Here is a 50,691-nt window from a genome sequence, read left to right as displayed (position 1 = left end):
CGCGCTCCTCGGTGACCCGTTTGAGCTCTGCCTTGAGGCGTCGAATTTCGGCTTGTTGGTCTGCAGATTCGACCGGTGTGGCGCGCTTGGGGTCATAGCGTTTCAGCCATTGATACAGGCTGTGTGCAGAGACGCCGAGACGGCTGGCGACTTCGGCCACTGGGTAACCACGCTCGGTTACCTGTTTGACCGCTTCAATCTTGAACTCTTCGGGGAAACGCGGCTTGCTCATGACACCTCCTTGTGGGGCCTAGTGTGAGGCTCTCGAAGTGTCTAGGAAAGAAGGGGCGATTCAACCTACCGCGGCTGGCGTACCCACAGCAGAACGGCACATAGTTCTTGAGAGGCTAGTGCATGCAAATCCTACAGAACTGCGAGCTTGGGGAGATGCGATGAAGAATCAATGGGAGATACAAGGCGGTATGGGCCGACCAGGGGAAGACTGGAAAACGTTTGCAAAGATTTTGGCAAACACCAATTCGGGAGGCTTACCTTCACAGAGCTTGCCAGTAAAGTAAACAACTACCGTGACCGTTACTCGGCCAAAGCGGCCGGTGGCCTTCGCCATGAATAATGGCCGGTTCTAATTACAGACCGGCCATTGGCTACTTGAAAGGCTTAAGGTGTTGCTTTACCACGTAAGCTACGTCGGCATTCGCCCCAAGGCGATCTTGCTTGAGGCTCCAAACAAGGTGGTTTGTGAAGTGGCATGACTAGACTTGACCCGCTGTTCACAAGATGAACAACCACCGCCGATATCTTCCTCATAGTTCCCAGGGAAAATCGAGATACCTGTCATGCAACCCAAGGAGCCCATCCCGAGGCAACAGTGGATCATGCCCACGAGCCACAAAATAGAAGAGCCCGTTAACGAGTCTAACCCAACGAATAAACGCGGCTTCATTACTGAAATGTGGTGACCAAAAATACATCCCATTAAGGCCTTCATTGACCAGGCTCATGAATGCCTTCGGTTCAATGAGATTTTCCAAGCGGTAGATCATGGAGCCGTTCGGCATGCTCCTAGTAGAGTTGGGAGCATGTTCTGGGCAGAAAACATGAATTCCTAACACATGTGTGCGATGGCGTGCATCTCGCTCTGGATCACCTGAAGGGTGTGCCGCTGGGCCCCGAGCCGCTTCAACGATGATCGATCCCTGCAGGTTGTCTAGAATGTTGATTCCGCACTCAGCACAATAGAAGACTGGCCGCTTCCGGTAAATGTTGCTCTCTGTCTGCAATCGTCGGTGAGCTAAGTGCGCCCTTGGGAAATACTGTTGCACCAATCGCCGGCCCGATGAAAGTTCTAGCAATTGCTTTCTGATGCCGCTTCCATCGAGAATCTCCGCACCAAAGGCTCTTGATTGATCGGGGTTTGACTTCCACCCATTAAAGTCGGTAACTAGGGTATTGGTCGGATGAGTTGAGTACACCCCAAGGAAAGCATCGCAGTGATGTTTATGGACCCGCCCAGGAACGTCTTTCTCGTCAGCTGTGCCTACTGCCTTTCCATTGATGAAGTGCTTGCAACTAACGAGATACCGAACCTTTGTGTCAGCGAGAGTCCCTCGACGAGTCTCCTGAACGAGCATGTCGCGTCCGCCATCTGAACCCTCGCCGGGGCGCATGATAATTTCATATCCCATGCACTCTAGAAGATCACATGTAAACATCTCGAAATCGTTTGCTGTTTTGATCTCAGCGAAGTTGATTATGCTGTCCGATAACTTATTTTCCATGATCCGCTCTCTCGTGAGCCACAACCGCTCTTGAATGTAGCGGGCACTTACTGGCTGCTTTTAACCGATAGCAGTCATGCTATCACATTGGCATTATGGTCTGCTTTGGCCGACCAACCGCCAATGGGCCAGCCCGGTAGACGGCAGCTCGGCCATTTCAGCCAATAGGATCATTCAAACCGAACGACTGTAGTAAGCAATAAAGCGGACTGTGAAGGGGCTACGAAATTCGCAGCCCCGTTGCGGCAGCGGTAGATTAGTCAGAGCCATCGGCGAACTTCAGCCTTGTAGCGGCGATAGTCGTCGCCGAACTTTGCTTCGAGATAGCGCTCCTCGCGGGTGATCACCTGCGTCTGAATCGCGATTAGCACCAATGGGAGCAGGGCGAGAGCGATCGGCCCGTCCAAGCCGATCGCAAGGCCGGCATATATAAGCGCCATTCCGACATACATGGGATTACGGGTCCACCCATAGGGACCGGTCGTTGCGATGAGGGTTGTTGGCAGCGATGGCGGAACGTTGGTGCCCAGCCGTCGGAACAGGCCCGCCGCCGTAAGCATTATCACAGAGCCTGCAACGAACAGCAGCGCGCCCGCCCCGACCAGCAATCGCCAGTCGATGCCAAAAGAGCGAAGGGTGACGAACCGATCCACCGCCAGCCCCAACAGCAGCGCTCCCAGATAGACAAAGGGCGGAGGGAAGCGCACACCCGCAGTATCCAGTTTGATGTCCATGCTCATCTCCAATCTATGCTCTCAAACCAGCATCGACTGCTGGGCAAAGATACCCACCATCACGCCTTGCCATCTTTCCAGAGTCAAGCAGTGCAGAAGCCAGGGACGGCGAACTTCTGGAACAGGTGGGGCTTGGCGACGACGGATGAAGGATATGCTGGAAGTTTCGCAAGGAACTTGGGATCAGTAAAGGCGGCGCGGACTGCCTCTGTGGATTCCCACACGACATAGTTCAGGTAAGTTGGGCTATCGCCGATCGCTCGATGCAGCTGCATGGAAATGAAGCCCGGTGCCTTCGTTATAACCTCGGCAGCTGCCTTGAAAGCGTCCAGAAAGCCCGCTTCGTCGGCGGGATCGACGACTGTGAAGAGGTTGATGAGCACGAGAGGTGCAGCATCGATACCGAGTTGGCGGTCAAAAGGAAATTTCGCGTCCAACGGTTCGAATGGTTTTGCGGCGGTCATGGTGGTACTCCTGTCTATTGTGAAATTGAAACTGACGTGGTTGCTACTGCTTACTCTCAATCCAGCATCGACTGCTGGGCGAAGATACCCGCCATCGCACCCTGCCATGAAGACTGGGTAACCGAAGGCAGGAAGGGCGTGGCGAGGTCGCCAGCAGCATAGATGCCGGGTACGCTGGTTTGGCGACGCTCGTCGACCTTGATGACGGTACCAGTGGGCGTATCCACCGTGGCGAGGCCCAATGATTCATGCAGGCGTGTGGAGGGTTTGTTGCGAGGCTGTGCGAACAGGATGTCGACTGCGATATTGCGGTGGGTATCCAGATTGACGGTGGAGATATGGCCCTCGTGATGGGCAATCTCGGTGATCCGGCCATCGATGACCGGGATGTTGCGGTGTGCCAGATCGGCCTGGATGTCGGCCGCAATATCATGACCATCGGCGAAAACAGTCAGCTTATTGGTCCAATCGCGGAACAGTCTGACTGACTGGTGCGAATGCGGACCGGACCAAACGACACCCCAATGCTGGTCTGCGACTTCAAAACCGTCGCAATATGGGCAAGGTACGATGGACGTGCCCCAGCTTTCGGCAAAGCCAGGGACGTCAGGCAACTGATCAACGACGCCATAGCTCAGGATCAGGCGTCGTGCACTTAGGCTTTCGTGATCGTCAGTGACAACACAGAAATCGTCGATGGTGCCAGACACACTCTCCGCCCGAGCATTGACCAGCCTGATGGTGGGATAACGCGCCAACTGCTGCCGCGCCTCGGCCAAGATGTCCAGTGGAGGCTTGTGATCGTGGCCGAGCACACCATGTGAGTGGTGACCGAAGCGATTACGCGGCCGACAAGTGTCGAGGACCGTAACCTTGCGGCGGGCACGGCCGAGCTGCAGGGCGGCGGCCAGGCCGGCAAAGCTGCCGCCAATGATGATGACGTCATTCATGGTAGTGGGCTTCGTGTAGTGGATGGAAGGAGTAAGTTGAGACTGGATTACACGTTTAGATACTGTATAGTATCGTAATGTGTTATTTTAGATACTGTCAAGTACTGTAATTGTCATGACAAAAAACAACCAAAGCCGGCGTGGTCGGCCCGTCAATGAGGCGCTGCGTCAAACAATAGTCGACGCCGCCCTCGAACTCTTTGTGGAATTGGGTTTTCAAGCGACGACAATGGACAAGGTTGCCCAACGAGCGAAGATATCCAAGCTGAGCATCTATCGGCACTTTGAGAACAAGGAGGCTCTATTCAGCGCGGCGATGGTGGCCCACTGCCATCCATTTGCATCACAGGGACTGCTTGAAGGTGTCGACGGTTCGGCCGAAGATCAACTCATGGCGATGGGGTCCTCCCTGCTTCACACACTATTGAGCGCGGACGTCCGCAGTGTCGAAGCCATGGTCTTGGCCGATAAGACGAATCAAAAGTCCTTAAGCAAGCTTCATTACGAAGCCGGGCCCGCCCATGTCATTGCCCAGATCGAGGCTGTATTGCGTCAGTTGCACGCGCAAGAGATTCTGAACATACCCGATGCTCACCGGTCCGCCCGCTTGTTTGCCGCGCTTTTCAAAGGATCTGATCTGCTGCTGATCGCACGTTTCGATGAGGCGAGAGCAGAGGACGATAACGAAATCGAATCCTATTGCCGGTCGGCCGTGACCATGTTCATTGCTGCACACAGTTGTAACGACCGGCAAACTCTTCTGCCTCAGGAAGAGTGAGGCTAGTGGTCGCGCAGACAGCTTTGTGCGCAACTTATACCGTTTAAGCAAGGAGGGCTGAATAACCGCCTTGGCTGATCAGTACCCAGTCGGCTTACTCCCTGAATGGCCGGTTCGCATCTGAAACCCACCGCAGAGCCGTCGAGATGTCGAACGTCTCTTGCGGGTCGTAGGCTGGCACAGGGGGAGACTTAGGCCACTTACGGCCAGAGTCGGACCTCAGCGTGGGCATGGTTATTTCAGCAAGATAACCTGTAATGACTAAGTAGCTTCGAATTCGATGACCGACATACTCGCCAAGATTTCCGAACATATCGCTAAGCGTTTTCATGTTTCTCAACATCGCGCAGACCAACTTGCGCAGAATGCCGCAACAGCAATGGAGGCACATGGAGTAAGCCTCGATGACTGGGATACGGTTACGAAGGTGATAGAGGTTGTAGTGAAAAATTGGATAAGGAATGGAATTTAACCATCTTGGCGCAATCTTCACGTCGTGACAGCAACGTCCGCTTTGGGTCGGTAACGGCCAAAGCGGCCAGTCATCGGTATGGTACGCAACGGCGGGTTTGCAAATAGTATCGGACACGCTGAGTTCATGCCGTAGCAACGCAGCGATCAGGATTCGCATGCAACTTGCGCTTAATTCAGACTGAGCGCTGCCGGAGTAACAGCCATGCCACTCCGGCAATGATAGCGCCGGCATAGAAGGTTGTTGATGCACCCCAGTACTGCCACAGGCTGCCTGCAATCACGCTGGCCAGCAGCATGGCCAGTCCACTGAGCAGGTTGAAGACGCCAAAAGCCGTCCCCTTCATATCACTGGGCGTGGTATCGGCGACCATGGTGGCCAGTATGCCCTGGCTGAAGCCCATGTGTAGTCCCCACAGCGCGGCACCTACATAGACGGCGCTGATGCTTGTTGCCTGACCTAGTACCAGATCGGCGACCACTAGCAAGCCCAGACCGTAGCCCAGCAGATGCCGACGGCTGATGCGATCGGATAGCCAGCCAGCTGGATAGGCGGATGCCGTATAAAACACCGACATGACCACCATTACCAACGGCACCCAGCTGCTGCTAATCCCCATTTGCTGGGCACGCAGAATCAGGAAGGCCTCGCTGAAACGAGCCAGGGTGAATACGGCACCGATCAGCACAATCCACCAGTAATTCATGCTGAACCTGCTCAACTGCTCACGATGAATCGGGGAGCGGAAACGTCCTGTTGCTGTCTCCCGTACCGGTTCCTGCACCCCGAACATGATCAGTACGATAACCAGAGCTGCCGGCACGACAGCAAACCAGAGCACCTGCTGGATGTTGTTCAACCACAGCATCAGGGCAATGGCCAGGCCCGGCCCCATAAAGGCACCCACCGTATCCATTGACTGGCGCAGCCCAAAGCAGGCACCACGGATTTCTGCTGGAGCCACATCTGCCACCAGCGCATCACGTGGAGCCCCCCGGATACCTTTGCCGATCCGGTCCAGAAAGCGCGCCGTAAGTACGGTCTCGATGGAGTGTGCCAGCGGGAACAGTGGCTTGGTCAGGGCGGCCAACCCGTAACCCAGCAGCAGCAAACCTTTGCGTTTGCCGATGTAATCGCTGAGTGCTCCGGAAAACACTTTAATGATCAGTGCGGTGGCTTCGGCGATGCCTTCGATGATGCCGATGGACAGTACGCTGGCCCCCAGCGTTGTTGCCAGAAAAACCGGTAGCAGGCTATGAACCAGTTCCGATGACACATCCATGCACAGGCTGACAAATCCCAGCGCCCATACCGTCCTGGGAATGGCGGGCAAGGCCGTTTTGGGTGTGGTGACCGGGCTTTCCATCTGCGTCCTTAATACAGATTAATGGTAATGGCGAGGTATGAGGCCAGGTTGAGAGAAGCAAGTAGATGATTGCTGCCACGCTAATGGCAAACAGCCCAAGAACAGCCGTGCCCAGTACGCCAATGTGTTCAGGATGCCTTGTGACGCACATCGCAAGTTATCCCTCAAGACGGTGCGAGTTGATAGTCAAACTGGTAGTAATGCTGCCCGTCGCGAATGTCTATTTCCATCGTGCCGCTTAAACCTTGCAATTCACCAGTTCCGGAATCCGGTACAACCTGCACCGTCAGCGTGCGCTGTCCTTGCGCCATCACTCCAAAGTGCATTAAGGCAAAACTACCTTCTAGACCTGCCAGCCTGCCTTCCACTCTCTCCATCGCTACATAGCCTGCTGAGCCCGGCTGGGTACCATTGCTGGCCAGCATTTCACCCAGACTATTGGCATCTAGGTCACCATAGAAGGTTTTATGGATGGCCCGCCGGTTCAATTGCGCAGCCTCTGTGCCAGGTGCTGCAGGATGTACGGGTAAGGTGATGTCAAATTGACCCTTGGCTTGCATGATGCTTTCCTGAAAAAATGTAATGTGGATGCAATTATGCGAGTTCGACAAACCCTTATTGTCAAACCTATTCTTGCCGGAATAGTAGAACAGGTAATGATTCTTGATGATTGGAAAAACACGACCAACCCTGGCTACGATTGCAGAGCCTGCTCGCGGCGTGCTGAATCTGAATCTGTCTGACGCCAGGTTTTCCCACCTGCGCAGCCCGCCATCTGAGCAGCTATCTACCTGGGTTGAACATTATTGGTATGTTGGCTGGGACTTCACCGGGCAGCCACCTCAGCGGCAACAGACCCTGCCTCACCCCAATGTTCACCTAGTCATCGAGGACGGTCAGGCGCACCTGTGGGGCCCACGGCGTTTACGCTTCAGCAAGACGCTTTCCGGTCGTGCCTGGGCATTTGGAATCAAGTTTCGTCCCGCATCTTTTCAGCCTTTTTTGAACCGTGCGGTGCACTGCCTGGCTAATCGCACTATTCCAGCCTCAGAGGTATTTGGAACCAGGGTCAGTAGATTGATTGGGAATGAGACATGGCCGGAGATGGGCGATTTGAAAGACCAGGCTGAAGCATTATTGCTTGAGTGCTTGCCGCAGGTCTCTCCGCTGGTGCCGCAGCTGAATGAGCTGGTTGCAGAAATTGCACGCAACAGTGTTTTAACCTCGGTAGCCCAGCTCAGCACACTGAGCGGCAGGAGCGAACGCCAGCTGCAACGCTTGTTTGCCAACTATATCGGTGTCAGTCCCAAAGCAGTGCTTGCCCGCTATCGGCTCCATGAAGCATTGGCGCTGATGCAAAGTGGAATGGCTCCCACGTGGACAGAACTCGCACTCCGGCTGGGGTATTTTGATCAGGCACACTTCATCCGGGACTTCACCCGAATGGTCGGCCAGCCGCCCCAGAAATATGTACAAGCTCAATGCCAAGATTGAAGCATTAGGTCTATCCCAACCACAGCGGATAGTGTGATAAGTCTGCCTAGACAGAAGTCATAGTCGATAAATCTTAAGACCGTTTTGGGCAGGGAGCAGCCGATCCTGAGATGGACTCCTACGGTCCGCTTCGGCCGACGAACGGCCCCTTCGATCATTCCCTTGCGAATCAAACCCAACAATCTCAAACGAAAAGAGGCCCTTCCGGGCCTCTTTGTTTAGTACAACTGGCAAGAAACAGATCATGTCATCGTCGTGACAGACTTCATTACCTCGTGACAGACTTTATTCTTTCTGATCAGCATTGCCTTGCGGACTCGAGCTTGCAAGGCTGGCGGCTCGAAGGCTGTGAAATAGGGATAGAGCGTAAGCGCATCAATGATGAAATCAATCGTTATGCCATGCTCGGTCGGGATGTTATCGACCAGTAGCCAGCTGAAAAGGGAGCCCTCCACGCAAAGTGCCGCGAGCCGTACCAAAAATATCCGGACGAACCGGGCTGAGGAGAAGCAGGCTAATCGTCAGACGGAGGCATTCCGCTTTGCTGCAGATCCGCCTACGCAGTCCAGGGGCGCAGACATCCTGCCGTTTCCCAGGCCGCAAGTTGCTAACTACAGTGAACCGGACATTACCGAAATTCTAGGAACCCTCGGGGGGGACGATGAGTAAGCCGTCTGATGTATGGCCTTAGAACATCTAACACTCAAACATTGAGCAAACAACAGATCATGTCGCCAGAAAAGCAAGAACCCCCGTGCAAACGGGGGTTCTTGCGGCCTGGACGCAGCTGCTTACTTAGTACTCAATCCGTAAAGTAAAGAACTTTATTAACTGGTTAAGAACTTTATTTTCCGGTAAAGCACTTTATTATTTCATAACAGCCCGTCGGGACTACATCTGGTTCTTACTCAACGGTCACACTCTTGGCCAGGTTACGCGGCTTGTCAACGTCGGTACCACGCGCCAGAGCTACGTGATAGGCCAGCAGCTGTACCGGGATGGTGTGCACAATGGCGGACAGCACGCCGACATGGCGCGGGGTGCGGATGACATGCACGCCGTCGGATTCGCTGAAGTGGCTGTCCAGGTCGGCAAACACAAACAGCTCGCCGCCACGGGCGCGCACTTCCTGCATGTTCGACTTCACCTTTTCCAGCAGCACGTCGTTGGGGGCAATCACCACCACCGGCATGCTTTCGTCCACCAGCGCCAGCGGGCCGTGTTTCAGCTCGCCTGCCGGGTAGGCTTCGGCATGGATGTAGGAGATTTCCTTGAGCTTGAGTGCGCCTTCCAGCGCAATCGGGTAGTGCAGGCCACGACCGAGGAACAAGGCGTTTTGCTTGGCGGCAAACTTGTCGGACCAGGCCTTGATCTGCGGCTCCAGATTGAGCGCATGTTGTACCGAACCGGGCAGCTGGCGCAGGGCTTCCTGATAGCCATGTTCGGCCCGTGCATCCACACGACCACGCAGCTTGCCCAGCGTTACCGCCAGGGCAAACAGGCCCACCAGCTGGGTGGTGAAGGCCTTGGTGGAGGCCACGCCGATTTCGGCACCGGCACGGGTGTAGAACACCAGTTCGCTGGCGCGCGGAATGGCGGATTCACGCACATTGCAGATGGACAGTGCCATGCTGTGGCCCAGTTCCTTGGCGTATTTCAGCGCCTCCATGGTGTCCAGCGTTTCGCCGGACTGGGAGATAGTGACCACCAGGTGCTTGGGGTTGGCAAAGGCAGCGCGGTAGCGGTATTCGCTGGCGATTTCCACATCGCAGCTGATGCCGGCAATGCTTTCGATCCAGTATTTTGCGGTCAGACCGGCGTAGTAGCTGGTGCCGCAGGCCAGAATCTTCACGCCTTCCACTTGCGGCAGCAGTTCGGCGGCACGCGCGCCAAACAGCCCGGCAGCAAAGCCGTTTTCCAGCACTGCTTCGATGGTATCGGACAGGGCCTTGGGCTGCTCGTGGATTTCCTTTTGCATGAAGTGGCTGTACGGGCCCAGCTCCAGCGAGGCCAGCGATACGTCGGACACATGTACGGCGCGCTCGATCACCTGGTCGTTCTTGTCATGCAGGACAACGCTATCGCGGGTGAGCAGGCCGATATCGCCCTCTTCCAGGAAGATGACACGACGGGTGGCGGACAGAATGGCAGATACGTCGGAAGCGATGAAGTGCTCGCCCTCGCCCAGGCCCACCAGCAGCGGGCAACCCATGCGGGCGCATACCAGCTCGTCCGGACGGTCCAGTGCGATGACGCCGATGGCGTAAGCACCGGTCAGCTCGCGGGTGGCTTGCTTGACGGCGTCAAACAGGCTGACACCGCCTTGATAGTAGTGATGCACCAGGTGGGCAATCACTTCGGTATCGGTCTGCGAGGTGAATTCGTAGCCCAGTTCCTTCAGCCGCTGGCGTTGCTCTTCGTGGTTTTCGATGATGCCGTTATGCACCACGGCAATCTTGCCAAAGGAGATATGCGGGTGGGCATTGTGCTCGGTTACGCCGCCGTGGGTAGCCCAGCGGGTATGGCCGATGCCAAGCGTGCCTTGCAGGTTTTCGGCGGCGGCGGCAGCTTCCATTTCGGCCACGCGACCGACACGGCGTACGCGGCTGATGGCATCGCCGGTGTGCACCGCGATACCGGCGGAATCATAACCGCGATATTCCAGGCGCTTGAGGCCATCAACCAGAATGGGAACTACATTGCGCGCCGCAATGGCGCCTACGATGCCACACATTATTTTCTCCTTGCGCTGTCGCTGCCAGCGGGCGCACAGATCAGCGTGATGCCCTTGGCCTGAATGATGTCCCTGGATTCCGCCGGCAGCGCCTCATCGGTAATCAGGGTATGAATGTTGTGCCACGGCAATTCCAGATTGGGAATGCGGCGGCCTATCTTGTCCGACTCCACCATGACGATAACTTCGCGTGCCACCTCGGCCATCACCCGTGACAGGCCAACCAGCTCGTTGAAGGTGGTGGTGCCGCGCTCCAGGTCGATACCATCGGCACCGACAAACAGCTGATCGAAGTCGTAAGAGCGCAATACCTGCTCGGCTACCTGGCCCTGGAAGGATTCGGAGTGCGGGTCCCAGGTGCCGCCAGTCATCAGCAGCGTTGGCTCGTTTTCCAGCTCGCGCAGCGCGGCTGCAACATTGAGCGAGTTGGTCATCACCACCAGGCCGCGCTTGCTGCTGAGCAAAGGAATCATGCCGCTGGTGGTGGTGCCGCTGTCGATGATGATGCGGTTGTGGTCGCGTATGCGCTCTGCTGCTGCACGGGCGACATCCAGCTTGCGGTCAGACACCACGCCCACTTCTGGCGCGACTGCCATTTCGCTGGGCAGCGATACAGCACCACCGTAGCGGCGCAGCAGCAGGCCGCCGGTTTCCAGCAGGGCCAGATCCTTGCGTATGGTCACTTCGGAGGTGGCAAAGCGGCGTGTCAGGTCATCGACACTTACCTCGCCCCGCTCCTGTACAAGTGTGGCGATGGCGTGGCGGCGTTGCTGGGTATTTCGTTTGGTCATTGAAACATTTCGTTTCGAAAGTTTTGCCATGATAACTGCTGACTATTTCAGCAGCAATCACATATCCACCTGAATTTAGAAATTTTCTTCTGAAACGAAAGAAATACGACACCTGTTTTGGGATTTTCCAAAAGAAACGCCCGCAGGCCTTCCGTAAGGAAAGCGCAGCGGGCATGTGGCCAGCGACGATGGCGGGGGATCAGCTCTTTTTCTGTGGGCGCTTCCAGCCGGCAATCGTAACCTGGCGCGCACGGGCCACGGTGAGCGTATCGGCAGGGGCGGTGCGGCTGATCACCGAACCAGCACCCACTGTAGCGCCGGCTTCCAGGGTGACCGGTGCCACCATCAGCGTGCCGGAGCCGACAAATACATTGTCCTGAATCACGGTCTTGAATTTGTTGACGCCATCGTAATTGCAGGTGACCGAACCTGCACCCACATTGACCTTGCTGCCGATCTCGGCATCACCGATGTAGGTGAGGTGATTCACCTTGGAACCCAGGCCAATACTACTCTTTTTCACTTCGACAAAGTTGCCGATATGCACTTGGTCAGCCAGCACCGCACCAGGACGCAAACGGGCATACGGGCCGAGTCGGCAATCAGCGCCCACCACGGCATCTTCCAGATGAGAGAAGGCGGCGATGCGGGTACCAGCAGCCACTTTGACGTTTTTCAGCACGCAATTGGCGCCGATGACGACATTGTCGCCCAGCTCCACCGTGCCTTCGAACACGCAGTTGATGTCGATGCTGACATCACGACCATGTGTTAACTGACCACGGATATCGATACGGGCCGGGTCGGCCAGCGTGACGCCAGCAGTCAGCAGCGCGCGCGCCTGGTTTTGTTGCAGGATGCGCTCCAGCTCGGCCAGCTGCAGCTTGTTGTTGACGCCGGCAGCTTCCCACGAGGCAGACACGCTGGCGCTTTCCACCGTCACGCTATCGGCTACGGCCAGTGCCAGCACGTCGGTCAGATAATATTCGCCCTGGGCATTGCCATTGCGCAGTGCCTGCAGCCAGCCAGAGAGCTGGCGGTTGGGCAGCACCATCATGCCGGTATTGATTTCACGGATGGCCAGCTGTTCTGGCGAGCAATCCTTGTGTTCGACAATGGCCTTGAGTTTGCCATCGGCACCGCGCAGCATGCGGCCATAACCGGTAGCGTCGGCCAGAATATCGGTCAGCACTGCCATGCCATCGCCGGCAACACTGATCAGTTGTTGGAGTGTTTCACTACGGGTGAGCGGCACATCGCCGTACAGTACCAACGTCTTGCCGGTTGGTGGCAAGGCTGGCAGCGCCATCTTCAATGCATGTCCGGTGCCCAGTTGCTCGGCCTGTTCTGCCCAGACAATATCTTCGTCCTTGATGGTTTGGCGTACCTGATCGCCACCAAAGCCATACACCACCACCAACTGGGAGGGGTTCAGCGAGCGGGCGGTAGCAATGACGCGGGCGAGCATCGGTGCGCCACCGATGGGGTGCAATACCTTGGGCATGGCAGAGTACATACGGGTACCCTTGCCTGCCGCCAGAATGACAATACTGAGGCTGTCCATGCGAGCTCTTTAACTGACCAAAAATGAAAAAGGCTGCCACTTAAGTGGCAGCCTGCAACTATACACGATTCGTTCCCGCGCTTTTAGTGCACACGTTTCTTGAGGTAGTCCAGCGCCTTGAGCTGGGCAATGGCCACTGCCAGGGCAGCGTGAGCCTTTGCCGTGCTCAGGTCGTCGGTTGCATGCTGCAGGGATTCCTCTGCAGTACGCTTAGCCTCATTGGCGCGCGCTTCGTCGAGATCCTCGCCGCGGATCGCCGTATCTGCCAGGACGGTGATGTGGGTGGGCTGCACTTCCAGCATGCCGCCAGAGACAGCCACCAACACTTCTTCCTTGCTACCCGGTACGGTCATGCGCAGTACACCGGGTTTGATACGGGTCAGGAGCGGCACGTGTCGCGGATAGACACCGATCTCACCTTCCAGTGCCGGGGCAACCAGAAACTCGGCTTCACCCGAGTAGATGAGTTCTTCAGTGCTTACCACTTCCACATGCATCTTGGACATAAGCCCTCTCCTTAATTAAAGGGTCTTGGCTTTCTCAGCGGCTTCTTCAATAGAGCCAACCATGTAGAACGCTTGTTCCGGCAGGTGGTCGTATTCGCCAGCGAGAATCGCCTTGAAGCCCTTGATGGTGTCGCGCAGGGAGACGTATTTGCCCGGGGAACCGGTAAATACTTCAGCCACGTGGAAGGGCTGGGACAGGAAGCGCTGGATCTTACGTGCGCGTGCCACCACCAGCTTGTCATCTTCCGACAGCTCGTCCATACCCAGAATCGCGATGATGTCGCGCAGTTCCTTGTAACGCTGCAGTGTGGATTGCACACCACGGGCTACGGAGTAGTGCTCGTCACCAACCACCAGCGGGTCCAGCTGACGCGAGGTCGAGTCCAGCGGATCCACGGCCGGGTAGATACCCAGGGCAGCGATATCACGGGACAGAACCACGGTAGCGTCCAAGTGGGCGAAGGTGGTTGCCGGAGACGGGTCAGTCAAGTCATCCGCAGGGACGTATACGGCCTGGATGGAGGTAATGGAACCATCCTTGGTCGAAGTAATACGTTCTTGCAGACGGCCCATTTCTTCGGCCAGTGTCGGCTGGTAACCCACTGCGGAAGGCATACGGCCCAGCAGAGCGGATACTTCGGTACCGGCCAGGGTGTAACGGTAGATGTTGTCTACGAACAGCAGAACGTCACGGCCCTTGCCGGAAGCGTCCTTCTCGTCACGGAAATGCTCGGCCATGGTCAGACCGGTCAGTGCAACGCGCAGACGGTTACCCGGCGGCTCGTTCATCTGGCCATACACCATCGCAACCTTGTCCAGTACGTTGGAGTCCTTCATTTCGTGGTAGAAGTCGTTACCTTCACGGGTACGCTCACCTACACCAGCGAACACGGACAGACCGGAGTGGGCCTTCGCGATGTTGTTGATCAGTTCCATCATGTTCACGGTCTTGCCTACACCAGCACCGCCGAACAGACCAACCTTACCACCCTTGGCAAACGGGCAGAGCAGGTCAATCACCTTGATGCCGGTTTCCAAGAGGTCGGTAGCGGAAGACAGCTCGTCAAACTTCGGAGCAGACTGGTGAATGGCGCGACGTGCGTCGGTAGCCACCGGACCAGCTTCGTCAACCGGGTTACCCAGTACGTCCATGATGCGACCCAGGGTGGCGTTACCAACCGGCACCGAAATCGGTGCGCCGGTATTGGCTACAGCCATGCCACGCTTCAGGCCGTCCGAGCTACCCATCGCAATGGTACGGACCACGCCGTCACCCAGCTGTTGCTGGACTTCGAGCGTCAGGTCAGCGTCAACCAGCTTCAGGGCATCATAAACCTTCGGCATGGCGTCGCGCGGGAATTCCACGTCGATCACCGCACCAATGATTTGTACGATTTTGCCTTGGCTCATTATCGGTTCCTAAACATTTAACTTTTACAGTCTGTGTACGGCTTACACCGCTGCGGCACCAGCCACAATCTCAGACAGCTCAGTGGTAATTGCCGCTTGACGGGCCTTGTTGTACACAAGGCGCAGCTGCTTGATCGTATTACCCGCGTTGTCGGTTGCAGCTTTCATGGCCACCATACGCGCTGCCTGTTCGGAAGCCATATTTTCGGCCAGAGCCTGATAAACCACCGACTCCAGGTAACGCTTGACCAAGAACTCCATCAGGCTGGGGGCATCCGGTTCGTAGAGGTAATCCCACGAATGCGAGTGCTCCACCACCATGTGTTGCGGAGTCAACGGCAGGAGCTGTTCGAGCGTCGGTTCCTGCTTCATCGTGTTGATGAAACCGGAGTAGACGATGTAAACCGCGTCCAGTTCGCCTTCAGCGTACTGTTTGAACAGCACTGTAAGCGGGCCAATTAGTTTGTCCATCTTCGGCACATCACCGAGCTGGACTGCGCTAGCCACGACATTAAGGCGAGCACGCTGGCAGGCAGCAACGGCTTTTTGGCCGAGGCAGCACACGTCGATTTCGACGTTTTGTTCCTGCAGTTCCTTGACCTTGGCATAGAAGCGCTTGAACGAGTTCACGTTCAGGCCGCCACACAGGCCCTTGTCAGAGGAAACCAGGATAATACCAGCGCGCTTGACAACGTCACGGCGTGCAAGCAGTGGATGACCAAGATCCGCGTTTGCCTGAGCAAGGTGCGCCATAACCGTGCGCACCTTCTCAGCATAAGGACGGGCAGCGCGCATACGCTCTTGCGTTTTGCGCATCTTGGAGGTTGACACCATTTGCATCGCGCGAGTGATCTTCTGCGTGTTTTGCACGCTTCGGATCTTGGTGAGAATCTCTTTACCGACTGCCATTCCTGAACCTTTCTTTAGCTACGACGTGAGTCGAAAGGCTCAGTTGAAGCTGTAGCCAGCCTTGAACGATTCCATCGCCTTGGCCAGTACCTTCTCGTTGTCGCCGGACAGGTCGCCCGAAGCGTTAACGGTGGCCAGCAGGTCGCTGTGGTTCGCACGCACATAAGCGAGGAACTCAGCTTCGAATGCCAGGGCCTTTTTCACCGGTACGTCTTCGTAGCTACCCTTGTTCACAGCCCACAGGGTCAGTGCCATTTCGGCAGTGGCCAGCGGTACGAACTGCTTTTGCTTCATCAGTTCGGTAACCACTTCACCGTGTTGCAGCTGCTTGCGGGTAGCTTCGTCCAGGTCGGAAGCGAACTGCGAGAACGCAGCCAGTTCACGGTACTGGGCCAGGGCCAGACGGATACCGCCACCGAGCTTCTTGATGACCTTGGTCTGGGCCGCACCACCCACGCGGGATACCGAGATACCGGCGTTGATGGCCGGACGGATACCTGCGTTGAAGAGGTCGGATTCCAGGAAGATCTGGCCGTCGGTAATGGAAATCACGTTGGTCGGAACGAAGGCAGAAACGTCACCAGCCTGGGTTTCGATGATAGGCAGTGCGGTCAGCGAACCGGTCTTGCCCTTCACTTCGCCGTTGGTCAGTTTTTCCACTTCATCCGCGTTGATGCGGGAAGCACGTTCCAGCAGACGGGAGTGCAGGTAGAAAACGTCACCCGGGTAAGCTTCACGGCCCGGCGGACGACGCAGCAGCAGGGAGATCTGACGGTAGGCAACGGCTTGCTTGGACAAGTCATCGTATACGATCAGAGCATCTTCGCCACGGTCGCGGAAGTATTCGCCCATCGCGCAACCGGAGTACGGGGCGATGAACTGCAGGGCAGCGGCTTCGGAAGCGGTAGCGGCCACGATGATGGTGTGACCCAGCGCACCGTGCTCTTCCAGCTTGCGTACCACGTTGGCAATGGAAGACGCTTTTTGACCTACGGCAACGTAGATACAAACAACGCCAGTGCCTTTTTGATTGATGATGGCGTCCAGAGCAACGGCAGTCTTGCCGGTCTGACGGTCGCCAATGATCAGCTCACGCTGGCCACGGCCTACCGGTACCATGGAGTCAATCGCCTTCAGGCCGGTCTGCATCGGCTGGGATACCGACTGACGCGCAATCACGCCCGGCGCGATCTTTTCGATCGGGCTGGACAGCTTGGCGTTGATCGGACCCTTGCCGTCGATCGGCTGGCCCAGGGCGTTAACAACACGGCCCACCAGTTCCGGACCTACCGGCACTTCCAGAATGCGACCGGTACACTTGACTTCGTCGCCTTCGGAAATGTGTTCGTACTCACCCAGAACCACGGCGCCGACAAAGTCGCGCTCCAGGTTCATGGCGAGGCCGTAGGTGTTGCCCGGGAACTCGAGCATTTCGCCCTGCATCACGTCTGCCAGACCGTGGACACGAACGATACCGTCGGTCACGGAAATGACCGTACCCTTGGTACGGACTTCAGCGCCTTCAGCCAGGTTCTGAATCTTGGCCTTGATCAGATCGCTGATTTCAGAGGGGTTCAACTGCATGATCTCTCCTAATTCTTGAGGCTTGCCGCCATCGCTTGCAGCTTGCCGCGCACGGAACTGTCGATGACATCGTCACCAACCAGCACGCGCACACCACCGATCAGATCGGCATTGTCACGCACATCAAGACGTACGGTTTTGCCGTACTGCTTGGAAAGCGTGCTGGTGAGTTCGGCTTTCTGTTCTTCGGTCAGCGGAAACGCCGTTTCAACTTGCGCATCAACGATGTTTTCCGCTTCAGCCTTGAACAGTTCAAACTGACTGGCGATATGCGGCAGCAGCATCAGGCGGTGGTTCTCGATCAGGGCGACCAGAAAGTTTTTCACGCTTTCATTGGCACGCTCGCCGAGGACTTCCAGCATCAGCGCCTCAACCTCTTTTGCGGTATGTTTCGGATTGGTGACAACTTCGACCATATCCGGGTTGTTCACCATGGCAGCCAGCCACGCAAGCGCATCGGACCACTGGTCCAGCGTACGCGTTTCGGTGGCGAGGCTGTATACCGCTTCGGCGTAGGGCCTTGCGACGGTAATGAGTTCTGCCATGAGTTAATTAAAACTCCGCTTTGATGGAGGAAAGCAGGTCGGCGTGCTTGGCTGCATCGATCTCTTTGCGCAGGATCTTCTCTGCACCGATGACGGCCAGTTGGGCCACATGCTCACGCAGGGCTTCCTTGGCACGCATCACTTCCTGATCGATCTGACCCTTGGCGTCAGCCACAATGCGAGCACCTTCAGTGCTGGCATTGTCCTTGGCTTCGTCCACGATCTGGGTAGCACGCTTCTCAGCAGTAGCAATGATTTCCATTGCTTGCTGCTTGGCCTTGCGAACTTCGTCCGCAACGCGCTTTTCAGCGGCTTCCAGATCTTGCTTGCCACGTTCTGCAGCGGCCAGGCCGTCTGCAATACGCTTGGCACGCTCTTCCATCATATTGGTAAGCGGAGGCCAAACAAACTTCATGGTGAACCATACCAGGATGGCGAACGTGATCGCCTGGCCCAGTAGTGTTACGTTAAATTCCACGCTTGTTTTCCTCCAGAGAATGACTTCTACACCAACCGTTTACTGACTAAAAATTAGCCACCCAGAGCTGCTTTGGCAGCGGACAGGAACGGGTTGCTGAAGGTGTACAGCATGGCAACGCCCACACCGATCATGGAAATCGCATCCAGCAGACCGGCGATAATGAACAGCTTGGTTTGCAGAACCGGGATCATTTCCGGTTGACGGGCGGAGGCCTCGAGGAACTTGCCACCCAGAATGGCGAAACCGATAGCAGTACCCAGAGCGCCCAGGCCAATGATCAGAGCAGCTGCGATAGCGGTCATCGACTGAATCTGAGAAACGAGTGCTTCCATTATTTATCTCCTAAGACTTATGCAAGGATGGTTGGTAAAAAAAACTAAAACAAAGGTAAAGCTCTAAAAAAAAACAGATACCACGAAACTCTTAGTGCGCTTCCACTGCCAGGCTCAGGTACACGATGGTCAACATCATGAACACAAAGGCCTGCAGAGTGATGATCAGAATGTGGAAAATGGCCCACGGTGCACCCAGAATCCACTGCGCGCCCCAGGGCAACAGTGCGATCAGGATGAAGATCAGTTCGCCGGCATACAGGTTACCGAACAAACGAAGCGAGAGAGAGATCGGCTTGGCGGCCAGTTCGACCAGCTGAAAAATGAAGTTCAGCGGGGCCAGGATGATGGCGCCAATCGGGTTGTGGGTGTGGAACGGTGCGGTCAGCAGTTCCTTGCCCCAGCCGCCCAGGCCCTTGGCCTTGATGGAGAAGCCGATGATGCACAGGAACACGGACAGCGACATGGCGAAGGTGGCATTCACGTCAGCGGACGGTACCGAACGGAAATAAACGTGATGTGCTTCCAGACCGAAGAAGGTGTGGCCGATCCACTGGGCAATGTTGGGCAGCAGGTCAACCGGCAACATGTCCATGGCGTTCATCAGGAAGATCCAGCAGAAGATGGTCAGCGCCAGCGGGGCGATGACATTGCTCTTGGCATGGAAAATTTCTTTTACCTGGGTATCGACCAATTCGATGATGGATTCGACAAACAGCTGCAGCTTGCCCGGATTTTCCAGGCTGGCACGACGAGCCACCATGGCGAATACGCCGGCAAACACGAAAGCCAGGAACAGGGAAACGGAGAAGGTGTCTACGTGCAGGCTCCAGAAGCCGCGAGCCGGGGACGGATCGGAGTTCCAGAACGTAAGGTGGTGATTAATGTACTCAATTGCGTTGCTTGCCATCGCTCTTTTCTCAATTATTTGATTAGAAGCCCTAACCAGTAGCCGGACACCGTGGCAAAAAAGCCTGCCAGCAAACCCACTACCGATAAATCCTTGAAAAACACCAAAGATGCACCAAACATTAAGACAGTCAGAATGAATTTGACTGCCTCTGCCATGAAGTGCGCCTTCATCAGCACCGCAGGTGGGACATGCCGCTTGGCGTAGGCGATTCTTGCATACACTGCGGCGGGAATAAGCGCCGACAGCCCCCCAAGCAGAACCGACACCGGAACAGCAACGGTGCCGGCACTTAGCACGGCACCAAGTAGTACAGCCACTACAAGCAATTTTGCTTGCAGGCGCAGTACGCGCCCGACTTCCGGATTTTGCATGTCCGACACTTAAAAAATCGCTCGATTATAGGCTGAGCGCTTGATTTGCGTCAAACTGAACATCACCCGCACCATTGCAGTGCAACATAAAATCATTTGCTTGATTTTGCTTGAAGTTTTTCAAGCAATCGTTCGAGGTCGTCCAGGTTGGCATACTCCACCTGCAAACGCCCCTGCCCACGCGCACCGTGGCGAATGCTGACCTTGGCACCAATGCGCTCGGACACCTCTTGCTCCAAGCGGGCAATATCCGGATCCACCCGCTTTTCCGCTACCGGCAGTGTGGTTTTTTGGTCAGACAATTGTTGTACGCGGCGCTCCACTTCACGTACCGACCAGCCCTTTTCCACCGCCTGATGTGCCAACTCAAGCTGCTGTACCACCGGCAAGGCCAGCAAGGCACGGGCATGCCCCATTTCCAGCTGATTCTGATGCAGCATGGTCTGCACCGGTTCTGGCAGTGCCAGCAGACGCAACAGATTGGATACCGCGCTGCGCGAGCGGCCCACGGCATCGGCAGCTGATTCGTGCGTCAGGCCGAATTCGCTGATCAGCCGCTTGAGGCCCTGCGCTTCTTCGATGGGATCCAGCTCCTGGCGCTGGATGTTTTCGATCAACGCCATGGCCAGGGCCGCTTCATCGGCCACCGTTTTCACCACTGCCGGCACGTCGGCAAGACCTGCCTTGCGGGCTGCACGCCAGCGGCGCTCACCGGCAATCAGCTCGTACTCGCCGAGGCCAACTTCGCGTACCACTACCGGCTGGATCACACCTTGAGCACGGATGGAGGCGGCCAGTTCATCCAGCGCGGCCTCGTCCATGTGGCTGCGCGGCTGGTATTTGCCGGGACGGATCAGGTCGATGGAAAGCGTGGTGAGGCGGTCATCCGCCACTGCGCTGGTGGCGAGGAGCGCGTCTAGACCGCGCCCGAGTCCTTTGAGTTTGGCCATGTTGTCAGACAGATGGAGTTGCGGTTGCGGGTTCGAGGCGGGCAGTCAGTTCCTGTGCCAGCGTGAGATAAGCTTGTGCGCCCCGGGCATTGCGGTCGTATACCAAGCCGGGCAGGCCGTGGCTGGGTGCTTCGGCCAGGCGCACATTGCGCGGGATGACGGTTTCGAACACCTTGTTGCCAAAGTGGCTGGCCAGTTGTTCGGACACCTGCTGTGAAAGATTACTACGTGCATCGAACATGGTACGCAGCAGACCCATGATTTCGATACGCGGGTTCACAGCAGCGCGCACCTTGCGCAAGGTGGTGACCAGATCGGACAGCCCTTCCAGCGCATAGTATTCGCACACCATGGGAATCAGCACGCTATTGGCGGCCACCAGCCCGTTGAGAGTCAGCAGATTGAGCGAGGGCGGGCAGTCGATCAGCACGTAATCATACTGTTCTTCTACCGTGCTCAAGGCATTCTTGAGCCGGGCTTCGCGGGCCAGTTCGTTCACCAGTTCCAGCTCGGCACCACCCAAGTCGCGGTTGGCCGGTAAGACATGGTAGCCACCCTCTTTCGCTGGCTGCCGTGTTTCTTCCACCGAAGCATCACCCAGCAGCACATGATAGACGGAGCGCTCCAGCGCCTGCTTGGCAATGCCGCTACCCATGGTGGCATTGCCCTGCGGGTCGAGGTCGACAATCAACACCCTGCGGCCCAGCTCGGCCAGACCTGCGGCCAGGTTGACCACGGTGGTGGTCTTGCCGACCCCACCTTTCTGATTGGCAACCGCGATCACGCGTGCATTCATTTAGCCACCATTCTCACCAGATGGCGTTCGGCGTCCAGACCGGGCACCGACACCGGTAGTACTTCGGCTACCGCTACCGTTTCCGGCAGCAGCGAGATTTCTTCGTAAGGATACACACCCTTCATGGCGAGGTATTGACCACCGTCGGCCAGCAAGTGCGGCGTCAGGCGGACAAATTCGGCCAGTTCGGCAAAGGCGCGGCTGGTGATGCGATCGAACTTGTGTTCCGGCTGATAGGCTTCCACCCGGCTGGTGATCACCTCGACATTGGGCAGGCCCAGCTCGATGACCGCCTGGCGCAGGAAGGTGGTTTTCTTGTGGTTGGCATCCAGCACCACCACTTGCAGGTCGGGACGGGCAATGGCCGCCGGAATGCCCGGCATGCCGCCACCAGAGCCTACATCCAGCAGGCGGGTGCCACCGTTCAGGTGCGGCACCAGCGACAGGCTGTCCAGCAGATGGTAGCTGACCATGCGCTGCTCTTCGCGCACGGCGGTCAGGTTGTAAGTGTGATTCCACTTGGCCAGCAGGTTCAGATAGCCGTCCAGCAAGGCCAGCTGTTGTTCGGTAAGGCCCAGGGCCAGCTGTTCCAGCCCTTGTTTCAGTTCTGCAGTATGTGTCATGCGCTTGGCTTGCAATTATTCGGTTTTGGCGTCGGCAAAGCCGCGCTTCAGATGCACCATCAGCAGGGAAACTGCCGCCGGGGTAATGCCCTGGATGCGCGAAGCCTGACCCAGGGTTTCCGGGCGTTGCTGATTCAGTTTTTGCTGTACTTCCTTGGACAAGCCCTTGACCAGGCCGAAGTCGATATCGGCAGGCAGGCGGATGTCTTCCAGGTTGTCGCGGCGCGCCAGCTCTTCGTTCTGACGGTTGATATAGCCTTGATATTTGACCTGAATTTCCACTTGCTCGGCAACCACGTCATCCGCCACACCACCTGCGGCTTCGGGCAGGGCCATCAGGTCGCGGTAAGCGACATTGGGGCGCTTGAGCAGGTCGAACAGGTTGTACTCGCGCTCAATCCCTTTGCCCAGCAGGGCTTCCAGCGCAGCGGCATCCTGCAGCTTGGCCGGATGCAGCCAGGTGGTTTTCAGGCGTGCGGTTTCGGCTTCCACCGCGTCACGTTTGCGACAGAAGGCATCCCACTGCGCATCGCCAACCAGGCCGAGCTTGCGGCCCATTTCAGTCAGGCGCAAGTCGGCATTGTCTTCGCGCAGCTGCAGGCGGAACTCGGCACGGCTGGTAAACATGCGGTAAGGCTCGGACACACCCTTGGTGATGAGGTCGTCCACCAGCACGCCCAGATAGCCCTCGTCACGACGCGGACACCAGCCGTCTTCATCACGCGAATACAGGCCAGCGTTGAGGCCAGCCAGCAGGCCTTGTGCGGCCGCTTCTTCATATCCGGTGGTGCCGTTGATCTGCCCGGCAAAGAACAAGCCTTTGATGGACTTGGTTTCCAGCGTGGATTTGAGGCCACGCGGGTCGAAATAATCGTATTCGATGGCATAGCCAGGACGCAGGATATGGGCGTTTTCCATGCCACGGATGGAACGCACTGCAGCCAGCTGAATATCAAACGGCAGGCTGGTGGAAATTCCGTTGGGGTAGAACTCGTGCGTGGTCAAGCCTTCCGGCTCCAGGAATACCTGATGGCTGTCCTTGTCGGCAAAGCGGTTGATCTTGTCCTCGATGGACGGGCAGTAACGCGGGCCCACCCCTTCAATCACGCCGGTAAACATCGGGCTGCGCTCGAAACCGGAACGGATGATGTCGTGGGTTTGCTGATTGGTGTGGGTAATCCAGCACGGCAGCTGCTTGGGATGCATGCTGCGCTGGCCACGATAGGAGAACACTGGCTCCGGGCTATCACCCGGCTGTTCTTCCATCACCGAGAAATCAATGCTGCGGCCATCAATGCGCGGCGGCGTGCCGGTCTTGAGACGGCCCACCGGCAAGTCCAGCTCGCGCAGACGCGCGCCCAACGTGGAGGCGGCCTGATCGCCAGCACGGCCACCGGTGTAGTTTTCCAGGCCAACGTGAATCTTGCCGGACAGGAAAGTACCGGCAGTCAGCACCACGGTACGGGCACGAAACACGATGCCGATGGCGGTAATGGCACCAGCCACGTGATCACCCTCAACCAGCAAATCATCCACCGGCTGCTGGAACAGCGTCAGGTTGGGCTGGTTTTCCAGCATTTCGCGGATGGCCGCCTTGTACAGGATGCGGTCGGCCTGGGCACGGGTGGCACGTACCGCCGGCCCTTTCGAGGCATTGAGGGTGCGGAACTGGATGCCGCCGATATCGGTGGCCAGCGCCATGGCGCCGCCCAGCGCATCCACCTCTTTCACCAGATGCCCCTTGCCGATGCCGCCAATGGACGGATTGCACGACATCTGACCCAGGGTCTCGATATTGTGGGTGAGCAGAAGCGTGGCGCGGCCCATGCGGGCTGCGGCCAGCGCGGCCTCGGTGCCGGCGTGTCCGCCGCCAACCACGATCACGTCAAACTGTGTGGGATAAATCATCTGGCTGTACTCGGCAGCCCGTGCGCAAGACTGAGGCCGGGCGAAGCGTGCAGGAAAAACGGCCTATTCTACGGCAAAACCGATAGCAAGGTAAGTCATTGATTTGTTTCACCCCTACTGTAACCCGCGCTTAAAACGCAGGTCATTCACAAGTCATATGACGGAAATGTCCTCGTCAAACTGTATGACTAGCATGTGTTGCAAGGCCGGTCTGCTGAAAAGCTGCTGCCAAATGAAGGAGTTGCCGTGCCGATGTTCGGAAATGGCCGATGGCATACCAGCACCATGCCCGTAGTATCCCAAACCGACAAAACCAGCATGTCCGCATTTTGCCAGGGGAGTTAAGTCATGCAACTAAATGAAAGCATCAGCAGCCGCCGTCAGCTGAAACTGGGCGTACGCGTTGCCGAAACTGCCGAAGATATCCGCCGTGCACAGAAACTGCGCTTTGACGTATTTGCCGGTGAAATGGGTGCCGAGCTGTCATCGCAGGCCTTGGGTATTGATTGTGATGAATACGATGCCCTGTGCGACCATTTGATTGTGGAAGACAGCAATAGTGGCCTGGTGGTGGGCACCTACCGCATGCTGCCGCCCGACATGGCGCGCCGCGCGCATTCTTTATATTCCGAACACGAATTCGACCTCACCCGCCTGGACAACCTGCGCGACTGCCTGATTGAAGTGGGCCGTTCCTGCGTACACAAGGATTTTCGCAGTGGCGGTGTGATTGCCCTGCTGTGGTCTGGTCTGGCCGATTACGTGCAAAAGCAAGGTGGCGAATACCTGGCTGGCTGCGCCAGCGTGAGCCTGGCCGATGGTGGCCATCAGGCAGTCAGCCTGTATCGCCAGCTGGAAACCAGCCACCTCTCCCCTGCCGAATGGCGTGTGTTCCCCCACCTGCCGCTGCCGCTGGACCGCATTCACGACGACGCCCCCTCCTCGCCAATGCCGCCGCTGATCAAGGGCTATCTGCGCGCCGGGGCCTTCATCTGCGGCGAACCGGCCTGGGACCCGGACTTCAACTGCGCAGACTTCTTCATGCTGCTGCCGATGAGCCGTCTTACCGGCCGCTACAACCGTCACTTCGTAGGCTGACTCCCCAGCCTGCACAGCGCTGTCGCTGTCATCAGCCCGACCGAAGCCCCCGTTCGGCCGGGCTGTTCTGTCTCTATGACAGCGAACCCGGCTACAATCCTGGCATGAGCTACGCATTTCACCCGGTGGGCATTGTCCACTCGCCTTACAAGGAAAAATTCGGCATTCCACGCCAGCCAGCACTGGCCCCTGCTGCCGACATCCAGATCGAGCTGTTGCCGCCATTCAATCACCCCGACACGGTACGCGGGCTGGAAGCCTTCTCCCATGTCTGGATCAGCTTCGTCTTTCACCAGACCGCCCAGCGTGGCTGGCAGCCCTTGGTACGTCCACCGCGTCTTGGAGGCAATGCCAAAGTAGGCGTCTTTGCCAGCCGCTCCACCCATCGCCCCAATCCGCTCGGCCTGTCCCTGGTGGCACTGCGTGGCATCGACCTGGAAGATGGCGTAAGACTGCAACTGGCCGGTGCCGACCTGCTGGATGGCACGCCAGTACTGGATATCAAGCCCTACATTCCCTTTGTGGAAGCCCACCCGGAAGCGCGTAGCGGCTTTGTCGACGGCCCGCCGCCCTGCCTGCAAATCAGTTGGAGCGAACAGGCGCTGCAGCAGCTTGCCGCCCTGCCCGCGCCACCTCCCGCGCTGGTCCAGCTGATTGAACAGGTGCTGGCGCAGGACCCGCGCCCGGCCTACCAGGACGACCCGGAGCGCATCTATGGTGTGCGGCTTTATGACTACAACATCCGCTTTCGCATCCGGGATAACCATGCCCACGTGCTTGAAATTCAGCCGCTTGCCCCGAACTAAAGCGTCATGCTCCGGTCACACCGGAGCCCTTTACTCTGGAGAATAAAATCATGACACCTCGCGCGAAGACGATGATGCTCGCCTTCACCCTGGTTTCTGTCCTGGCGGCACCGTTTGCGGAAGCCGCACGCCTGGGCGGAGGCAAGAGCGCCGGCATGCGCCGCTCGGCCCCGACCAAAAGCTACCAGCAGCCCACCCCGATGCCGGCTCCGGCAGCGGCTCCGCAGGCTGCGCCCCAAGCCCAGCCCAAGAAAGGCCCGGGTATCGGTACCGCTATTGCGGCGGGTGCGGCTGGTGCCGCTGCTGGCTACATGCTGGGCTCAGCCATGAACAGCAATCATGCGTCGGGCAATGCGGTGGATAATGCAGGTGCTGGCTCCGGCATTCCCTGGGGCACCTTGGCCCTGCTGGGTCTGCTGGGTATTGGCGGCCTGATGTGGTTCCGCCGCAAGAGTGCCAGCCCGGCACCAATGAATACCCCGATGCCGGCAGGTAACGGCCCGGTCTTCAACAGCAACAGTCAGGACGCAGCCCGCTTCGAGCCGATTCCCAAAATCGGCTCCGGCCTGGGTCAGACACCGTCTTATGGCGCAGCACCGGCCATGGCCAGTGCAGTGCCGGGTCGTCTGCCGGATGGTACGGAAACCCCCAACTTCCTGCGCCAGGCCAAGGCAACCTTCCTGCACCTGCAAAGCCTTAACACCCCGGACAGCCTGGAAGAAGTACGCAAGTACATGACGCCAGACCTGTTTGAAGGCCTGCGCAATGAAATTGGCAGCAACACCGACGTAGCCGACTTCCCGCAGCTGGACTGCCAACTGGCCGAAGCCGTGGAAGAAGGTGGCCGCTACATTGCCACCGTACGCTTCTCCGGTACGGTAAGCGAGTCGGTCAATGCAGCAGCCGTACCGTTCAGCGAATACTGGCATTACGTGAAGGATGGCAGTACCGGCGGCAAATGGCTGGTAGCTGGCATTCAGCAGGATTAAATCCGGTTTTAAGTCAGATTTATCTTAACGGGCCCCGTCGGGCCCGCTTTTTATTATCCAGCCATGCTCTACACTGGAATGCCAATTGCTAGGTGATTGGCTTATGGGCCAGCAAGAGCCCCACTCCAGGAAGGAATGTACTGCAATGAAACGTTTCGAGCATGCCGGTCTGACTCTCGGTAGCCATTTCCAACCCATCTACAGTCTGGCACACCGCCGCACTGTGGGCGTGGAAGCCCTGCTGCGTGCCGAGCAGAACCAGCTGCCCCTCTCCCCGGCTGAGGCATTTTATGCCATGGTCTCCCCCGAGCGTCGCCATGGCCTTGACCTGGCGGTCAGCCAGGCCCATGTACAGCATTTTGCGGCGCTGGAGCACAGCCAGCCGCACTGGTTGTTCCTGAATGTGGATGCCGCCTCCTTATCCCGCCCGGAGCGGGCCATGGCGCTGGCCAATACCATTCGCGAAGCCGGCCTGCAGCCAGGCAATGTGGTGCTGGAAGTACTGGAACACGTGCTGGAGCTAGACGAAGCCTTGATCGAAGGCGTCAATCTGCTAAAAAAAGCCGGTTTCCTGATTGCCATTGACGACTTTGGGGTGGGCCATTCCAACCTGGACCGGGTATGTCAGCTGGAACCGGACCTGGTGAAGTTTGACAAGGATTTGCTGCGCAGCGCCGTCAGCCAACCTCGAACACGCAATCTGCTCTCCAGACTGGTGCGTTTGATGCACGAAATTGGTGCACTAGTGGTCGAAGAAGGCATTGAAACCGAGAACGACGTGCTGGTAGCACTGGAATCCGGCTGCGATCTGGTCCAGGGCTATTATGTGGCCAGGCCGTCAGCAGCACCGGACGCGGATGACATCATCACCAAACGGCTGGATTCGCGCTGGGATGAGCTGATGGTGCGCGATCTGCTGAAGCGCAAAATCACCCGCCGTCAGATCGAATTGGCCCGTCAGGCCTTTGTGCAATCCGCCATTTCACTGATGCAAGGCACCCCGTTCGATCAGGCGGCCACCCCCATGCTGGCCATGCCGGATGTCATCCGCTGCTTTTTGCTGGACAGCGAAGGTCGCCAGATTGGCCGCAACCTCAACAGCCGTCACAACACCATTGCCAGCAGCCTGAAATTTGCCCCGCTGGCGGATACCACCGGTGCGGTGTGGTCGCGCCGTGCGTATTTCCAGCATGCCATCGACCAGCCGGGCGTGCTGTACATGAGCGAGCCTTACCTGTCGATGACCGACACCCGCTCCTGCGTCACCCTGTCCATGGCCATTGAAATTGATGAAGCCATGCATGTGCTGTGTGCCGATGTGCTGGCACCGCGTGTGCACAGCAGTCACGGCTAAAGCATATTCAGGCCAGACAGCAGGCCAGGCAGAATGAACAAAGGACCGCATGCGGTCCTTTGTTTTTGCTTACCGCGCAGCTTACTGGGCTGGCGTGATTTCGGTGATGCTTTCAAACAGGGTAACCACCTTCTGCACCCCGGCGGTTTCACTCACTACCTGAGCGGCCAATTGGCCTTCCGCCGGTGTCACCAGGCCCAGCATGTACACCACGCCGCGCTCAGTCACCACCTTGATGTGGTTAGGCGAATAGCCCTTGCCATCCAGCAAGCGGGTTCGCACTTTGCTGGTAATCCAGGTGTCGTTGCTGCGTTCGGAGAAGCCGGAAGACGGTGCCACTACGGTGTAATTGAACACGCGACGCACATTGGGCATGGCGCGGGCAATCAGCTCGGCCTGCTGGCCAGCTTCTGCCGACGGCACTTCACCGGTCAGCAGTACGGCACGGTTATAGCTGGTGGTATTGACGTGAGCCGAAGGCAATTTGTCGCCAATCTGGTGTGACACCTTGGCCTCGATACTCTGGTCATCCACATAGGCACCGCTGGAACGGCGATCGGTGGCCACCAGTGCGCCACCAGCCACGCCGCCAGCAGCCAGGGCGAAACAACCGGACAGCGCGCTGGATACACCGGCAGCCAGCAACAGGGACAGGACAGTACGTTTCATTTACTCACCTCCCAACAGCATGTAATCAATGGCATCACACAGGGCATGCACCAGCAGGATATGCACTTCCTGAATACGCGCGGTGCGCAGCACCGGCACATTCAGCTGGATGTCCTCGGGCGACAGGATTTCGCTGATTTTGCCGCCATCCTTGCCAGTAAGGGCAATCACCCCCATGCCACGTTCGTGGGCAGCATAAATGGCTTCAATCACATTGGCAGAATTGCCCGAGGTGGAAATGGCCAGCAGCAAATCGTTGGTATGACCCAGCGCCCGCACCTGCTTGGAAAAAATCATGTCGAAGTCGTAGTCGTTACCAATGGCCGTGAGTGCCGAGGTATCGGTAGCCAGCGAGATGGCGGCCAGGCCCGGGCGTTCCTTCTCGAAACGCCCCAGCATTTCGGCGGCAAAATGCTGGGCATCAGCAGCCGAACCGCCATTGCCGCAAGCCAGTATCTTGCCCTCGTTCATCAGGCAGCTGACCATGCGCTCCGCCGCCAGCGCCACGGCGGGGGATAGCAGCTCCATTGCCTCCTGCTTGGCGGCAATGCTTTCCAGAAAATGTCCGTTGACGCGTTCAATCAGGTCCATGCTTTTCCTTGTAGCAGCCATGGGTGGCGGCTATGCAAAAATGTTTTTCAACCACTGCAGCGGCTGTTCGCCTTCACTCAGCACAGCATCAAAACGACAGGGTGCGTCTACTCGCTTATCAGACAGGTAGACCGTGGCCGCATGCATGAGTTTCCTCTGTTTGGCCGGCGTAATACTGTATGCCGCCCCACCAAAACGGCTGCTGGCGCGGTGACGCACCTCTACAAACACCAGGCAGCGGCCATCGCGCATGATCAGGTCGATCTCACCACCTCGGCACAGCCAGTTGCGCGCAACCAGTTGCAAACCCTGCTGCAACAAAAAGGACAATGCACGCTCTTCTGCCTGCTGTCCTTGTCGATTCATCTGCGCTACTCGCCTTCGCCAATCAGCGACACCGGCAGCTGACGGTCAAATACCCGGTCACGCCCCAGTTTAAGGTCGCCGGTAACACCATCCAGCTTGATAGAGGACGGATTGCGTGTGCTACCCAACAGCAGCGCCAGACGATAAGCATCTATCCCCAAGGCGTACAGGCGCTCGGTTTGCAAGGTCAGTGCTGCCGCTGGGCGCGCATAGCGCTTTACCGCCGGATGCTGTGGCATCAAGAACCAGGGCATGTCGATAAAGCGTACGCCGGCCAGTTGTTTGTCAGGGCTGCGCGTGCTGATTTGCGAAGTGGCATACACCGGCAGATCCGGCTGCAGCGCCGGTTTCAACCGCGCAGCCTCGGCTGGCTCCACCGCCAGAAACACCGCATCAGCCTTTCTGGCCGCCTGAGCCAGCTCGGACAGGCTCTGCCCGTTATCCTCCAGCTGCGGCACATCCCGGTTGCCCAGGCTGCGCCATTCGTCGGCAAAGGCCTGCTTCAACCGGCTGGACAGCACCTCGCCATCGGCAATAATCAGCGGATTAGTGCGGCCATCATCACGCATCAGGCGCGCAATCTGCCTGGCCTCCACTTCCACATTCAAAGCCAGGGTAAACAGCTTGGGATTGGTCGGCACATCGCGCCCCACGGCATTGAGTGCCAGCGTGGGTACGCTGACATGCGGTGCCACGGCGGCAATACCAGCACGCGACAAGGGGCCGATCACCACATTCACCCCACTGGCCACCGCCTCGCGGTAGCGCTGGGCGGCATTGTGTTCGTCGGCATCAATCACCACCACCTCGGCCTGCGGATCGGCATCGTGCGCGGCCTCTACACCGCTGCGCACCACCGCTGCCGCCTCGCCCAGCAATTTGGACTCCGTAGGCAGCAACAAGCCTATTTTTACCCTGACGGGCGATTTGCCCGGCGCGGCCAGCGGCTTGGCCACCGGCGGTGCCGCTGGTGCCGATGCTGGCGTTGTCTGCGCGCGCGGGGTTTTGCCGGCCACGCTATTGAGCGGCGCAGCATTGAGTTGGATGATATAGTCCGGTGCCTGCGCTTGCGCAGCCGTCAACCATGTCATCATGACGCCAACCAACAGCGGAGCCAGTCTTTGCATACTTCGTTCGCTCACTTGCTTGAAACTGCACGGGAAAGTTTCTGTCGCGGCACATTATATGTGGTGGCCACTCCCATTGGAAACCTGGGAGATGTTACCGCGCGTGCGCTGGCCGCCTTTAGCGCTGCCGACGTAGTATGCGCCGAAGACACCCGCGTTACCGGCAGCCTGCTTACCGCCTACGGCATTCACGCCAACAAACTGGTGAGCCTGCGCGAGCACAACGAGCGCAGCATGGCCGAGCAAGTCATCCGCTGGCTGGCGGAAGGGCAGATCGTGGTGCAGGTATCCGATGCCGGCACCCCTGCGGTATCCGACCCCGGCGCGCGCCTGGTGGAAGCCGTACGCGCCGCAGGCCATCCGGTACGCCCCATCCCCGGCGTATCCGCCGTCATCACCGCCCTGTCCGCCAGCGGTTTTACCAGCAATGCCTTTCTGTTTCATGGCTTTTTGCCGCCCAAAAGCGGCGAACGCCGCCGCACCCTGCAGCAATGGCTAAGCACCGATCACCTGGTGGTGTGCTACGAAGCACCGCACCGCATTGTGGACACCCTGCAGGACATCGTGGCCGAACTGGGGCCACAGCGCCGCCTGATGCTGGCGCGCGAACTGACCAAAACCTTTGAAACCTTCCACAGCCTGCCCGCTGGCGAGCTGCTGGAATGGGTAAAAGCCGACAGCAACCAGCAGCGCGGCGAAATCGTGCTCATCATCGACGCCGCCCCGCAAGCGGAAGACAACGCCGGTTTGCCGGAAGAAGCCATCCGGGTGATGAACATCCTCAGTGCCGACCTGCCAATGAAACAGGCATCCACCCTGGCCGCGCAAATTACCGGAGCCAACCGCAAGCTGCTATATGACCATGCGCTGAAAATAAAAAAGGACGCCGGGGAGTGATTTACAAGCCACGGCAGATGGGATAGACTTGCCTCCTCTTGCGATGCCCGGGTGGCGAAATCGGTAGACGCAGGGGATTCAAAATCCCCCGCCGCAAGGTGTGTCGGTTCGAGTCCGACCCCGGGCACCACATCCTTACCAGATAAGGATTACGCAAGAATCAAAACAGCGCCGCAAGGCGCTTTTTTGTTGCCCAAACTCTGCCATGGGACACTGGCGGGACACTGCCCCTGCGCAAAACAGCACACCCCGGCAGGCTCAGCCCGCCGCCTGACGCCATCCCCCCCTGGCAATCCACTGCCACAAGCACCCGACAAGCTGCACCACACCCTGCGCTAAGCACGCAGGCCCAGAGCCATCCGGGCCTGCTCTACGCTTGCGATCCGAGCCATGCCCAACCCCTTCCCCGGTATTGACAAGCCAAGCCCACCACCCAACAATTGCCGCGTGCTGTTCAATAGCGGCACCGGGTTTGGCGACCCGACGAGTCAAGGCGGACAGCCGCTCTGCGGCTATTTTTATGTCCGTTACACACCATTGGTACGTCCTTTTTCTATGGCGGGCCGTGGTGGGGATACCTTCGGGTATGCCGGTTTCCTTGACGCCGGTTCGCCAACCTCGCCATGCGCCTGCCACCCTCGTTTGGCGACGAGAGGCGGGTCTAACCCAGTCAAGGAGGCATACCATGCCTGGCATTTCCCGCGCCCAGTTACGCCCTCCCCCCGCGATTGTCATTGCCGTTACCGCGCTGCCATCCTTCAGCAAGGAGGCTCACGCATGAACACCCAGCCCCTGCAAAACCAGCCTACTCCCGCCGCCTATCTGGCCCTCGCCACCTTTCAAGACCAACTCAGCCACCTGCAAACCCTGGCCAGCCTGCCGGAGCACGCCGCGCTACGCGAACCCATCAGTCAGTTGAGCCATCTCTCCCAGACCATCCAGCACACCATTGCCGATGGCATCTGCACCCTGGACCGTGCCGCTGACTGCATGCAATGCCTGCTTGAGCTGCTGAACCACGCCGAGGACATGCCGCTGCCAGCCAACCAGCTGGCCGGGCTGCTGACGCCACTACATCAGCAAATCAGCCTCGCCCGCGCCGATATCAGCCAACTCCTGTAAGAAGCAGACAGCGCCGCAAGGCGCTGTTTTGTTGCCTGTCGTTTACGCAAGCCTCGCCCTGCCGTCCACTAATATCCCGCCCAGCGCGGGCTGTGTGCTGTCTGTCAGCTACGCACCAACTCCACACTGACGCTCTGCCCGGCAATAACCCATCTACATGGTAACGTCGGATGCATTCAAATCCGAGGTGATTGCCGGTTAGGAGACCCGCCGAGCCTGCGAAGTACTCACAAGGCTGATGCTGGACCGCTCCAAAGGCCGCAACGCCTGGACGGTGAACGGCGGCAAAAGCATCGGCCAGGTGTACCGGATGCACCTGTACCAAGTAATGCCGGGCAAGGAGGAAGAAGGAGGTAGAAATTCTCACGTGAGGAAAAGCTGCCGCCGACCCGCCAACTCTTGCGTAACCATGTTGATTTATATAGGTTTACTTGTTGGCGGTGTTGGCGGTAGTCACGTCTGAAATCCACCCCCTCCCGCCCAGTTGGCGGTTTCAGGGTGGCTGTTGGCGGCATTGGCGGCAGTTTTTGCTACATACGGGAGAAAAACATGCATAATTTTGTCGTTCACATCTGAAACCACGACATACATAAATTTTTCAAGGTAGATACTTCACACAACACCAACAAATCCATTACATAGCGTAAGATGCCTGTAAAGGGTCTATGATATAGCTTATGAAGCTACAGACCTAATACCCAATATATTTCCAACAAATACACTCACATATTTTCATTTGACATGTTTAAAATTTCATGGATTTTTAATATCTCAAATGAAAATTCAAAATAAATATCACAAGATTAAATAAAATGTCCAGTAAAATTATTGTCTTACCAGAGCGACTTGGCATTATAACGATCGACAAAATCCTGAGCCAAGCTGTGGATAATAACTTAAATATTAAGTCGAAAAATATTAAATACGACCTGTCAGAATTAAAATCCATTGACTCTACAGGAATAACTGTATTTAGCAATCTGATTGAATGGCTATTAAAAAAATCAGTCGCCCAGAAATTCATTCTACCAGAAGTAATCAGCGCCCCAATTCAATTTCTTGATGATTCATTATTTTTTAAACGGTACACCGGAAACTTACTAAATCAAAAATCAAAACCAAGAGAAACAACAATACCGCTAAAACTAGTTAGACACCCATCAAGCCACTGGTGGATTGAGAAAGAATGTGTTGAATGGCTTGCAAAGCGACTGGCAATCAACAAAGGCGACTTGGTAGAATTAAAAATTTGCCTACAAGAATTATTCAATAATATTCGCGATCACTCCGGGGTTGAAACTGGCTGTATCTTTGTGCAACACTACCCAGAGCGACATAAAGTAGTAATATCAATGTCTGATTTTGGCAATGGCATTCCAAACAATGTAAGAAAGGTCCACCCTGAATATTCAGATGGAGAAGCTGTAGTAAAATCTCTTGAAGAAGGATTTACTACAAATAGTACAGTCAGAAACAGAGGGATCGGACTCTACTACCTTGCCAATACTGTGTCAAAAAATGGCGGGGAAGTATCAATTCGAACAGGCAATGCTCACATCATCTACAGCGAGACTGGAATTGCTGATTGCAGTGATAGATCAGGATATTACACAGGCACTTTATTTGAGATAACGTTAAGAACCAATCGATTTGACTCAAGCATGGCTGAAGAGGAGGATTTCTCATGGGAGTAATTAAAGTTACAGATTATGTAAAACACGCCTACACATATGAAGATGGTCTAGTCATTTTTTCAGAAATTGAAAAGCATATCTCCAAAAATGAAAACGTCACACTTTCATTTGAAAGAATTGATTCAATACCATCTTCATTCGCAAATGGCTGCTTTGTGAAGTTATTAGAAATATTCGGAACAAACACAGTAAAAAAACATTTGAAAATTGAAAAATCAACAAAACAAATTAATCAAATGATAAAAGACAGAATAAACTTTGAATCCAATAGAATTGGAAACAAAGGAAATCAAACAAATACCGATAATTAAATTGCACATTGAAATTAAAAATCCAATAGAGAATGTAAATTAATAAATTCACTATGGAAATACGATACTCTCTCATGTTGCAGCAACCGAGGTGATCGAGGCTGCATACTGCCTTAGAGTGAAAAGCACCTCCCGGATATATATCCGGGAGGTCTACCTGTGGCCAAATGTATGCTGTTCATTCGCCATACCTATTAGATATAGTTTGATCAAAAGCAAAGAGGCAAACAGGATATCTGGATAGCAAAATAAAGAGCAGGTAGCTCGCAATCCAGATAATGAAGTGTCTCACCGAGCGTATTGGGCCCAGCTGCAAGAGAGTGAAAGGAACGCGTCGAAAGGACAAGGCACTGCTAGACGTTCACCCATCAAAGGGCTTTCTTTACTTACCCAATTGAAACAGCATGCTTCAAATCGCTGGCAGTACTATCTGATCGCGACTGGCCTCACTTATGTTGTAGTGGGCAATAATTCCGCGCTGATACCATCTGCATCGACGAGCCAGCCCTATCTCTCATCCCCATCAGTCTCCCCAGCAATCCAGCCAAACTAACCGGCCATCCACTACCAGCGACCAGCAACAACGTCCTATGGTTACCCATGGCCAACGGCTGCAGACTATCTTGCCGGTGCAACCATGCTGAACAATACGGGCCTATCAACCGTAACCGTGGACAACACTCAGACCGGCGATGACTACCAAGTAAAACTTGTCTTCCTGGATGCCCCTCAGTCGTTTCTGGTAAGGGAATTCCTTGTACCCGCACATAGCGTGTTTACCATGGAGTATGTTTTAGCTGGCCACTATGAGCTGAGATACCGCAATCTGACGACTAGCGCGCTAACACGCCAAGACCCACTCAGCGTCCATGAGACGGTCTCGGAGACTGGCACCACCCATGACAACGTCCGCTCGACGCTTTACAGCGTGGTCAATGGCAATACCCGGTCCCACCCTCTGAACGATAAAGACTTCTGAACACGCCAAGAATGGGGCCACTTACAGGCCAGCCTTGATTTGCTGTGTATAGATTTGTGTACAGATCAAGTTTCCACAAACCAGAAATCACCGCCTGTATTGGCTTTCCAGCCACACGTCGATAGAAGCGCCATCGTATAAACCACGCCCGCCCAACAACAAAATACCCCCGCTCCATCTGCATGGCCGGGGGTGTTGTTGTTCTGGCCGCCATCAGGCGGACAAATCAGGCTGGGTCAGAACTTGAGGTTGAGGGCGGTGTACAGCGAGCGGGCGGGGCCGGCTACGCCTACGCCCCAGGGGATGCCGACGCGGTTCATGGTCATGCCCTGGCCGGTGTAGGCGCCGCCCAGCGGCAGGGTGTAGAAGCGGTTGAACACGTTGTCGATGCCCACGTCCACGCTGTAGCGTTTGGTTTCATAGCGGGTACGCAGGTTGAACAGGCTGTAGCCAGGGGTTTTGATTTCGTTGCGCACGGCGGAGACTTCGGTCTTGGCGCGCACTGCCTGCCATTCGGCGGTGCTAGTCCACTGCCCCAGCTTATGCACCAGCGCCAGTTTGGCGTTGAGCGGCATGATGTTGTACAGATTGTCGCCGGTAGTCAGGTTTTCGCCACGGGTGTAGCTGAGCTGGGCGGTGGCATCAAAGCTGCCATAGGCGGTGGCTTTGGCCAGTTGCAGCTTGCCGCTGACATCCACGCCGTATAGCTGGGCGTTTTGGTTGACGTATTGCAGTACCACGTAGCCGGTGGTGGCGGTCTGGTTGTTGTTGGCGCTGCCGTAACGCTGGGCGTCGATGTAGTTTTCTACATAGCTGTAGTAGGGGCTGAGCTTGAACTGCCAGGCTTCGCCGTCGGCGGCATGCCAGTTGGCGCTGCTGCTGAGGGTGTGGGCCACTTCCGGCTTGAGGTTGGCATTGCCGACATAGCCGTTGCCGTCGCCGGCAAAGTTGTTCATCACGGCGGCCATGGTGTTGCTTGACCAGGTATAGCGTTCGTACAGATTGGGTGAGCGGGTTTTCTGCGCGTAGGCCAGTTCGTACTGCTGGCGGGCATCCGGGGTGTAGCGGGCCAGCGCGGACAGGTCGAGGTTGAGGTCGGTGCGGGCGTGGTTTTGCGCGTTGAAGCTGGCGGCATCGGGTGCGTAGGAGGCGGTGGAGTTGTAACCCGCTACGCTGCCGGTATTGCTGTTCACCTGGCTGAGCCGTGCGCCGATGATGCTGCGCCATTGCGGCGTCCAATCGGCCTGCCATTCGGTAAAGGCGTCCACGCGGTCGCGGTTACCATCTTTGATGTTCCAGAAGGTATTGGGGCCCATACCGCCGGTGGCTCCGGCTGCCGGCCACCAGTCATTCAGGCTGTAGCGCTGGATTTCGCTGCCCAGTTTCAGCTTGTCGCGCGCGTTTAGGGCCAGTTCGGCACTCAGGCTGCCACCCAGCGTGTGGCTGGCGGAGTCCATCGGCATGCCATTATAGCTGCCGTACTTGGTTTGCTTGTCGTCGCCAAAGTCCATGCTGTGGCGTACGTACTGGCTGTACAGGCGGGCATCCAGCTCGCCCCAGGCAAACTGGCCGTTGTAGTGCAGGTTCAGCTGGTTGCTGCTGTTGTCGGTCATGTCCATGCGCTGGTTGGCAAAGCCTTCATACGGGGTGCGTTGCACGCCCACTTTGGCTTCCAGCAACTGGTAGTTATCGCGCCAGGCCACGCCCAGTTCGTGATTTTCGGTTTTGTAGGCGCTGGAGCCTACCGTTTTGCCATCTATCCAGGCGCGGCCTGTGGCGGCCAGGCCGGATTTCTTGAAATCGGCGGCGGCGTCGTAGTTGTTGCTGCGGGCGGTGGAGCCGGTGTAGTTGATGCTGACATGGTCGTTGGCCAGGGTGGCGCGGGCATTGGCCCCACGGGCATCGCCATTGCTGCGATAGAAGGCGCCGATTTCCCCGTTCAGCAGGGTCTGGCCTTGCTCGGCAAACTGTGGCGCGATCGACTTGGCGACAATCACCCCGCCGATATTGTCGCCACCGGCACTGACCGGGGCAGCACCGTTATATACCTGCACGCTGTCTACCTGGCTGGCGTCCATATACGACAGCGGCGAATTCATGTGATTGGGGCAGGCGGCCACCAGGCTGGCACCATCGGTTTTCACCAGCAGGCGGTCGTCGGCCAGGCCGCGCAATACCGGCAGGCTGGAAAAACCACCAGCGGCATGCAGGTTCAGGCCGGGGATGTTTTGCAGCAGCTGGGCGCTGTCGCTGCTGCGTGCGGCTTGCCCAGCCAGTTGCGGCTGGCGCAGTGTGCTGCCATCGGCCTGGCTGTAGCTGCGCGTGCCATGCACCACAACATCCGGCAGTTGGACAAGGTCGGTGCTGCTATCTGCTGCCATGGCCATGCCGGGGATGGCAGACAAGGCAAGGGTAACGGCCAGAACGGCCGGTTTGGCGTGAAATTGCATGGTATTTCCCAAGTGAGCGACGGAAAGGAAGGCATGCCGGATCAAGAGCCGGGTCTTGTCTGGCACTGTTATCTGCCAAGCGGGGCGGGTGGTTCATCCAGCACGCAGGCTTGCTTGCAATGACCAAACCGCTGTTTGACATTGGCCAGGGCGAGCGTAGCAAGTTGACGCGGTGCGGGGATGTGACCAATTGCCGCAGCAGCGGCCTTACCGGGGAGTGGCGATGCCGCGTCATGTAGTGTGACGCGCGCGAATGCAGGTGATTTTCTTTGCGTTTGCCATGACATCTGACAAACTTGCTCAGTACTTCAGGATTTGGTTCGGGCCGCGCCATCTCGTGCGCGGACAGGGGTAATATCCAGAACCAGGCCATCCCGGCGCTGTTACTTTCCTCCACCTCCTAGTGACCACCGTGAACAAGATCTGGCACACCTGGCTGATCAGCCTTTTCATTACCCTGCTTGCCTGCCTGATTGGCATGGCAGCGGTATGTGTGGCCGCACGGCAGGATGAAGAGCTTGCCCGCTCCCAGGCACTGGCAGATGCCACCGACCGTGGCAATGCAGTAAAGGTAGCCATTGACCGGGCGCTGTCCTCTACTTATGCGCTCAGCGCCATGGTGCGCCAGGGCCGGGGCCGACTGGATGATTTTGAAACCTTTGCCCGCCCGCTGATTACCTACTATCCGGGCGTGATGTCCTTGCAACTGGCTCCGGGTGGGGTGGTACAGCAAATCTATCCGTTCAAGGGCAATGAAAAGGCTTTGGGCCACAATCTGCTGGCCGACCCCACCCGCAACAAGGAAGCCTTCATTGCCCGCAACAGTGGGCAGATGACGCTGGCCGGCCCCTTTCCACTGGTACAGGGCGGAATTGGCGCGGTGGGGCGGCTGCCGGTGTTTCTGAATCAGGACAAGCAGCATGCGCCGGTGTTCTGGGGCTTTGCCATTGCACTACTGCGCTTTCCCGATGTATTGCGCAGCGCCGGCCTGGACTGGCTGTCACAGCGCGGCTACCACTACAGCCTGTGGCGGCAGCACCCGGACACCCGCCAGGTGCAGGTATTGGCAGCCTCTGCACACGCCCCTCCTACCCTGAACGACCCGGTGCATTACCAAATCAACATGCCTAACGGGACATGGCTGCTGGATGTCCAGCCCAGGGATGGCTGGCTCAACCAGCAGCGCATTGCCATCAACAGCCTGCTGGTACTGGTCATCAGCGGCCTGCTGGGCTGGCTGGCCTGGCAGATGGTAGAACTGCGCCGCCGCCGTGCCGAGCTGGCCTTGCTGGTGGCATTGCGCACCCGTGCGCTGGCGCAGGAAACCTCAGACCGCGAAGCCGCCGAACATACCGCGCTGTCGGAAACCATGCGTCAGGCTGCCCTGCTGCAAACCGCCTCGGACGGCATTCACATTCTGGATGAACATGGCCGCCTCACCGAGTACAGCCCTTCTTTTGCCAGCATGCTGGGCTATGACATGGAGGAAATGCGCCAGTTTGTCCTTAGCGACTGGGACAGGGAAATCCAGCCCGAACAGCTACAACAGCTGATCAGCAATAGCGGCACCCACGGCCAGCGCTTTGAAAGCCGCCATCGCCGCAAGGATGGCAGTTTGCTGGATGTGGAAATCAATGCCAAAACCGTCACCATCGGTGGACGGCCCTATCTGTACGCATCCGCCCGAGACATCAGCGAACGCAAGCACGCCGAGCAGCTGCTACGCATTGCTGCCACGGCATTTGAAGCCCAAGAAGGCATGGTGGTAACCGACTGCCACACCATCATCCTGCGGGTAAATGGTGCCTTCAGCCGCATCACCGGCTATCCCGCCGACGAGGTGGTGGGCCGTAAAATCAGCCTGCTGCAATCAGGCCGCCATGATGACGCCTTCTACCAGCGCCTGTGGCAAAGCCTGAAGGAACTAGGGGCATGGCAGGGCGAAATCTGGAACCGGCGTAAAAACGGGGAAATCTACCCGGAATGGCTCAGCATCAGCGCCGTACTGGGTGACGACGGCAGCGTCAGCCACTATGTAGCCACCATGAGCGACATCACCCAGCGCAAGGCGGCTGAAGACAAGATCAAGCGGCTGGCCTTCTACGACCCGCTCACCCAACTGCCCAACCGCCGCCTGCTGCAAGACAGGCTGCAGATGGCACTGGAACACAGCCATCACCACCAGAAAACCGGGGCCTTGCTGTTTATTGATCTGGATAATTTCAAGACCCTCAACGATACCCTGGGCCACGATATGGGCGACCGCCTGCTACAAGAGGTGGCACTGCGGCTGAATGACTGCCTGCGGCCGGGCGATACCGTGGCACGCCTGGGTGGCGACGAATTTGTGGTGATGCTGGAAAGCCTGGACAGCGAAGCGGCGCAGGCTGCCCAGTTGGCACGCGGCATTGGCCAGCAGATTCTGGAAGCCCTTGCCCGCCCCTACCCCATGCTGGATGGCATGCACCACAGCACCTGCAGCATGGGCGCGGTATTGTTTGACGGCCAGGCCAGTTCGGTGGAGGAGCTGCTCAAGCGGGCAGACCTGGCCATGTATCAGGCCAAGGCTGCCGGTCGCAATACCCTGCGCTTTTTCGACCCGGAAATGCAGCAGGCCGTCACCGCACGCGCCGAGCTGGAAGCCGCACTGCGACGCGGGCTGCAACAGCAGGAGTTTGTGCTCTACTACCAACCGCAAGTGGATGCTGACGGACACATCAGCGGTGCCGAAGCCCTGCTGCGCTGGCAGCGGCCAGAGCATGGCCTGGTAGGGCCGGTCAGCTTTATCCCGCTGGCCGAGGAATCCGGCCTGATCGTGCCACTGGGCGAATGGGTATTGCACACCGCCTGCCGCCAGTTGGCCGCATGGGCAGACAACCCGGCCACCGCCAGGCTGGAACTGGCGGTCAATGTCAGCGCCCGCCAGTTTCATCAGGCCGGTTTTGTCGACATGGTACGGCATGCACTGCGCTTGAGCGGCGCGCCGGCACAGCGCCTGAAACTGGAGCTGACCGAAAGCCTGCTGCTGCAGGACGTGGACGATACCATTCGCAAGATGAACACGCTGAAACAGGATGGCGTGTGTTTCTCGCTGGATGATTTCGGCACCGGCTACTCCTCGCTGTCCTATATCAAGCGCTTGCCACTGGATCAGCTTAAAATCGACCAATCCTTCGTGCGGGACATCGACAGCAATGTGAATGATGTCTCCATCATCCGCACCATTGTGGCCCTGGCCAGCAGCATGCAATTGCAGGTGATTGCCGAAGGCGTGGAAACCGACAGCCAGCGTGCGTTTCTGCTGCAACAGCACTGCCACGCCTTTCAGGGCTATCTGTTTGGCCGGCCCATGCCGATAGCCGATTTCATGCAGCTGCTGCAAGACCCTTAGCCATACCCGCCTTAACACCGTGGAGTTTCACATGCATTTCCACAGCGCACCCGGCCCCTGCCTGATCGACACCCACTGCCACCTGGATGCGCCGGAATTTGATGGCCAGCGCGATGACATTGTCGCCGCCGCCCAGGCCTGCGGCGTCGGGCAGCTGCTGTTGCCGTCCATCCACAGCGACAGCTTTGCCGACAGCCTGGCCATGCGCGCACGCTATGGCTGCTGGATTGCCTTTGGCCTGCATCCCATCTACCTGTCGCGTCATCTGGACGATCACCTGCAGATACTGGAAGAACATCTGCAGCAGCATGCCCCGCTGGCCGTGGGAGAAATCGGACTGGATTACTACCTGCCGGGGCTGAATGCCGCCAGGCAGGAAAGCCTGCTGGTGGAACAGCTGAAACTGGCACGCAAATACAATCTGCCCGTCCTGCTGCATGTGCGGCGCGCACAGGACCGCATTCTCAAATACCTGCGGCAGATTCCCGTCCCCGGCGGGATTGCCCATGCCTTCAACGGCAGCCGGCAGCAGGCAGATGCCTTCATTCAGCTGGGATTCAAACTGGGCTTTGGCGGTGCCATGACCTACAGCGGTTCACGGCGCATTCGCGAACTGGCCGCCACCCTGCCCCTGTCCGCCCTGGTGCTGGAAACCGATGCCCCGGATATCCGCCCGGAATGGGCACAGCAGCAGCCGAATACACCGGCCAATGTGGAAAAATTTTCATCTGTCATGGCCGAATTACGCAACATCGACTTGAATGAGTTAAGGCTCGCCCTGTGGCGCAATACTTACCAGGCAATCGGCCTGCCATTGCCAACATAACAATGTGGTGATGCGGGGTGATTATCAAGCAATACCATGCTAATGTGCGGGCCCTGTGTAGACCGGATGCACCAGACAGAATAGATGGCCGCAATCAGCCGCCATCCTGACAACAGCTTCCGGCCATCGGCATGAAGTAACAGACCAGCAGGATGCAGCCGCATGCGCATCCGTGGCCTGCAGCCTGAAAAAGAGGTACGGGGAAAACCATGAAAAATCTATCCATCGCCGCACGCATCACCATAGGCTTTGGCCTGCTGCTGCTTGCGCTTGTCATTATCGGCAGCATCACCCTGCAAGGACTGGGCCGTATCGACCGCCGAGTCGAGGAAGTCTCCAGCCACGAACTGGTGTTTTTTCGCGATGTATCGCAGCTGCGTGTGCACATGGGCAATCTGCGGCGTTTTGAAAAAGACTACTACCTGAATATCGCCAGCAGCGGCAAACGGGCGGAATATCTGGCCAAATGGAAAGAAACCTACGCCAAGGCCCAGGACACGGTGGGCAAGCTGTCGCAGTCACTGGCCGATGGCAATAACAGCTTGAGCAGCAGCCTGTCCGGCCCGGTGCGCAAACAGGGTGAATTGCTGCAAGCCTATGCCGACGGCTTCAACAGCGTCAGCAGCCAGGTGGAAGCCGGCACCATCACCACACCGGCAGACGGCAATGCCGCCATCAGCAAGTTCAAGGAAAACGTGCACCAGATGGAGGACATGCTGCAAACCATCAGCACAGCCGCAGTCGATGCCGTTAATGCGCTGGGCAGCCAGATCAACGTCACCTCGTCCTCGGTGCGCAATGCGGTGATGGCATTGCTGGCCATTGCCCTGCTGCTGGGCATGGCCCTGTCCTGGCTGATCATTCGATCCATCCGCCACCCGCTCAACAGCATGCGCGACAGCAGCCAGCATCTGGCCCAAAGCCGCGACCTGACCCACCAACTGCCCGATCTGGGCCGTAACGAACTGGGCAGCATGGGCCGCTCGGTGTCTGATCTGGTGGGCACGGTGCGGACGCTGATTCAAGAATCACACGGCTATTCTTCACAACTGGTGGGCGTAGCCGACCAGTTGGGCGATGTCAGCGATTATGTGGCCAAGGCCTCGCACCGACAGTCCGAAGCAGCCTCCGCCAGTGCCGCCAGCATCGAACAGATGACCGTCAGCATCCAGATGGTGTCGGATAATACCCAGGGGGTGGAAGAACAGGCCCGCAATGCCACCAGTGAAGCCACCCGCAGCAGCCAGTTGGCGACACAGGCCGCAGAAGAGATTCGCCATATTGCCAGCAGCATTACCGATACCGCCCAGGTGATTGAACAGCTCAACCAGCGCTCCGGTGAAATCGGCGATATCGTCAAAGTAATCCGCGACATTGCCGACCAGACCAATCTGCTGGCCCTCAATGCCGCCATTGAAGCTGCCCGCGCGGGCGAGATGGGACGCGGCTTTGCCGTGGTGGCCGATGAAGTACGCAAACTGGCCGAGCGCACCAGCAATGCCACCGCAGAAATCTCTGCGCGTATTTCCAGCGTGCAAACCGATACCCGCCAGGCCTTTGTCAGCATGCAGCAAGCCAATGCCCGCATTGAAACCGGCGTCAGCAGCACGCAGCAAGTGGCGCAATCGCTGCAGCTGATCCGCACGCTGTCACAGCGCTCGGTGGACAAGATCGGAGATGTGGCCGGTGCCATCAAAGAACAGAGCCAGGCCAGCCAGGACGTGGCGCGCAATGTGGAGCAGATTGCCCAGATGAACGACAGCACCAACCGCTCGGTGCAGGAATCCCACCAGTTGGCACAACAACTGAAGGACCTGTCCGCCGCCCTGGACGACAGCCTGAACCGCTTCAAGGTATAAGCCCCCGCAGCACCACCAAAAAGCCGCCGTTACCGGCGGCTTTTTCATCTGATGCGTACAACGCAGTTGGCTGCAGAGGCCTGCGGTTTTTCGCCTTGGCCCTGGCTGGCAGCGGCGTGGCTGGCCATCATGGCGTCACGATACAGCAGCAGGCCACCGTATAGCACCTGCCAGAACCCGTGCCGCGCACGGATTTCACCCAGCGCCGGTGCACGGCACTCGCAGTTGCAACGGGGACGGACAACAATGACCAGCCCCCGCTAGTTACCGGCCAGCTAGTTACCGGCCAGTTGGCCCAGCGCAATGCTGACTGCAGATTCGGCAACGCGAAAAAACGCACCCGCGCCATGCCGCTGCACTTTAGATGCTTTTGCCGCGCGCTCTGCCATTCAGAAACCAAAAAACCTGCCAGCGGCAGGTTTTATCGCGTTGCCAAACCAGCCGATGTCTAGGCTGGCTTACGCTTGAAGGTGCGGGCAAAGCCCAGCACGCAGGCAAAAAACAGCACGCTGATTGCCACTTCCCACAACGCCAGCGTCTGCGACAGGCCATGGTCTCCCCAGCTACGCATGATGCCCTCGGTAAAGAAGGCCAGAATGAACATGCTGGACCACTGGTAGGTATACAAGCGCTCTTTGAGAATGCCCATCAGCGGGGCCAGCAGGATGACCGCCTTGAGTGCCAGAAACGAGCCACCTGGCCGTACCGGGGCCAGCCACAGCTCCCAGGCCAGGGTCAGCAGAATCAGGGCGACCAGACTGGCAGCCGCACCATAGTGAAACAGTTTTCGGTTCATTTTTCCTGCTTTCCCACCGTAACAGCGGTACGCGCCGGGCGCGACATGAATACGGCCATGATGATGCCAACCTCGTACAGCAGCCACAGCGGCACGGCCAGCATGGTTTGCGACAGCACATCCGGCGGCGTCACCACCGCAGCCACCACAAAAGCGCCAACAATGACATAAGGCCGGCCTTCACGCAGCTTGGCCACCGATACCACGCCCATGCGCACCAGTACGATGACGATGATGGGTACTTCAAAAGTGACGCCAAACGCAATGAACATGCCCATGACGAAAGACAGATACTTGTCGATGTCCGTCATCATGCTCACCCCGCTGGGGGTCATCATCGAGAAAAAGTGGAAGGCCACCGGAAACACCAGGAAATAGGCAAAGGACATGCCCAGCAGGAACAGCAGCACGCTGGCCACCACCAGGGGCAGGATCAGCCGCTTTTCATGGCTGTACAAACCAGGGGCGACAAAGGCCCAAATCTGATACAGGGTGTTGGGCAGGGAGATCAGAAAAGCCACCAGCATGGTGAGCTTCATCGGCACAAAAAAAGTAGCCGTCACCTCGGTGGCAATCATGCTGCCGCCATTGGGCAGTGCATCCAGCAAGGGCTTGGCCAGCACATGGTAAATATCGCCAGACCAGTGAAACAGGCCCAGGAAAACCAGCATCAGGCCCAGAATGGCGCGCACCAGCCGTGTGCGCAATTCCAGCAGGTGGGCAAGCAGAGGTTGTTCGTTCATGCGTGGGGACGGGACTCGGTAGAAGGCTGACTGGCAACCGCCGGCGGGGTATCGAACAGATCCAGCTGATTCTCGTCACGCGGCGGCGCATCGGCGGCAGCTTTTTCTTCCACCACGGCGGAGGCTACGCTAGCCGGTGCTGCCTCAGCCTGCAAGTCCAGCCCGCCATGAATGGTGTGGGCCGCTTCTTGCACGGGTGCCAGCGCCTCACTGGAAAGCTGCTGCAGCTGGGCGGACTGCTCGGCCATCACCTCGCGCACGCCCTGCACTTCGCTTTCCATCTGGGAACGGAAGCTGTTGGCGGCATCCTGGATATCGTTGCGCAGGCCATCCAGCCCGTTCAGGTTGGCTTGCTGGTGGATGTCGGCCTTGACGCTGGAGACAAAGCGCTGCGCCCGCGCCACCAGCGCACCCAGGGTGCGGGCGACGGTGGGCAGGCGCTCCGGCCCCAGTACCACCAGGGCCACGATGCCAATCAGGAGGATTTCACCAAAACTGATATCGAACACGATGCGGCCCGCAGCTTATTTCTTGTCGGATTCGTTGTCGATGATGCGACCGGTTTCGGCAGGCTTGTCGGCTTTTTCGTTCTCGCCCTTCATGCCTTCCTTGAAGCCGCGCACAGCACCGCCCAGGTCTTCACCCACATTTTTCAGTTTTTTGGTGCCAAAAATCAGCACCACGATCAACAGCACAACCAGCCAGTGCCAGATACTGAAAGAACCCATTGCTACTTCCTTTCAAAATAATCAGGCGCGCCCGGCATGCAGCGCGCCGGCAAACTGTCAGCCCTTGTGGCCAAACACATGTACATGCAGGTGGAACACTTCCTGGCCACCACCATGACCGGTATTGATGCCGGTCTTGAAGCCGCCTTGCAGGCCCTGTTCGGCGGCCAGACGCGGTACCAGGCCCATGATGCGGCCCAGCAGCGCTTCGTGCTCCGGGCCGCACTCGGCCAGCGAGGCCACATGCAGCTTCGGAATAATCAGAAAATGTACCGGTGCCAGCGGACGGATATCGTGAAACGCCACAACATCATCGTCTTCGTAAACCTTGTTGCAGGGGATGTCCCCTGCTGCGATCTTGCAGAAAATGCAGTCACTCATAACGTGGTCCTGTACGCAGAATTCAGGAAGGACGGGAGGCTTTTTCGTCAATACCGGAAATGCCTTCGCGGCGATGCAGCTCCATCAGCACATCTTCCGGGCGCAGGCCATGATAAGTCAGCAATACCATGGTGTGGAACCACAGGTCGGCCACTTCGCGCACCAGATGCAGCTTGTCCTTGTCCTTGGAGGCCATGATGGTTTCCGCAGCTTCCTCGGCCACTTTTTTCAGGATGGCGTCTTCGCCCTTGTGAAACAGGGAGGCGACATAGGACGACTGGGGACTCGCCTCGCGGCGGGCTTCCAGGGTATCGGCAACCGTCTTGAGCACATCGAAAGTCATGATGCTTCACCTTTGCATACTGGGAATGCGGCAAGTATAGGCCGATTCGCTGATCGGCCGTTAGCGCAGGATACGGCCTGCCATTGTAGCGACTGCGCGGGATAATGAATTGATACGGAGCAATTTAATGCTTGTGCTGATAAATGGCGTCCGGGTCTTTCAGCACCGCATCCACTACCGTCCAGCCACCGTTTTCAAAACGGCGGTAGAAGCAGCTTTCGCGGCCGGTGTGGCAGGCAATGCCACCAGCCTGCTGGATCTGCATCACAATCACGTCGCCGTCGCAATCCAGGCGTAGCTCTTGCACGGTTTGCAGATGGCCGGATTCCTCACCCTTTTTCCATAGCTTCTGACGCGAACGGCTCCAGTAATGGGCAATGCCGGTGTCTGCCGTCAGTTGCAGGCTGTCGCGGTTCATCCAGGCCACCATCAGCACACGGCCGGTAGCGCTGTCCTGGGCAATGGCCGTCACCAGGCCCTGAGCGTCCCACTTTACTTCGTCCAGCCAGTTGCTCATAGCCGCACCTCGATGCCTGCGTCGCGCATGGCTTCCTTGGCCTCGCGCACGGTGTATTCGCTGAAGTGGAAGATGCTGGCGGCCAGCACGGCATCAGCCTTGCCCAGCTTCACCCCATCCACCAGATGCTGCAGATTGCCCACGCCACCGGAGGCAATTACCGGAATGCCGACGCCTTCGGACACGGCACGCGTCAGCGGCAGGTTAAAGCCGATCTTGGTGCCGTCGCGGTCCATGCTGGTGAGCAGGATTTCACCGGCACCGTATTCCTGCATTTTTTGCGCCCATTCCACGGCGTCGATGCCGGTACGGTTGCGCCCGCCATGGGTAAACACTTCCCAGCGGTCGTTTTCCGGGGTGACGGCCTTGGCGTCCACCGCCACCACAATGCACTGGCTGCCAAACTTGGCGGCAGCTTCGCGTACCAGTTCTGGGTTGGTCACCGCAGCGGTATTGATGCTGACCTTGTCGGCACCGGCGTTGAGCAGACGGCGGATGTCTTCCACCTTGCGCACGCCACCACCCACGGTCAGCGGGATGAACACCTGCTCGGCCACTGATTCGATCACGTGCAAGATCAGGTCGCGGTCGTCAGAGCTGGCGGTAATGTCCAGGAAGGTAAGCTCGTCGGCACCTTGTTCGTTGTAGCGACGGGCGATTTCCACCGGGTCGCCGGCATCGCGCAGGCCGACAAAGTTGACGCCCTTGACGACGCGACCGGCAGTCACGTCCAGGCAGGGAATAATGCGTTTGGCCAGAGTCATGTTCGCAACACAAAAAAATTTGGCCGAAGCGTGTTCGGCCAAACTAGGGTTTAAGGCAGGATCAAGCCTCGGACAATTCGTCGGCCAGCGTCTGCGCAGCAGCAAAGTCGATGCTGCCTTCGTAGATGGCACGGCCGGTGATGGCACCTTCGATGCCCTCGTCTTCCACCGCGCACAGATTGCGCACATCATCCAGATTGGTCAGGCCGCCAGAGGCGATAACCGGGATGGTGAGTGCCTGCGCCAGCTTGACGGTGGCTTCGATATTGACGCCATTCATCATGCCATCACGGCCGATGTCGGTGTAAATCACCGAATTGACACCGTAGTCCTCGAAACGCTTGGCCAGATCAATCACATTGTGATTGGTGATCTTGGCCCAGCCATCAATGGCCACCATGCCATCCTTGGCATCCAGACCGACAATCACCTGGCCAGGGAAGGCATCGCAGGCATCATGCAGGAAACCGGGGGTTTTCACCGCCGCCGTCCCGATGATGACGTAGGACAAGCCCATGTCCAGGTATTTTTCGATGGTGTCCAGATCGCGAATGCCGCCGCCCAGTTGAACCGGCATGTCGTCGCCCACTTCCTGCAAGATGGAGCGAATGACATTCAGGTTCTTGGGTTTGCCGGCAAAGGCACCGTTCAGGTCAACCAGATGCAGACGACGGGCTCCCTGGTCTCGCCAGTGAGTGGCCACCTTGACCGGATCGTCAGAAAATACGGTGGCATCGTCCATAACGCCTTGTTTCAGGCGTACGCATTGACCATCCTTGAGGTCGATAGCGGGTATAAGCAGCATGGTGCTAGATCAACGTAAGTTAAACACTGCCGTCCCATGCCAGGAAGTTCTTCATCATCTGAAGACCGGCACGGTGGCTCTTTTCGGTATGAAACTGCGTCGCAAAGATATTGCCACGCCCGACAATACAGGAAAATCTGTCCGGATACTCACTTTCCGCCAGCGTCAGCGCAGCATCGGCCGGGGCGAAATGGTAGCTGTGGACAAAATAGAAACGCTCGCCATCTTCTATCCCGGCAAACAGCGGGTGGGATGTTGTCTGGTAAACGCGGTTCCAGCCCATGTGCGGCACCTTCAGGCGCTCGCCAGCGGCGTCCGTCAGGTTAGCCGAAAAACGGACCACATTGCCCGAAAACAAGCCAAGTCCAGGGGTATCGCCCTCTTCACTGTGCTGGAAAAGCAACTGTGCACCCACACAAATGCCGAAAAACGGCTTGGTCTGCGTGGTTTCACGTACCGCCTCGGCCAGGCCGTAGCTGTTGAGCTCGCGCATGCAGTCCGGCATGGCACCCTGGCCGGGAAATACCACCTTGTCTGCCTTGACGATGGCTTCCGGGTCGCGGCTGAGGAAAATGTCCGCGCCCTGGTCGTTGACTGCCTGGATGGACTTGAGCACCGAGTGCAGATTGCCCATGCCGTAGTCGATTACTGCGACTTTCATCATGCCCCTA

52 protein-coding genes and 1 tRNA gene are annotated in these 50,691 nt (G+C 57.5%); 15 read left to right on the top strand and 38 right to left on the bottom strand.

Annotated features, from left to right (window positions below; all coding sequences use genetic code 11):
* From ACODR9_RS10415 to ACODR9_RS10395, 5 genes are all read right to left on the bottom strand, one after another.
* Positions 1 to 232: transposase (locus tag ACODR9_RS10415; protein ID WP_488809172.1), on the bottom strand; the 232-nt coding region annotated here is incomplete at its 3' end.
* Between the two features lie 532 nt (positions 233 to 764).
* A complete protein-coding gene (locus ACODR9_RS10410) occupies positions 765 to 1,739 on the bottom strand; it encodes a restriction endonuclease (protein ID WP_488809171.1) in 975 nt (324 codons plus the stop codon).
* Positions 1,740 to 1,999: 260 nt separating this feature from the next.
* A complete protein-coding gene (locus ACODR9_RS10405; protein WP_488809170.1) occupies positions 2,000 to 2,473 on the bottom strand; it encodes a methyltransferase family protein in 474 nt (157 codons plus the stop codon).
* An 83-nt stretch (positions 2,474 to 2,556) separates the two neighbouring features.
* Positions 2,557 to 2,937, bottom strand: a complete 381-nt coding sequence (locus ACODR9_RS10400; protein ID WP_488809169.1) for an antibiotic biosynthesis monooxygenase family protein — start codon at positions 2,935 to 2,937, stop codon at positions 2,557 to 2,559.
* Positions 2,938 to 2,993: 56 nt separating this feature from the next.
* Positions 2,994 to 3,887: an NAD(P)/FAD-dependent oxidoreductase gene (locus ACODR9_RS10395; RefSeq protein WP_488809168.1), complete on the bottom strand. Its 894-nt coding sequence runs from the start codon at positions 3,885 to 3,887 to the stop codon at positions 2,994 to 2,996.
* A 115-nt stretch (positions 3,888 to 4,002) separates the two neighbouring features.
* Between ACODR9_RS10395 and ACODR9_RS10390 the strand changes: the two genes are divergently transcribed.
* The gene (locus ACODR9_RS10390) at positions 4,003 to 4,665 is read left to right on the top strand and encodes a TetR/AcrR family transcriptional regulator (RefSeq protein ID WP_488809167.1); all 663 of its coding nucleotides are present in this window, start codon (positions 4,003 to 4,005) and stop codon (positions 4,663 to 4,665) included.
* A gap of 647 nt (positions 4,666 to 5,312) precedes the next feature.
* Here the strand turns inward: ACODR9_RS10390 and ACODR9_RS10385 are convergent.
* Together ACODR9_RS10385 and ACODR9_RS10380 are read right to left on the bottom strand one after the other, a co-directional pair.
* The gene (locus ACODR9_RS10385) at positions 5,313 to 6,503 is read right to left on the bottom strand and encodes an MFS transporter (protein ID WP_488809166.1); all 1,191 of its coding nucleotides are present in this window, start codon (positions 6,501 to 6,503) and stop codon (positions 5,313 to 5,315) included.
* Positions 6,504 to 6,667: 164 nt separating this feature from the next.
* The gene (locus ACODR9_RS10380) at positions 6,668 to 7,063 is read right to left on the bottom strand and encodes a DUF3224 domain-containing protein (protein WP_488809165.1); all 396 of its coding nucleotides are present in this window, start codon (positions 7,061 to 7,063) and stop codon (positions 6,668 to 6,670) included.
* A gap of 106 nt (positions 7,064 to 7,169) precedes the next feature.
* Here ACODR9_RS10380 and ACODR9_RS10375 point away from each other — a divergent pair, with 106 nt between their 5' ends.
* Positions 7,170 to 7,997 carry a DUF6597 domain-containing transcriptional factor gene (locus tag ACODR9_RS10375; RefSeq protein WP_488809176.1) on the top strand — a complete coding sequence of 276 codons (828 nt, stop codon included), beginning with the start codon at positions 7,170 to 7,172 and terminating at the stop codon, positions 7,995 to 7,997.
* 904 nt (positions 7,998 to 8,901) lie between these two features.
* On the opposite strand, the gene glmS is transcribed toward ACODR9_RS10375, so the two are convergent.
* The 16 genes from glmS to mnmG all read right to left on the bottom strand — a co-directional run bounded on the left by glmS (position 8,902) and on the right by mnmG (position 24,414).
* Positions 8,902 to 10,731, bottom strand: a complete 1,830-nt coding sequence (gene glmS, locus ACODR9_RS10370) for a glutamine--fructose-6-phosphate transaminase (isomerizing) (RefSeq protein WP_488809164.1) — start codon at positions 10,729 to 10,731, stop codon at positions 8,902 to 8,904.
* Entirely contained in the window at positions 10,731 to 11,522 is a 792-nt protein-coding gene (locus ACODR9_RS10365; protein WP_488809163.1) for a DeoR/GlpR family DNA-binding transcription regulator, read from the bottom strand. The genes glmS and ACODR9_RS10365 overlap by 1 nt, the downstream gene beginning before the upstream one ends.
* A gap of 199 nt (positions 11,523 to 11,721) precedes the next feature.
* The gene (gene glmU, locus ACODR9_RS10360) at positions 11,722 to 13,086 is read right to left on the bottom strand and encodes a bifunctional UDP-N-acetylglucosamine diphosphorylase/glucosamine-1-phosphate N-acetyltransferase GlmU (RefSeq protein ID WP_488809162.1); all 1,365 of its coding nucleotides are present in this window, start codon (positions 13,084 to 13,086) and stop codon (positions 11,722 to 11,724) included.
* An 83-nt stretch (positions 13,087 to 13,169) separates the two neighbouring features.
* Entirely contained in the window at positions 13,170 to 13,592 is a 423-nt protein-coding gene (locus ACODR9_RS10355) for a F0F1 ATP synthase subunit epsilon (protein ID WP_159874696.1), read from the bottom strand.
* Between the two features lie 15 nt (positions 13,593 to 13,607).
* Positions 13,608 to 15,002, bottom strand: a complete 1,395-nt coding sequence (atpD, locus tag ACODR9_RS10350) for a F0F1 ATP synthase subunit beta (RefSeq protein ID WP_159874695.1) — start codon at positions 15,000 to 15,002, stop codon at positions 13,608 to 13,610.
* A gap of 42 nt (positions 15,003 to 15,044) precedes the next feature.
* On the bottom strand, positions 15,045 to 15,911 hold the full coding sequence (gene atpG / locus ACODR9_RS10345) for a F0F1 ATP synthase subunit gamma (RefSeq protein WP_045847705.1): 867 nt from the start codon (positions 15,909 to 15,911) through the stop codon (positions 15,045 to 15,047).
* Between the two features lie 39 nt (positions 15,912 to 15,950).
* Positions 15,951 to 17,495, bottom strand: a complete 1,545-nt coding sequence (gene atpA, locus ACODR9_RS10340; RefSeq protein WP_159874694.1) for a F0F1 ATP synthase subunit alpha — start codon at positions 17,493 to 17,495, stop codon at positions 15,951 to 15,953.
* 8 nt (positions 17,496 to 17,503) lie between these two features.
* Positions 17,504 to 18,040, bottom strand: a complete 537-nt coding sequence (locus tag ACODR9_RS10335) for a F0F1 ATP synthase subunit delta (protein WP_199104245.1) — start codon at positions 18,038 to 18,040, stop codon at positions 17,504 to 17,506.
* Positions 18,041 to 18,047: 7 nt separating this feature from the next.
* Positions 18,048 to 18,518, bottom strand: coding sequence for a F0F1 ATP synthase subunit B (locus ACODR9_RS10330; protein ID WP_488809161.1), 471 nt, complete (start codon positions 18,516 to 18,518; stop codon positions 18,048 to 18,050).
* A gap of 53 nt (positions 18,519 to 18,571) precedes the next feature.
* Positions 18,572 to 18,853 carry a F0F1 ATP synthase subunit C gene (atpE, locus tag ACODR9_RS10325; protein ID WP_045847701.1) on the bottom strand — a complete coding sequence of 94 codons (282 nt, stop codon included), beginning with the start codon at positions 18,851 to 18,853 and terminating at the stop codon, positions 18,572 to 18,574.
* A gap of 91 nt (positions 18,854 to 18,944) precedes the next feature.
* On the bottom strand, positions 18,945 to 19,763 hold the full coding sequence (atpB, locus tag ACODR9_RS10320; RefSeq protein WP_159874691.1) for a F0F1 ATP synthase subunit A: 819 nt from the start codon (positions 19,761 to 19,763) through the stop codon (positions 18,945 to 18,947).
* Between the two features lie 14 nt (positions 19,764 to 19,777).
* Positions 19,778 to 20,137: an ATP synthase subunit I gene (locus ACODR9_RS10315; protein ID WP_159874690.1), complete on the bottom strand. Its 360-nt coding sequence runs from the start codon at positions 20,135 to 20,137 to the stop codon at positions 19,778 to 19,780.
* A gap of 92 nt (positions 20,138 to 20,229) precedes the next feature.
* Positions 20,230 to 21,087 (bottom strand): ParB/RepB/Spo0J family partition protein, encoded by an 858-nt coding sequence (locus ACODR9_RS10310; RefSeq protein ID WP_488809160.1) that lies wholly within the window; start codon positions 21,085 to 21,087, stop codon positions 20,230 to 20,232.
* A 4-nt stretch (positions 21,088 to 21,091) separates the two neighbouring features.
* Positions 21,092 to 21,883 carry a ParA family protein gene (locus ACODR9_RS10305; RefSeq protein WP_488809159.1) on the bottom strand — a complete coding sequence of 264 codons (792 nt, stop codon included), beginning with the start codon at positions 21,881 to 21,883 and terminating at the stop codon, positions 21,092 to 21,094.
* Positions 21,880 to 22,506 carry a 16S rRNA (guanine(527)-N(7))-methyltransferase RsmG gene (gene rsmG, locus ACODR9_RS10300; protein ID WP_488809158.1) on the bottom strand — a complete coding sequence of 209 codons (627 nt, stop codon included), beginning with the start codon at positions 22,504 to 22,506 and terminating at the stop codon, positions 21,880 to 21,882. The genes ACODR9_RS10305 and rsmG overlap by 4 nt, the downstream gene beginning before the upstream one ends.
* 15 nt (positions 22,507 to 22,521) lie before the next feature.
* Positions 22,522 to 24,414: a tRNA uridine-5-carboxymethylaminomethyl(34) synthesis enzyme MnmG gene (gene mnmG, locus ACODR9_RS10295; protein WP_488809157.1), complete on the bottom strand. Its 1,893-nt coding sequence runs from the start codon at positions 24,412 to 24,414 to the stop codon at positions 22,522 to 22,524.
* A gap of 348 nt (positions 24,415 to 24,762) precedes the next feature.
* Between mnmG and ACODR9_RS10290 the strand changes: the two genes are divergently transcribed.
* The 4 genes from ACODR9_RS10290 (at position 24,763) to ACODR9_RS10275 (ending at position 28,661) form a co-directional block, all read left to right on the top strand.
* Entirely contained in the window at positions 24,763 to 25,512 is a 750-nt protein-coding gene (locus tag ACODR9_RS10290) for a GNAT family N-acetyltransferase (protein ID WP_488809156.1), read from the top strand.
* 104 nt (positions 25,513 to 25,616) lie between these two features.
* Positions 25,617 to 26,318, top strand: coding sequence for a tRNA (N6-threonylcarbamoyladenosine(37)-N6)-methyltransferase TrmO (gene tsaA / locus ACODR9_RS10285; protein ID WP_488809155.1), 702 nt, complete (start codon positions 25,617 to 25,619; stop codon positions 26,316 to 26,318).
* Between the two features lie 50 nt (positions 26,319 to 26,368).
* Complete coding sequence (locus ACODR9_RS10280) at positions 26,369 to 27,307, top strand: Tim44 domain-containing protein (RefSeq protein WP_488809154.1); 939 nt, start codon at positions 26,369 to 26,371, stop codon at positions 27,305 to 27,307.
* A 145-nt stretch (positions 27,308 to 27,452) separates the two neighbouring features.
* On the top strand, positions 27,453 to 28,661 hold the full coding sequence (locus tag ACODR9_RS10275) for a sensor domain-containing phosphodiesterase (protein ID WP_488809153.1): 1,209 nt from the start codon (positions 27,453 to 27,455) through the stop codon (positions 28,659 to 28,661).
* Positions 28,662 to 28,742: 81 nt separating this feature from the next.
* Here the strand turns inward: ACODR9_RS10275 and ACODR9_RS10270 are convergent, their stop codons facing one another.
* Genes ACODR9_RS10270 through ACODR9_RS10255 form a run of 4 tightly spaced genes read right to left on the bottom strand, consistent with a single transcriptional unit; the run spans position 28,743 to position 31,429 of the window.
* Positions 28,743 to 29,330 (bottom strand): BON domain-containing protein, encoded by a 588-nt coding sequence (locus ACODR9_RS10270; protein WP_488809152.1) that lies wholly within the window; start codon positions 29,328 to 29,330, stop codon positions 28,743 to 28,745.
* Positions 29,331 to 29,921 (bottom strand): phosphoheptose isomerase, encoded by a 591-nt coding sequence (locus ACODR9_RS10265; protein WP_059285308.1) that lies wholly within the window; start codon positions 29,919 to 29,921, stop codon positions 29,331 to 29,333.
* Positions 29,922 to 29,951: 30 nt separating this feature from the next.
* Positions 29,952 to 30,287 (bottom strand): YraN family protein, encoded by a 336-nt coding sequence (locus ACODR9_RS10260; RefSeq protein ID WP_488809151.1) that lies wholly within the window; start codon positions 30,285 to 30,287, stop codon positions 29,952 to 29,954.
* Between the two features lie 5 nt (positions 30,288 to 30,292).
* A complete protein-coding gene (locus tag ACODR9_RS10255; protein ID WP_488809150.1) occupies positions 30,293 to 31,429 on the bottom strand; it encodes a penicillin-binding protein activator in 1,137 nt (378 codons plus the stop codon).
* Here ACODR9_RS10255 and rsmI point away from each other — a divergent pair.
* The 6 genes from rsmI (at position 31,409) to ACODR9_RS10225 (ending at position 36,417) form a co-directional block, all read left to right on the top strand.
* Complete coding sequence (gene rsmI, locus ACODR9_RS10250; RefSeq protein ID WP_488809149.1) at positions 31,409 to 32,311, top strand: 16S rRNA (cytidine(1402)-2'-O)-methyltransferase; 903 nt, start codon at positions 31,409 to 31,411, stop codon at positions 32,309 to 32,311. The two genes, ACODR9_RS10255 and rsmI, sit on opposite strands and share 21 nt — an antisense overlap.
* A gap of 45 nt (positions 32,312 to 32,356) precedes the next feature.
* Positions 32,357 to 32,441, top strand: a tRNA-Leu gene (locus ACODR9_RS10245).
* Between the two features lie 647 nt (positions 32,442 to 33,088).
* On the top strand, positions 33,089 to 33,433 hold the full coding sequence (locus tag ACODR9_RS10240) for a DUF1484 family protein (protein WP_488809148.1): 345 nt from the start codon (positions 33,089 to 33,091) through the stop codon (positions 33,431 to 33,433).
* Between the two features lie 812 nt (positions 33,434 to 34,245).
* Positions 34,246 to 35,127, top strand: a complete 882-nt coding sequence (locus ACODR9_RS10235) for an ATP-binding protein (protein WP_488809147.1) — start codon at positions 34,246 to 34,248, stop codon at positions 35,125 to 35,127.
* Positions 35,118 to 35,438: an STAS-like domain-containing protein gene (locus ACODR9_RS10230; RefSeq protein WP_488809146.1), complete on the top strand. Its 321-nt coding sequence runs from the start codon at positions 35,118 to 35,120 to the stop codon at positions 35,436 to 35,438. The genes ACODR9_RS10235 and ACODR9_RS10230 overlap by 10 nt, the downstream gene beginning before the upstream one ends.
* A 637-nt stretch (positions 35,439 to 36,075) precedes the next feature.
* Positions 36,076 to 36,417, top strand: a complete 342-nt coding sequence (locus ACODR9_RS10225) for a hypothetical protein (RefSeq protein WP_488809145.1) — start codon at positions 36,076 to 36,078, stop codon at positions 36,415 to 36,417.
* 236 nt (positions 36,418 to 36,653) lie between these two features.
* Here ACODR9_RS10225 and ACODR9_RS10220 read toward each other — a convergent pair whose 3' ends face one another.
* Entirely contained in the window at positions 36,654 to 38,867 is a 2,214-nt protein-coding gene (locus ACODR9_RS10220) for a TonB-dependent receptor (protein WP_488809144.1), read from the bottom strand.
* A 412-nt stretch (positions 38,868 to 39,279) separates the two neighbouring features.
* Here ACODR9_RS10220 and ACODR9_RS10215 point away from each other — a divergent pair, with 412 nt between their 5' ends.
* From ACODR9_RS10215 to ACODR9_RS10205, 3 genes are all read left to right on the top strand, one after another.
* A complete protein-coding gene (locus ACODR9_RS10215) occupies positions 39,280 to 42,258 on the top strand; it encodes a bifunctional diguanylate cyclase/phosphodiesterase (RefSeq protein WP_488809143.1) in 2,979 nt (992 codons plus the stop codon).
* Between the two features lie 31 nt (positions 42,259 to 42,289).
* Positions 42,290 to 43,084, top strand: coding sequence for a TatD family hydrolase (locus tag ACODR9_RS10210; RefSeq protein WP_488809142.1), 795 nt, complete (start codon positions 42,290 to 42,292; stop codon positions 43,082 to 43,084).
* A gap of 209 nt (positions 43,085 to 43,293) precedes the next feature.
* The gene (locus ACODR9_RS10205) at positions 43,294 to 44,943 is read left to right on the top strand and encodes a HAMP domain-containing methyl-accepting chemotaxis protein (RefSeq protein WP_488809141.1); all 1,650 of its coding nucleotides are present in this window, start codon (positions 43,294 to 43,296) and stop codon (positions 44,941 to 44,943) included.
* Between the two features lie 448 nt (positions 44,944 to 45,391).
* Here the strand turns inward: ACODR9_RS10205 and ACODR9_RS10200 are convergent, their stop codons facing one another.
* The 10 genes from ACODR9_RS10200 to hisH all read right to left on the bottom strand — a co-directional run bounded on the left by ACODR9_RS10200 (position 45,392) and on the right by hisH (position 50,681).
* Complete coding sequence (locus tag ACODR9_RS10200) at positions 45,392 to 45,739, bottom strand: DUF2069 domain-containing protein (protein WP_159874655.1); 348 nt, start codon at positions 45,737 to 45,739, stop codon at positions 45,392 to 45,394.
* Entirely contained in the window at positions 45,736 to 46,482 is a 747-nt protein-coding gene (gene tatC, locus ACODR9_RS10195) for a twin-arginine translocase subunit TatC (RefSeq protein ID WP_488809140.1), read from the bottom strand. Before tatC ends, ACODR9_RS10200 begins: the two co-directional genes overlap by 4 nt.
* On the bottom strand, positions 46,479 to 46,991 hold the full coding sequence (gene tatB / locus ACODR9_RS10190; RefSeq protein WP_488809139.1) for a Sec-independent protein translocase protein TatB: 513 nt from the start codon (positions 46,989 to 46,991) through the stop codon (positions 46,479 to 46,481). The genes tatC and tatB overlap by 4 nt, the downstream gene beginning before the upstream one ends.
* A 15-nt stretch (positions 46,992 to 47,006) precedes the next feature.
* Complete coding sequence (gene tatA, locus ACODR9_RS10185; RefSeq protein ID WP_089082610.1) at positions 47,007 to 47,210, bottom strand: Sec-independent protein translocase subunit TatA; 204 nt, start codon at positions 47,208 to 47,210, stop codon at positions 47,007 to 47,009.
* A 57-nt stretch (positions 47,211 to 47,267) separates the two neighbouring features.
* Positions 47,268 to 47,591 (bottom strand): histidine triad nucleotide-binding protein, encoded by a 324-nt coding sequence (locus tag ACODR9_RS10180; RefSeq protein ID WP_488809138.1) that lies wholly within the window; start codon positions 47,589 to 47,591, stop codon positions 47,268 to 47,270.
* 22 nt (positions 47,592 to 47,613) lie between these two features.
* Positions 47,614 to 47,934: a phosphoribosyl-ATP diphosphatase gene (locus ACODR9_RS10175; protein ID WP_159874651.1), complete on the bottom strand. Its 321-nt coding sequence runs from the start codon at positions 47,932 to 47,934 to the stop codon at positions 47,614 to 47,616.
* A 124-nt stretch (positions 47,935 to 48,058) separates the two neighbouring features.
* A complete protein-coding gene (gene hisI, locus ACODR9_RS10170; RefSeq protein WP_488809137.1) occupies positions 48,059 to 48,451 on the bottom strand; it encodes a phosphoribosyl-AMP cyclohydrolase in 393 nt (130 codons plus the stop codon).
* On the bottom strand, positions 48,448 to 49,215 hold the full coding sequence (gene hisF / locus ACODR9_RS10165; protein ID WP_045845852.1) for an imidazole glycerol phosphate synthase subunit HisF: 768 nt from the start codon (positions 49,213 to 49,215) through the stop codon (positions 48,448 to 48,450). The genes hisI and hisF overlap by 4 nt, the downstream gene beginning before the upstream one ends.
* Before the next feature lie 61 nt (positions 49,216 to 49,276).
* The gene (gene hisA, locus ACODR9_RS10160) at positions 49,277 to 50,020 is read right to left on the bottom strand and encodes a 1-(5-phosphoribosyl)-5-[(5-phosphoribosylamino)methylideneamino]imidazole-4-carboxamide isomerase (protein ID WP_059286607.1); all 744 of its coding nucleotides are present in this window, start codon (positions 50,018 to 50,020) and stop codon (positions 49,277 to 49,279) included.
* Positions 50,021 to 50,039: 19 nt separating this feature from the next.
* Entirely contained in the window at positions 50,040 to 50,681 is a 642-nt protein-coding gene (hisH, locus tag ACODR9_RS10155) for an imidazole glycerol phosphate synthase subunit HisH (protein ID WP_488809175.1), read from the bottom strand.
* Positions 50,682 to 50,691 lie beyond the last annotated feature (10 nt).

The sequence above is a fragment of the Aquitalea sp. FG25 genome, from assembly GCF_057809375.1.
This window is presented reverse-complemented; position numbering and strand designations above follow the sequence as displayed.

Excerpts from the sequence above, each read along its gene's own strand:
- ACODR9_RS10410 (WP_488809171.1), bottom strand. The coding sequence starts at position 1,739 with ATGGAAAATAAGTTATCGGACAGCATAATCAACTTCGCTGAGATCAAA.
- ACODR9_RS10405 (WP_488809170.1), bottom strand. The coding sequence starts at position 2,473 with ATGGACATCAAACTGGATACTGCGGGTGTGCGCTTCCCTCCGCCCTTT.
- ACODR9_RS10400 (WP_488809169.1), bottom strand. The coding sequence starts at position 2,937 with ATGACCGCCGCAAAACCATTCGAACCGTTGGACGCGAAATTTCCTTTT.
- ACODR9_RS10395 (WP_488809168.1), bottom strand. The coding sequence starts at position 3,887 with ATGAATGACGTCATCATCATTGGCGGCAGCTTTGCCGGCCTGGCCGCC.
- ACODR9_RS10390 (WP_488809167.1), top strand. The coding sequence starts at position 4,003 with ATGACAAAAAACAACCAAAGCCGGCGTGGTCGGCCCGTCAATGAGGCG.
- ACODR9_RS10385 (WP_488809166.1), bottom strand. The coding sequence starts at position 6,503 with ATGGAAAGCCCGGTCACCACACCCAAAACGGCCTTGCCCGCCATTCCC.
- ACODR9_RS10380 (WP_488809165.1), bottom strand. The coding sequence starts at position 7,063 with ATGCAAGCCAAGGGTCAATTTGACATCACCTTACCCGTACATCCTGCA.
- ACODR9_RS10375 (WP_488809176.1), top strand. The coding sequence starts at position 7,170 with ATGATTGGAAAAACACGACCAACCCTGGCTACGATTGCAGAGCCTGCT.
- glmS (WP_488809164.1), bottom strand. The coding sequence starts at position 10,731 with ATGTGTGGCATCGTAGGCGCCATTGCGGCGCGCAATGTAGTTCCCATT.
- ACODR9_RS10365 (WP_488809163.1), bottom strand. The coding sequence starts at position 11,522 with ATGACCAAACGAAATACCCAGCAACGCCGCCACGCCATCGCCACACTT.
- glmU (WP_488809162.1), bottom strand. The coding sequence starts at position 13,086 with ATGGACAGCCTCAGTATTGTCATTCTGGCGGCAGGCAAGGGTACCCGT.
- ACODR9_RS10355 (WP_159874696.1), bottom strand. The coding sequence starts at position 13,592 with ATGTCCAAGATGCATGTGGAAGTGGTAAGCACTGAAGAACTCATCTAC.
- atpD (WP_159874695.1), bottom strand. The coding sequence starts at position 15,002 with ATGAGCCAAGGCAAAATCGTACAAATCATTGGTGCGGTGATCGACGTG.
- atpG (WP_045847705.1), bottom strand. The coding sequence starts at position 15,911 with ATGGCAGTCGGTAAAGAGATTCTCACCAAGATCCGAAGCGTGCAAAAC.
- atpA (WP_159874694.1), bottom strand. The coding sequence starts at position 17,495 with ATGCAGTTGAACCCCTCTGAAATCAGCGATCTGATCAAGGCCAAGATT.
- ACODR9_RS10335 (WP_199104245.1), bottom strand. The coding sequence starts at position 18,040 with ATGGCAGAACTCATTACCGTCGCAAGGCCCTACGCCGAAGCGGTATAC.
- atpE (WP_045847701.1), bottom strand. The coding sequence starts at position 18,853 with ATGGAAGCACTCGTTTCTCAGATTCAGTCGATGACCGCTATCGCAGCT.
- atpB (WP_159874691.1), bottom strand. The coding sequence starts at position 19,763 with ATGGCAAGCAACGCAATTGAGTACATTAATCACCACCTTACGTTCTGG.
- ACODR9_RS10315 (WP_159874690.1), bottom strand. The coding sequence starts at position 20,137 with ATGCAAAATCCGGAAGTCGGGCGCGTACTGCGCCTGCAAGCAAAATTG.
- ACODR9_RS10310 (WP_488809160.1), bottom strand. The coding sequence starts at position 21,087 with ATGGCCAAACTCAAAGGACTCGGGCGCGGTCTAGACGCGCTCCTCGCC.
- ACODR9_RS10305 (WP_488809159.1), bottom strand. The coding sequence starts at position 21,883 with ATGAATGCACGCGTGATCGCGGTTGCCAATCAGAAAGGTGGGGTCGGC.
- rsmG (WP_488809158.1), bottom strand. The coding sequence starts at position 22,506 with ATGACACATACTGCAGAACTGAAACAAGGGCTGGAACAGCTGGCCCTG.
- mnmG (WP_488809157.1), bottom strand. The coding sequence starts at position 24,414 with ATGATTTATCCCACACAGTTTGACGTGATCGTGGTTGGCGGCGGACAC.
- ACODR9_RS10290 (WP_488809156.1), top strand. The coding sequence starts at position 24,763 with ATGCAACTAAATGAAAGCATCAGCAGCCGCCGTCAGCTGAAACTGGGC.
- tsaA (WP_488809155.1), top strand. The coding sequence starts at position 25,617 with ATGAGCTACGCATTTCACCCGGTGGGCATTGTCCACTCGCCTTACAAG.
- ACODR9_RS10280 (WP_488809154.1), top strand. The coding sequence starts at position 26,369 with ATGACACCTCGCGCGAAGACGATGATGCTCGCCTTCACCCTGGTTTCT.
- ACODR9_RS10275 (WP_488809153.1), top strand. The coding sequence starts at position 27,453 with ATGAAACGTTTCGAGCATGCCGGTCTGACTCTCGGTAGCCATTTCCAA.
- ACODR9_RS10270 (WP_488809152.1), bottom strand. The coding sequence starts at position 29,330 with ATGAAACGTACTGTCCTGTCCCTGTTGCTGGCTGCCGGTGTATCCAGC.
- ACODR9_RS10265 (WP_059285308.1), bottom strand. The coding sequence starts at position 29,921 with ATGGACCTGATTGAACGCGTCAACGGACATTTTCTGGAAAGCATTGCC.
- ACODR9_RS10260 (WP_488809151.1), bottom strand. The coding sequence starts at position 30,287 with ATGAATCGACAAGGACAGCAGGCAGAAGAGCGTGCATTGTCCTTTTTG.
- ACODR9_RS10240 (WP_488809148.1), top strand. The coding sequence starts at position 33,089 with ATGAACACCCAGCCCCTGCAAAACCAGCCTACTCCCGCCGCCTATCTG.
- ACODR9_RS10235 (WP_488809147.1), top strand. The coding sequence starts at position 34,246 with ATGTCCAGTAAAATTATTGTCTTACCAGAGCGACTTGGCATTATAACG.
- ACODR9_RS10230 (WP_488809146.1), top strand. The coding sequence starts at position 35,118 with ATGGGAGTAATTAAAGTTACAGATTATGTAAAACACGCCTACACATAT.
- ACODR9_RS10225 (WP_488809145.1), top strand. The coding sequence starts at position 36,076 with ATGCTGAACAATACGGGCCTATCAACCGTAACCGTGGACAACACTCAG.
- ACODR9_RS10220 (WP_488809144.1), bottom strand. The coding sequence starts at position 38,867 with ATGCAATTTCACGCCAAACCGGCCGTTCTGGCCGTTACCCTTGCCTTG.
- ACODR9_RS10210 (WP_488809142.1), top strand. The coding sequence starts at position 42,290 with ATGCATTTCCACAGCGCACCCGGCCCCTGCCTGATCGACACCCACTGC.
- ACODR9_RS10205 (WP_488809141.1), top strand. The coding sequence starts at position 43,294 with ATGAAAAATCTATCCATCGCCGCACGCATCACCATAGGCTTTGGCCTG.
- ACODR9_RS10200 (WP_159874655.1), bottom strand. The coding sequence starts at position 45,739 with ATGAACCGAAAACTGTTTCACTATGGTGCGGCTGCCAGTCTGGTCGCC.
- tatC (WP_488809140.1), bottom strand. The coding sequence starts at position 46,482 with ATGAACGAACAACCTCTGCTTGCCCACCTGCTGGAATTGCGCACACGG.
- tatA (WP_089082610.1), bottom strand. The coding sequence starts at position 47,210 with ATGGGTTCTTTCAGTATCTGGCACTGGCTGGTTGTGCTGTTGATCGTG.
- ACODR9_RS10180 (WP_488809138.1), bottom strand. The coding sequence starts at position 47,591 with ATGAGTGACTGCATTTTCTGCAAGATCGCAGCAGGGGACATCCCCTGC.
- ACODR9_RS10175 (WP_159874651.1), bottom strand. The coding sequence starts at position 47,934 with ATGACTTTCGATGTGCTCAAGACGGTTGCCGATACCCTGGAAGCCCGC.
- hisI (WP_488809137.1), bottom strand. The coding sequence starts at position 48,451 with ATGAGCAACTGGCTGGACGAAGTAAAGTGGGACGCTCAGGGCCTGGTG.
- hisF (WP_045845852.1), bottom strand. The coding sequence starts at position 49,215 with ATGACTCTGGCCAAACGCATTATTCCCTGCCTGGACGTGACTGCCGGT.
- hisA (WP_059286607.1), bottom strand. The coding sequence starts at position 50,020 with ATGCTGCTTATACCCGCTATCGACCTCAAGGATGGTCAATGCGTACGC.
- hisH (WP_488809175.1), bottom strand. The coding sequence starts at position 50,681 with ATGAAAGTCGCAGTAATCGACTACGGCATGGGCAATCTGCACTCGGTG.